This is a genomic window from Pseudoalteromonas sp. 68 DY56-GL68 (genome assembly GCF_041414825.1).
GTDB lineage: Bacteria > Pseudomonadota > Gammaproteobacteria > Enterobacterales > Alteromonadaceae > Pseudoalteromonas.
This window is the reverse complement of sequence record NZ_JAOCZL010000021.1, coordinates 483,670-541,340: the sequence shown is the minus strand read 5'-3', so window position 1 is coordinate 541,340 and position 57,671 is coordinate 483,670. Positions and strand designations below refer to the sequence as shown.

The window sequence follows — 57,671 nt, the reverse complement described above, 5'->3', positions numbered from 1 at the left end:
AAAACTCGATGGCGACATTAGTGTTAAGAGTCATGTTGGCTCAGGCAGTGAATTTATATTGTCAATGGCAGTCTACAAAACAGAAAAAACACGTTGGCTAAATAATATTAGTGAAGTCAGACTGGTAGAAACATCGCCATTTTGTAAATTAGATGAACCAGAAAATTTAAAAGGTCATGTACTTCTCGCTGAAGATCATCCAGATAATAGGCGTTTAATTGCACGAATTCTAGAGCGGATGGGCTTGACAGTAACCACGGTAGAAAATGGTAAAGATGCTGTCCAACAAACGTTAGAAAATACCTTTGATTTAATTTTATTGGATATACAAATGCCAATAATGGACGGTCAAGAAGCATTACAAATGATGCAAGCAACAGGGGTGACAGCACCTATTATTGCACTGACTGCAAATACGATGAAGCATGAAATTGAGCGTTATATGAAGCAAGGTTTTGTCGATTTAATCGCAAAGCCAATAGATCGAAATGCTTTTAGCCATCAAATTTCCAGCTATTTGGACTGCGACGAATTAAGCGATATCAAATTACCAGATAAAGAGTTTCAAGTTTTAAAAGATGATTATATAAAAGGGCTTGAGGATCAGTATCGAGAAATGCGTGAGCAGTACAAAGTTATGGATATTGATGGCTTGAGTAAAAATGTTCACATGTTAAAAGGCGCTGCTAATATGTTTGAATGTGAGCAACTATATGTGAAAGCCGTGGCGGTGGATACGGCGCTTAAAAATGACACGGTGACTTTAGATGCGCAGCTCTTTACCTCTTTGTTTTGCGCCATGCAAGATGAAATCACTAAAGTGAATTATTAATGCCTTGAATATTGACTATTCGCGCACAGGCGCAGACAGTGAGGTAAATCGTTGCTATTAATACCCTTAAATAATAATCAATAAGAAAGCGAATATGTCGTATCAACACATTTCCATCCCCGAGCAGGGAGAGCAAATTACGATTGACTCATCTGGCGTATGGCATATCCCTTCAGATCCTATTGTTGCTTATATAGAAGGTGATGGAGTCGGGCAGGATATTACTCCTGTGATGCGCAGTGTTGTCGATTCTGCGGTTTCTCATGCTTATCACAATGAAAAGAAAATCCATTGGATGGAAGTGTTTAATGGTGAAAAAGCGGCTGCACTGTATGATGGCGATTGGTTTCCCCAAGAAACCTTACACGCCGTTAGACAATACAAAATAGCGATTAAAGGCCCTTTAACAACGCCTCTTGGCGGAGGTTTTCGCTCTTTGAATGTGGCCCTTCGCCATGAAATGGATTTGTTCGTTAATATGCGGCCAATTCGCAGCTATTCACGTCTTCCTTCGCCCTTAAAAGAGCCTGAGAAAACCAACATAACAGTCATCCGTGATAGTTCTGAAGATGTGTATTCTGGAATTGAATGGCAGGCAGGAAGCGTTGATAACGAACGCATGCTTGATTTTTTGTGTCAAGAAATGGGAGTAACCCGACTGAGATTTGACACACAGTGTGGCATTGGTATCAAGAATAGTTCAAAAGACGGGGCTGAGCGTTTGATGCGTTATGCCGTTAATTATGCACTCCAACAAAAAAGCGATTCATTGACGGTGGTGCATAAAGGAAATGTGCTTAAATTTACCGATGGTGCCTTTAAACGATGGGCGTTTGGCCTTGCTGAGCAAGAATTTAACGCGCTTCCTCACGAAAATGGTCGTTGGTTAGTTATCAAACGCGATGGCTCAAATGATTTAATTATTAAAGAAGTAATTGCTGATAATATGTTGCAACAAGCCTTACTGACCCCAGAGCAATTTGATGTGGTTGTTACAACGAATCAAAACGGCGATTACTTAGCAGATATGTTAACTGCACAAGTAGGCGGAGTTGGTATTATGCCTGCGGCAAACTTAAACAACGATGTGGCATTTTTTGAACCTACCCATGGTACCTTTAATCGTATTGCTGGCGAGAATAGTGCAAATCCGACAAGCAGCATTTTGAGTGCAGTGATGATGTTACGGTTTATGAAATGGCATGAAGCGGCAGATAAAATAGAGCTGGCATTAGAGTCTACTTTGGCTGCGAATGAAATGACTTTTGATTTGGCGACTCATTCGGCCGGTGCGACGATGCTTAGTTGCAGTGACTTTGCAAAAAGCATCATCGCTCGAATAAGTAATTCAAATAAATAAACATATTAAGCGGCATTGGCGCTTTTAACTGCATAGACACAGGGTTTTCCTGTGAGTTCAGCTGCACGTTGATAAATACGCTCAGCACCTGGCTCATTGCTTGTTATACCTGTTAGTGTGTCCATTAAAGCAACAACTAAAATAGCAGGCACTTGGCAGCAATATTCGTCAAGAACCGCCGTCGTTGTTTGTGCATCAACATGGCAGTGTGGGTGTGTATGTACTGTGCTATACGCTTTTAATAATGTGTCTGCTTGTAAAGCATCATCTTCTTGATGTTTAGTTTTACGACATTGACAACCAAACTCATCAACCATAGTGGCAAGTGTTTGATATATATCTTCACAAGCTAGGTCACTTTTCTTACAAAGCTGCTGCTCGATGAATGCGTGTAATTGACCATTAATGTAAAGGCCGTCCTGTTGAGTGAATTGCGCTGAAGTTTCCATAATCATCTTCTCTTTGTTTATGTGCTTAACTTCACTCTAGCGGCTCAATCATTATTTATGAAATTGTTGTTTTCAATAACTGATATTGATTTTATCAATATTGCGGTGGTTTTATCGATCTGCCACTGTGCTTGCAAAAGCAATAAGCTCTCTGCGCAGCCATTGATGTGGGTTTGAATGGTGTAGTAGCGGGCTCCACAGCATTTTCACTTCAATTGGTACGATTTGAAATGGCACAGGGCTTATTACTAAATCAGTATGTTTTGTTAATAACATGGCTTGTCGACGTGGCAGGGTCGCGATGAGGTTTTTTGATTGGCACAATAAACTTGCAACCATGTAATGGCGGGTAAATACACGAATATTACGAGTTTGTTCTAATTGCCATAACGCTTCATCAACCCAACCTAGTTTTTGACTGCCAGATTTATTTGTTACTGCCGTTTCTGCGCCCCAGCCTGCACGGTTTACCCATATATGCTCTTGTTTTAGGTAGCTCTCAAGTGACTGTGTGAGTAAATAAGGGTTTTCGGGATGGCTCAAGCAGCAGTAATTATCGCGCCAAACACTGGCTTGATGAAAAGAGCGAGGAAGGCCGTTAAAGCGGTTAATCGCTAAATCGATAGTGCCTTTTTCCATGTCTTGTAGGGTTACGTCACTGGGGCTCAAAATATCGAAATTAAGCCCCGGATTCTGCGCTAATTGGTTTGTAATAAATGGGGCTATTAATGTTGATTCTAGATAATCATTGGCCATAATACGAAAGGTTATAGTGGCGCTACTTGGATCAAACTGTTCACTTGGTTGAGTAATTTCTTCTGCCATTTTTAGCAAGGACTCTATTTCAGGCTTAAGACTTAGGGCTTTTGCTGTTGGCGTCATTGTACCTGCAGCTCGCACTAATAGTGGGTCATCAAATAAATCACGCAGTCGTTTAAGTGCATTACTCATCGCTGGTTGTGTTAAGGCAAGTTTATTTGCTGCCTTAGACACACTTTGCTCGTCGATGAGCACATTTAGGTACACCAAAAGGTTGAGGTCAACATGCCTAATATTCATCTGATCAATCTTATTTATTCTTGCTATTAATTATCTAAATTAAAGCGTGCTTGCTATGGTGTGTAAACAGCACCATTAAAATAATCAGTATAAGCGACATTAATAATGCCAAATGAAGTTATACAACAAAAAACGCAATCAGAGCAATTAACACAGGTTATAGCCACTAAGCTTGCACGTGCAGTCTTCGCTGGCTTTGAAGCTATGTTTGCGGAGTTTTTAAATATTACTTTAGGTGCACAAAGTCGTTTTGAGCAGTGCCAATGGCAGCAAGTTCAACAGATGATGAAGTTACGCTTACAAGTCTACGAAGGGCAAGTGAGTAAAGTCAGCAACGCGGTAAAAATCATTGCATACAGTGAAGTGGATGACCCTGCACTTTGGCTTTTAGCGAAACAGATTTATGGTGAGATGGTACAAAACCATGAAAATCAACCTATAGCTCATACATTTTTTAATTCGACATTTGGCGCTATTTGGGACTCTCGAAAGATCCGTAATGTTCATTTATTTGTTTTAAAGGCTCGTTATCGATTAGGGCCTAGACCATTTGATTCTTTAGTGAGTCGCATCTCACTCAAAGATGGTTTCGATGAGGCTGTTTCGTCATTAATTAAGCGCCATGTATTTCGAGTTGGCTATGCAAACTTTGACGATGATGTAGCGCTTTTGCAGCGCACATTGATTGCAGGCGCCAAACATCAATGCCCACAAGTATATCAATTACTCACTCTTAACGATGGTTACATTGAATATGCCAACTCCTTATTTTTTAGAAACAAAGCCTGCTACATAATAGGGCGATGCATTGCAAAAAATGGCGATAACATGCCATTTGCTATTGCTTTATTGAATACAGAGCGAGGCCTCGAGATTGATGCTGTGATGATGGGAGCTGACCAACTGAGCTTACTTTTTGGTTTTGCACGCACTTATTTTATGGTGGATACGGACCAGCCAGCTCGTTACGTTGATTACTTAAGTGTGTTAATGCCTCATAAGCAACGTTTTGAACTGTTCAATGCGATAGGATTTATTAAACATGCAAAAACAGAGTTCTATCGTTACAAAGTGGATACGACTCGCAGCAGTCCTAGTGATGATAAATATGTTATTGCCCCAGGCACACCTGGGATGGTGATGTTAGTGTTTACAACACCACGTTCAGATTACGTTTATAAAGTAATAAAAGATAAGTTTAATGCACCAAAAACAGCCACTAAAAAGCAGGTCATGGCGAAATACGATTATGTAAAACAAGCTGATCGTGTGGGCCGCCTGGTTGATACACATGAATTTCGTTACCTTGCTTTTGATTTAAGCCGTTTTAGTGATGAACTATTACAAACAATGCAGCAGCAAATCGGTGATAGTTTAGTCATATCAGGCAATGCACTCATCCTTCGTCATGTTTACGTAGAGCGCAAAATGACACCGCTAAATTTGTATATTAAACAATGCGATGAGCGAAAGCTCGAACAGGTGATGAACGATTACGGGAAAGCAATTAAGGAGCTTGCTGGGGCGAATATCTTCCCTGGAGATATGTTGATGAAGAACTTTGGTGTGACGCGATGGGGGAGAGTGGTATTTTATGATTATGACGAAATTTGCCCATTAACTGATTGTAACTTTAGAGAATTACCGCAAACAGATGATGCGTTAGACGAGCTCAGTAGTGATAGTTATTTTGATATTGCTGATAATGACATTTTTCCTAGTCAATTCAATGTATTCTTTAGTGCTAATGAAGCCGCATTTTCATTCTTTAAGCATCATCACAATGATATTTTTACCGCAACCATGTGGCAAGATATTCAAAGAGCAATAAATAATGGTCAACTATTTGATGTATATCCTTATAAACAGTCTTGGCGTTTCTCGCAGATGAGAAAATCTCAACCTTAAATCCTTAATCGGAACAAAGAACTAGCGTAAGCTAAGCAGTTCATAAAACAAGGATAGAGATAATGAAAAAAATAACGCTTATTGCAAGTTTGCTACTTAGTATCAATGTGAATGCCAATCCATTACTTGGCAGCTGGCAGTTTATTGAAGGAAAATACGCTGTTGAAGATGGCTATGTCACAGCGAAAGCCCCCGAATTGAACTCGGTAAAATTAATCACTGACTCTCATTTTAGTTACATAACACAAAAAAATGGCAAGTTTCACTATGCTGGTGGTGGTGAATATATTCTTAAAGAGCAACAATTTATCGAAACATTTTCGTATGGTAATGTACCTTCATTATTAGGAAAAACGATGGCATTTGATTACAAAGTTGAAGGCGATGTTTGGCACCATACTTTGTACGAAAATGGTAAATTGATTGAAGCCGAAACATGGCGACGCATTACAAAATAGGGGCTGCTATGCGCTACATTAAGCACGAAGATTCAAATTTACATTTTGCACACATTAACCCACCAGAGATAAAACCACACGAAGTGTTAGTTAAGGTCGCCGCTGTTGGTGTTAATCGTGCTGACTGTATGCAGCGACAAGGGAAATATCCAGCACCTGCTGGAGATAGCTCTATACTTGGGCTTGAATGTGCTGGGGTGGTTGTTGAGCAGGGTCACAAAGTGACTAAAGATTGGTTAAATCAACGGGTTTTTACTTTGTGTGCAGGTGGTGCTTATAGCGAATATGTAGCGGTAGATGCGGCTCAATTAATGCCCTTAGCTGATTCAATGACCATGGCACAAGGGGCTGCGATAAGTGAGGTCTATTTGACGGCTTATTCTGCCTTGTTTCAATTTGGCGGTCTTAAAGAAGGACACACTGCACTTATTCATGCAGGAGCCAGTGGGGTAGGCGGTGCAGCAATTCAAATGGCGAAAAGCATCGGTGCGAATGTTGTGGTGACAGCAGGAAGTGAAGAGAAGTGTCATCATGCAAAAGCAATGGGTGCTGATCATGCTATCAATTATAAAACAACCGATTTTGTCGAGTATATGAAAAACAATGAGCTCACAGCGAATACCATTGTTGATCCAGTCTCTGGTAGCTACTTAAACAAAAACGCCCATGTTGCAGCCATGGATTGCCAAATAGTTATGCTGGCATTTTTAGATAACCGCTTTGCAGAGGTTGATTTCGCTCGATTGCTTAGTAAACGAATTTCTTTTCATGCTTCTACGCTGAGGAATCGCAGCAATGAATTTAAGCGTACCTTGCGCGACCAGTTTATTTCACGTTTTTATGACACATTAGCTGCTGGTGGCTTTGATTATAATATCTATAAAACGCTCAATTGGGCACAGGCAAGTGAAGCGCATCGAATTTTGGATAACAACGAAAACGCAGGCAAAGTAGTGTTATTAGTTGAATAACACCAAAACGCCCATATAATTCCTTTACATTCGAAGTCTAAGCAAAGGTTAGTATGAACCCGATTATAGAAACTCTAAAAGAACATAATGTAAGTGACGAACAAGTGCATGCGTTGTTCAGTGCTTTCTTAGAGAACCCAATGTTGGCGATGGCGCAAATACAACAACTTGGTATCCCACCAGAGAAACTACAGCAGTTAATGGCGCTGGTAATGACACAGCCGAATCTAATTAAAGATGCAGCTGAGTCACTCGGTATTAATGCTGAGCAAGTTGAGCAGGCTAAACAACAGTTTAAAAATCAATAGATTAGTTTAATCTATATCAATTGCATAAGCTTCTAATAGCTTGTGCAATTTATATTGCTCATCTTCAGCAAACTCAATACCAACATTTAATCGATCGCCTTTCATTTGATTGTTTCTAATGTATGCCCTAATAACTTGCGTTGAGCTATCTTGCGGGGAAAGGATATGTACAAAGACTTGGCGACGTTTTAGAGCTAAAAAGCCTGTTTTGACATGGATAGCAAAGCGACAACCTGTCGGTGAAATATCAATAATCAGTCCATGCAACAATGTTTTATCATCATCTGATGGGTTTTCGGTTACGCTAATTTTTGCAGGGATATGAGTTTGTAACCTGCTTGCTTCACGTAGTTGGCGACTTTCAATATTTTTTGGGTAAGCTAAATACATCAAACGTTCAGGGCGAACGGTTAATGCAATGATATTGGTTGTGAAAGCGACACACTCACCGCGTTGATCTTCAACGATGTAGCGCACAATAGCACCATTGCCTTCAACTAACACATCTTTGAAATCATTTTTACCAACTTGTGCAGGGCACTTTAAAATTAAGTACTTTCCGGTTTCATAGCCAACAAGTGTTAACTTAAATCGAATAGAAATAGGGTTACTAAACTGTAAATCAATTAGCTTGCCAGGCAATAGGTCTAAGAAAAAGGGTGACTTGTTTGCTAACTGAGGTGTTGTTTTTTCTTTTGTAACATCCATTTACGGGTATTTTGTGATTATTATTTTCTTTAGTATCTGTTATTCGGAACATAAAATCACTACTACAAAATGGTGAAATTAATTTTTGATTTTAATACTTATTATTTTGTTACATTTTACACTGAACTTGCAGTTAGCCAGCGGCGTCTTAATTGACGAATCAAATTTAAATTAACGGGTTCTAGGAAAGGGAAGATGAAAAGATTATATAAACTTTGGAAAAATAACCGCTCGCTCATTATCTTTATTTGTTTAATGAGCGTATTTAGAAGTGCTGTGGCTGATTGGTATGAAGTACCTACCGCTTCAATGAATCCAACAATTGTTGAAGGCGATCGAATTCTAACGGATAAAATGGCTTATGATTTGCGGCTTCCATTTACTCACACTTCCTTAATCAGAACAGCTGAACCTGAAGTGGGAGATATCATTGTTTTTGACTCTAAAGCAGCTAATAATCGCCTAATTAAGCGAGTAATTGGTTTACCAGGTGATACCGTCAGTATGATTAATAATGAGCTGATCATTAACGACCAAGCAATCAACTACACAAAGTTAAAAGAGAATGATATTGAGCAAACTTTAATAGAGAACTTGCCTAGCGCGGCACATGTTATTCAGGTCTCAAAAACGCCTTCTTTGCTACAGCATTTTTCTAAAGTAACTATTCCTAAGGATATGTATTTAGTAATGGGCGATAACCGTGACAACAGTGCAGATTCCAGAGTAATAGGTTTTGTACCTCGAGATGAGCTACTTGGTAAAGCCAATAAAGTCATAGTATCACTTGATTATGATAATAATTATTTACCACGCAAAGAACGTGTTTTAAAGGATTTGTACTCAGCGCCTTAGTTTCAGTAAAAGTTTTTAGACAAAATAAAACCGTTGTGTCTAAAAACACAACGGTTTTATTAAGAGCGATAAGATTACATTACGCGCATGCCAGGCTCTGAGCCTTCATCAGGGTTAAGAATATAAATTTCTTTACCGCCAGGGCCTGCTGCTAATACCATGCCCTCAGACATACCAAAGCGCATCTTACGAGGCTTAAGGTTTGCTACCATTACCGTGAGCTTTCCTTCAATGTCTTCTGGTGCATACGCAGATTTAATACCTGCGAATACTTGGCGAGTTTCGCCACCTAAATCTAAAGTCAGTTTTAATAACTTATCTGCGCCTTCAACATGTTCTGCTTTGGCAATTTTCGCTACGCGTAAATCAACTTTCGCAAAGTCATCAAACTCAATCTCTGGGCTAATTGGCTCTTTTGCCAATGGGCTGTTTGGGTCGATTTTATCTTTTTCAGCCACAAGGCTTTCTTTAGATTCTTCAATCATTTTGTTTACTTTATCCATTTCTACACGTTGCATTAACGGTTTGAATTTATTGATTGCGTGACCTTTAAGTGCCGTTTTAGCGCCTTGCCATGCTAAATCGTCATTTAAGAAGGCTTCAACATTAGCAGCCATACCTGGCAGAACAGGTTTTAAGTAAGTGATAAGTACACGGAACATATTTAAACCAAGTGAGCACACATCATGCGCTTCTTGTTGTTTAGTTTCGTCTTTAATTAACACCCATGGAGCTTTAGCATCAATAAACTGATTGGCTTTATCTGCAAGCGCCATAATTTCACGAATAGCACGGCTGTATTCACGATTTTCGTAGTGATTAGCGATACTGTCAGCGGCATTTTGGAATTCGCCTAGTAATGCTTCGTCCATAACCGTGTCGCTTAATTTACCGTCAAACTTTTTGGTGATAAAGCTGGCACAACGGCTCGCGATATTAACAACTTTACCTACTAAATCTGAGTTTACACGCAGTGCGAAGTCTTCAAGATTTAAATCAAGATCAGTAATGCCACCGTTAAGTTTTGCAGCATAGTAGTAACGTAAGTACTCTGGATCTAGGTTATCAAGGTAAGTGCGAGCTTTAACAAAAGTGCCTTTAGATTTTGACATTTTCGCGCCATTTACAGTCACAAAACCATGAGCGAAAACGTTTGTTGGTTTTCTAAATTTTGCGCCATCAAGCATTGCAGGCCAGAACAAGCTATGGAAATAAATGATATCTTTGCCAATAAAGTGGTAAAGCTCAGCATCTGAATCTTCAGCCCAAAATGCATCAAAATCGATACCTTTTTTATCACATAAGTTTTTGAAACTCGCCATGTAACCAATTGGTGCATCTAACCAAACATAGAAATACTTGCCTGGCGCACCTGGAATTTCAAAACCAAAGTAAGGCGCATCACGGCTAATGTCCCATTGTTGCAGGCCATCAGCAAACCATTCGTCCAATTTATTGGCCATTTCTTGTTGGATAGAACCAGAATGCAACCATTCTTTTAACATGCCCTCAAATGCTGGTAGGTCAAAGAAGTAGTGTTCAGAGTCTTTTAATACTGGCTCTGCGCCCGACATTACCGAACGCGGATTAATAAGCTCTGTAGGGCTATAGGTTGCGCCACATGCATCACAGCTGTCGCCATTTTGGTCTTCAGATTTACATGTAGGGCATGTACCTGTTACAAATCGGTCAGGTAAGAAAATACCTTTCTCCGGGTCAAAAAGCTGTGAAATAGTGTGCTTTTTGATGTGACCTGCGTCATTTAAGCGGTTATAGATAAGTTCACTAAGCGCTTTATTCTCGTCACTGTGGGTACTGTGATAATTATCAAATTCGATATTAAAATCAGCAAAGTCGCGTTGACGTTCAATGCTGACATTTTTAACCATCTCTTCAGGCGTGATCCCTTGCTTTTGCGCATTAAGCATAATTGGAGTGCCGTGAGCATCGTCTGCACAAACATAGTAGGTCTCATGACCTTGTTGTTTCTGAAAACGTGCCCAAATATCAGTTTGTATATATTCTAATAAATGACCTAAGTGAGTCGGGCCATTGGCATAAGGTAATGCGCTAGTTATGAGGATCTTTCGCTGTGCCATAATCATTCCGAATTGAGGATAACCGCCTTTAAAATACGCGATTATCATATTTTAACCACCTATTTGTCAGCTAAGGCCTAACACGCAGATGATATTTATTAATTGTCTGGTTTTAATGCTTTGAATGTTACATAATTCCGTGGCACTTTTCATCAAAGAAACGCTATTTTATTGCTATGTTTGGACTGTCAAAAATATTCTCTGGAAAATCGACTGAAAAAGCACCTATGCTTGAGGCATTAGCTGCTTATCGAAGTAGTGCTTTTGCGATAGGTATAGAACAAAGCTGGGTGAAAGATATCCAGCAAAATGATGACAAAAGTTGGCATGTTAAGCTTGTTTTACCTTTTGCAGGGCTGGGTGAAATTCATGATATTGAATCATTCATTAACCAAAAGTTGGCTTGTGAGGTAACTATTGAAGCCCAAGTTAAACTCTCAGAAGCGAGTAAGTTTAAGCAGATTAAACATATTATACTCGTAGCTTCCGGTAAAGGTGGAGTTGGTAAATCGACGACTGCGGTCAATTTAGCAGCGGCACTTCAGCAAGAAGGCGCTAATGTGGGGATATTGGATGCTGATATATATGGCCCATCTATTCCACTGTTACTTGGTTTGCAGGGCGCTGAGCCAAAAACAGCAGACAATAAACATCTACTGCCTTTTGAAGCACATAACCTCAAAGCTCAATCAATAGGTTTTTTAGTTCCGAGTGATGATGCGACCGTATGGCGTGGCCCCATGGCTTCGGGGGCGCTTAACCAGTTGTTAAATGAAACCGATTGGGGAGAGCTAGATTATTTAATTGTCGATATGCCCCCGGGCACTGGCGATATTCAATTGACTATGAGCCAAAAAGTGCCAGCCAGCGGCACTGTGATCATCACAACACCTCAAGATTTAGCATTAGCAGATGCACAAAAAGGTATCGCAATGTTTAATAAAGTAAATGTGCCTGTATTGGGTCTCATCGAAAATATGAGTTACTTTTTGTGTGGTCACTGTGGACAGCCGAACCATGTGTTTGGTAAAGATGGTGCAGTTACTTTAGCTCATCGTCATGGGGTGCCTGTACTTGCGACAATTCCATTAGCGACAGAAATTCGTGAAAGCTCTGAGCAAGGTCACTTGATTGCGCAAAATAACGCAGAAACTATTAGCGAAACATACAAAACAGCGGCACGCGTTCTCGCGAGCAGTTTATATTACCAGCAGGCGAAAAGCGCTGTTGAGATTGTTATAACGGATGATTAATAAATGAGATTATCAGATACCCATATTCAACAATACATTAATGATGGCCGTATTGTTATTGAGCCCTCGCCAAGTAAGGAAATGATTTCAGGAGTCACAGTCGATTTACGCTTGGGTAATAAGTTTCGTGTTTTTCAGGATCACACCGCTGCCTATGTCGACTTGAGTGGACCAAAAGATCAGCTAAATAAAGCGATGGAATCAATAATGAGTGATGAGATCGTGTTGAATGAGGATGAAGCTTTTTTCCTACACCCAGGTGAACTAGCACTCGCAATTACTTACGAAAAAGTGACTCTACCTGCTGATATTGTTGGTTGGCTTGATGGGCGTTCATCTTTGGCGCGACTTGGCTTGATGGTGCACGTGACAGCACACCGTATTGATCCTGGTTGGTCTGGCAATATTGTGCTCGAGTTTTATAATTCTGGTAAATTACCACTTGCACTGCGTCCAATGATGAAGATAGGGGCGATGAGTTTTGAAACAATGACGAGTCCTTCTGAGAACCCATATAACACGCGTAAAGATGCAAAATATAAAGATCAAAACTCAGCTGTAGCAAGTCGTATTAGTGACGATAGCAAGTAAAGTCTAATGCGGTGGTTTATTTGACCGCCGCAAATCCCTCCTCATTTGTATAATTAGTTCCTATAAAATTGGCAATTTAAGCGCTTAGATCCCATACTTTTATCTATGTTTGGTGGCACGGAGCTAAGATGCATTCATATAACATGCGCGTAGTCAGGTTTTATAAACAACTAGCTTGTGCGATATGTGCTATCTTGCTGTGTGTTTTATCCTTCTCAAGTTTTTCCTCTCAACTGCCTGTGTGGTTGTTTCAGTCAAATCAGCCACTGAGTGTTTTGGCAGATAAACTTGATGAAAAGCTGATTACACAAAGAAAATTACCCGCGAACAATACCGATACTCTTCGTATTAAAGCCAACCAATCATATTGGATGGTAATCGATTTACATCAACTACCACATGCGCAAACTTATGTTGCGTATCTAGCTGAACCTAATTTAATGTGGAAGAAGTTTTATATTTTAGACAGTGCCTCAACAGCGAAAAATGATGCGCGGTTAATCCCCTTACCAAGTTTATCAAATATAAGGCCCCACTGGCTTATTGAGCATAGGCCTGAAAACCGTTGGGCATTGGTAAACTTTCAACACGATAGGGACATGAACTTACAATTAGGGGTCGTAAATTCCGAACGGTTTGAAATTAACTTACATAAAACAATACTGAGTTACGGTGCAATTATTGGTGTACTACTTATTAGTATATTTGTTTGTCTTGTCTACTATGTTGTATCTAAACGGGTGAAGTACTTATTTCTAGGGATGTATTTTACTTTAGTTAGTATTAGTTTTTTAATTGATAACGGCTTAAGCGGCTATCTTGTTGCAGGTCTTGATTGGTCTGCTAAGTGGCCTTTTCATGAGTTTTCCCTTGGCTTTGTAAGTTATTTTTTATACGAATTTTTGAGTATAAAAAACAGCCGCAATGGTCTGAATCAGACATGGTTAGTGGCAATAGCTATGTTTTTTGCTATTGCATTGATGACATCATTTTTACCTGCATTTAATTTAAGCTGGGTTTATATTGTCAGCTGTAGCTGCTTTATTGTGTTGTCGGTTGCGACGGCAGTTATATTACACAAGCAGAAAAACCATCCGAGCTTGCTGCGTCAATGTATGCTGATAATACTTTCATGTCAGGTTGTGAGCTTACTTATTTGGAATGGCTTTGGTGTTGGAAAACATATAATACAAGATGTTGTGTTGTTGATCAGTTCACTGTCAATTTGTACGGTTTTATTGCTTAAAGACAGACATCGCATAGCGTCATTTAACTATAGTCTCACCCATGATGCTGATACTCAATTACCTAACAAGCAACTGTTACTCGATGAAATGGTTAAAAAAGTTTCACAAAAGCAGCATTTTGCAATCATGTTGTTTAGACCACATGTGTTAACCAATGCACGAGCAACATTTGGTTACGACCATGCTAACCAGTGTATAAATACGACGCTTAATGCCCTCACTCAACAGCTTCAGTCAATTAACGCCCTAAAATTAGAAACGCGCTCGGAAGAAGGTGTGTGGATTGCGCGGATCGATGACAGTATTTTCGCGTGTGTCATTTTAGGGGAGCTTGAGCTCAGCCACATTGAACAGTTTGCTTGTGTTATACATGGGGTGTTTGAAGAGGGGATTTCGCATAATAATATTAAGTTAGTTGATTCGGTTGATATTGGTGTTGCGTACTATCCAATGCATGGCAATACCGCCAAACAAATCCTGCAATGTGCTATTCAAGCTATGAGTGAAAAGCAGGTGCGGGGGGAGCGTTGGCGAATGTTCGACTTAGAGAGTGCGCGTTTGTCTGAGCAGCGTTTGCTCATTGCAGCCTCATTAAAGAGTGCTATTGAGGAAGACCAACTTGCACTGCATTTTCAACCACAAGTTTGCTTAAAAACGGGGAATGTTGTTGGTTGTGAAGCGTTACTGCGTTGGCAGCATCCCGCTTTAGGAGCGATTAGTCCAGAAGTGTTTATTCCTATTGCTGAATCATCTGGGGTTATTAATCAGTTAACTGAGTGGGTGGTAACACGAGGAATTGAATGGCAAGCAATATTTACTAAGCACATCCCAAATCATGTTATCTCTATTAATATATCAGCGAAGGACCTGCTCAATAAAGATTTACCAGTGTTATTTATCACTAAGTTGAATGAGCAAGGTGTTGAGCCAAGCAGTGTGATGCTCGAGCTGACTGAATCTGCCACTTTGGAAGAAAGTAAAAAAATTAAAGTATTACTTAATGACTACAGACTCATCGGTGTTAAATTGGCTATTGATGATTTTGGTACTGGTTATTCTTCTTTGGCATATTTAAGCCAACTAGGCTTTGATGAAGTGAAAATAGATAAGCAGTTTGTACTTAATTTGCAGTTTTCTAATAACGATAAAAGTATCTGTAAAGCAACGTGCGATATTGCAACGACACTTGGTGCGGAGGTGGTTGCTGAAGGGATTGAGGATGAACAGAGTTTGGCTATTTTAAAAAGTTATGGCTGCCAAGTTGGTCAGGGATATTATTTTGCAAAGCCAATGTCTGCAGATGACTATGTGAGTTGGATCCAAAATTTCAAATCAATCGATATCAGCCTCGATGTAAAAGCGCACCTAGTTGATTAAAGTACAACTGCATCATCTCAGTACATTGTATTGTATGCGTATCACTTGGGTATATTAAACCACTATCATTCAAGCCACTGACTAAGAAGGTGTTAGTTATCCTAGAATGTGTTGAAATACATTTTTCAAAACAACGTGCTGCTAGCTCTTCAGGCATGCTCATATACATTTGCTGCATCGCTTTATCAAACTTGATGGATTGGTTTACATAGTCATTTGGATTTTTTCCATCAATATCTAAAAAAATATGATGGAAAAATTGATCTAAGTAGCGATTTAACTGATGAGATAAGTCTGGTGTTTGTTGCAACCATAGAGCAGAGCAAAACTGCATGCTTTGCCGTTGTGGAAACATGTGCTGACAAATATGGTGGTCAAATGCATGAAACCACTCATGGGCGAGTGCTCCACCACCTGCATTTTTAGCAAGAGCGAGAGTTTGACTATGAGCATTATAGTGAGCTTGTACGCCTTTTTGACCACCATGACCAAATGCAAAATTTAGTTTTTTGCGCAGTCCAATCGCTTCTGGCGGTAATTGCAGAATTTGCGCAAGGTCTGCAAGTGCGTCATAGATGAGGTTAGCTGCTAACAATCGCTCTTGTTTGTTAACCCAGTTACCCACAACCATGGTTCGAAAACCAAAGGTATCACGAATTTCATCAAAGTCGACTTGATCATCAAATCGATAATTAGGGCCATGACGGGAAAAGCCCGCACTCAATCGTTTAGACACTCGCATTACAAGTAACGTGCCTTTACATGTTCTGGCATATGTTGAGTTTGTTTATCTATAAGTGTGTTAAGTAGTTGATATAAAGGTGATACATCACAGTTTTCAATTAAAGCCAAGCTGTGTGCTACGGCTTCTAAAGTTGATAAGCTATCAGCGCGAGGTGCCTTACGTATTGTGTACTTATTAGCAGGTAAGCGGTTGAAGCTGACAGCTTTAAATGTCTCTAGGGTTGGGGTGAGTTTTAATATTTTAAATGCTTTTTTCCATGTCCCGTCAATCACGATTAAATGAGTCAATGAGCTTTTAAAGTCGTGCATTGCTTGACTTGAATCATCAAGCTTTAAAGAGTCATCACTTGGGTATAAAACGGCTGTTGTTGTTTTAGGGAGACTGGCCAGTATAGAGAAATCATTCTCAGACTCACCTTGGATAATTTCACAGTTATTCAGCCCTAGTAGCAAAAGTCTCGCTGTGTTTTTAGTGACTTTTTCTTCACTTGGATGACGTAATATAATGATTTTTAGTTTATTATTAATTATGTTTATCGCATCGCATAGACATGTTCTTATCGAAAAGCCACAATGTGGGCAGAGTTCTCTAGCCATATAAACTTAGGTAAATTACTAATTTTGCCTAGTATACATCAGTAAGAAGTAGTTTGCTTTTTTGATGTAAGCAACTAAAGTTGCGACTAGAGAGGATTATGTTTTTAATTAAGGGAAAAAGATGACGACGATCACAATAGACGAAAGTGCACTTGAAGGTATGGAATCGCTTTTAGGTGATCAATTTGCCGACACCTTGACCTTTTGCTGCAGTGAGTTTCAGAGGCTGAGCAATGAGGCACTCGCTTGTATTGATGTTGATAACGAATCAGCGGCACGTCATGCACATAGCTTAAAATCTAATGCTGCTCAATTTGGCGCTATGAGTTTATCAGAACTTGCCCGTGAAATAGAGCATGATCTCAATGAGGGGCAAGTGAGCAAAGCAAAAGCAAATTCACAAAACTTACAAGCGCAAGTTGAAGGCTCACAAGAAAAATTACAAGCTTGGTTTGCTGCTCGCTAAAAACTTGAATTTATTTCAGTTATAACCTCAAAAATCCACTAGCATGGTTGCCCTTTACTAGGTTAGTCTAAAGATTAATTAGTAGAGGTAACCATGTCACAAATAAAAAAGAGTCACAAACTAAACGGTGTCTGTTATGACATACGTGGGCCTGTGCTTGCACAAGCTCGAAAAATGGAAGAAGAAGGGCAAAAAGTATTAAAGCTTAACATTGGCAACCCTGCTGCCTTTGGCTTTGATATGCCTGAGGATATGCATAAAGACATCATCCGTAATTTGTATTCGGCCCAAGGCTACTGTGACTCTAAAGGCCTCTACTCAGCCCGTGTGGCTGTTTATCAACACTATCAGCAACGCGGTTTGTTTAATCTTGATGTCGATAATATTTATATCGGCAATGGGGTCAGCGAATTGATTCAAATGACCACGCAAGCATTACTTGATAATGACGACGAAGTGCTTATTCCGGCACCGGATTATCCGCTATGGACGGCATCAGTTAAGTTAGCAGGGGGCAACCCTGTGCATTATCTTTGTGATGAAGAGCAAGATTGGTTTCCTGATATTGCGGATATAAAAAGTAAGATTACGTCAAAAACAAAGGCATTGGTGTTAATTAATCCAAATAACCCAACAGGGGCCGTATACAGCGACGATCTTTTACTGGAGCTTATCAATATCGCTCGTGAGCATAAGCTACTGTTATTGAGCGACGAAATTTACGAGAAAATTTTGTACGATGGTGTTACCCATAGCTCTATTGGAGCGCTGTGTGATGATGTTCCCATCATTACATTTAATGGTTTGGCTAAAACATACCGTGCTGCGGGGCTTCGTATGGGTTGGATGGTATTAAGCGGCCGCACCAGTATGATGGAAGATTTGAGCCGTGGTCTTGATATGTTGGCATCTATGCGCTTATGTGCCAATGTGCCTGCACAATATGCAATTCAACAAGCCTTAGGTGGGGTACAATCAATTGATAACCTGATAAACCCAGGTGGACGATTATATGTGCAACGTGATATAGCATGGCGTGGTTTAAATGCTATTGATGGTATTAGCTGTAAAAAGCCAAAAGGGGCGCTCTATGCATTCGCGAAAGTGGATACGGCACACTTTAATATCAAAAACGATGAACGCATGATTTTAGATTTACTCAAAGCTGAGAAAATCTTATTAGTGCATGGCCGCGCTTTTAATTGGCCAGATCCTGATCATTTTAGATTGGTGTTTTTACCTAACAAAGATGATTTAACACAAGCAATGAGTAAAATGCAGCGTTTTTTTGCAGACTACAGGCAAAGTTAAAAAAGCGAGCTTCGGCTCGCTTTTTGATTTCTTTACCAATCAATATGCTTTATCAACACGCACCGTATTGTCAGATAGGTAGACTAAGCGGACCTTATCTCCTCTATCAAAGAGCATTCTGCTGTCTTTATCTTGTACAACCATAAATTGTTCACCATTTTCTACTTGGATCATCAATTCAACCAGTTGGTATTGAACATAACGACTCGATTGCTGTTGATTGTGAGCGATAGAGCCACCAATCATTGAGCCCAAAATAGTCGCTACTGTACGGCCACTACCGCCGCCAAATTGATTGCCGACCACTCCACCGATAAGTGCTCCGCCAAATGTTTTCCAGCCATTGGTTTTATCATTCACTAGCTCTTGCTCGGTGATATTACGCACTGACTGAACAGAACCAAATAACACTTGCTGCACAGGAACCGCTTTGTTGCGTTGATAGTCGGCGTAACTTGGCGCGCTTAGTAATAAGCACGCAGTTAGTAAACTAATAAGGTATTTCATATATCCTCCTGGCTACCAGCCAAAAGTCGATTTCTCTCGGGTTTTACGAATTTCAGTTTCATCTGCCCATTCAATTAAACCGCTTTTTAAATCCATTAAGCGCATTGTGAATTTGTAATAAACATCAGACTTATCTGCATTTGACTTTACGATGCTCGATAGGTTGCCATATAGCATGTATTGTGCGCCCACTTGCTGGCCAAACGCGATTGCAGTATTTGGGTTGACTAATGGGTCAACGTTCTGGAAGTTGAGTTGTTCACGAACAGCTTCAACGCGGGTCATATCAACAAAACGAAACTTACCACTGCGTAGTAATTGTGTAGAGATGGAATCGGTAATGGATTCTGTATCAATATGTTCACTGGTTTTGTTTTTAATACGTTCAACAAAGACGATAGGGCGGCTATTTGCTGTAAGCGTGCCAACCACAGGCGAGGCAAGCAATGAATCAGTCATTTGGCTCGCCACTTTTTGTAAGTCTGTTGAACCAAAATTGACATCAACTGTTTCAACCGCTTGTGCGTCGCCATAGCTAACGACCGCTTTATTAGCGCAACCAGAAAGCAACAAAGCGCTTGTTATTGCAACGGCTGCAGCCGACTTAACTGAAATTAATTTCATAGTAGTATCCTTAATCTTCAAATTCTTGTGCTTCTGTTGACACTTCACGCACGGCAAGCGAGAAGGTGACAGCATTTGCTGTCGGGGCTAAGCCCGGTAATTGTGTTTTAGCAAAACCAAATAGTTTTATGGCTTGCCATGGCGAGTGGTTACCTTTAATTATAAACCCATCAGCGTCGTACCAAGTAAATTGGTATTGTAGATATTGTGACTTTTTGTACTGACTAGCCAGTGTTACCACAACATCAGTTAGGCCATTTGTTTGTCTGGTTTTAACGTCTGTTATAGCAAGTTTCTTTCCTAATTCAGGGTTATCGACGATTAATTGCTGATTATACTGTTGGCCTGTTTGCTCAACACCGATACCAGATGTGGTTGGGCGTGGGGAGCATGCCGCAACAAGCAAAATCATTAAAAGTGGCAGTAAGTGTTTCATCATTGCTCCTAGAGTTGGACTACATGAGAGTCTAAATAGTTATTAATAGACGTTAGAAAGACGAAGGTTAACCCTTGCTTACTAACAGTAAAATCAAGGTCGTTATGCCCTTTGATTTTCAAAGTATGTGAACCTGAAGCTAAACGTGTTCGAGCGATACTTAGTTGACTTGGAAGAGTTGACCAACTGCGGGTATCAGCTTGCTCGGAGGCAAGGTTGTAAATATTTGCTAAAATATTGCCGACATCTCCGCCACTTCTTGCAAGTTCAGCGCGCATTTTTTCTTTCGCAATTAGTCGTAATACTTGACGCGATATACGACCAGCGCTTTGATCTTCAAGTGTTTTAGCTGCTAACGCTTCAAGACGAACTATCGGTTTCAGCTCCAAGCTTTTGTTTTCTAGCTGCACTGTGTTTTCAGTTACCGAGAAGGGCATATCTGCATAAATAGGCAGTGCTAAACTATAAAATCGCGCATCACCTCGTGAGGTGTAAATAGGCAGCCTTAAATTGAAAGCATGTTTTTGGGCAATGAGGCCTTGCTCTGCAATAATAACGACCTGTCCGTGGTTCTTATCTGTAACACTTAGCTCACCATATTGTTGGCTGAAACGCTCATACTCTTGAGCAAACCCTTGTTGTTTAGCCAGTCGCAAAACATCTTGTTGAAGATACTGATTATCGGGATTTATTTCTAATGCCTTTTTGTAATCAATATAAGCATCATCAAATTGCTTATTTGCCTCATAAAGCACTGCTGATAAGTAGAAAGTAAAGGCATTTTGAAAGCCATTTTTTACATTACCAATTAATGCATCCATACTCGGATAACCCTGCGCAGCTTTTTTTGCTTGTTCATCAACAATGGCTTGGTTTTCCTTTAGTGCGTCCTCTTGTACTTTATTTGCTCGTCTTACTTCTACAAGTGCCGATTCCAGTTGCGAATTAAACACATAGCTGAGCGCTTTATAGCTGTGCAGCATAGTCATCTCATAGGCTGCGGGCTGATAGTTTATAACGGTATCATTTGTCAAAAGTGAGTTACTTTGCTCTAACCCTGCGCTAATCTGTAATTTAGCTGCTTGACGCTTATCTTCTACGCGTTTGTAAATTGTCTCGAATGTTTCATTCGATGTTTCATTTTGTTGGGCTAAAAAATCCAGTCGCGCACTTTCTAACTGATTCAGTAAGTAATTGCTGTGCGATGAACTCGTACTAGGTAATAATTGCTTAGCATTACTAATATTATTTTGCCTCACAGCTTGTCGTACAGGCTTGAGCTGCGTTGCATAATCTTGGAATAGATCAGTAATACCTATGGTGCTGCAACCTGATAAAAAGCTTACAGCTCCTATAAACAAACATCGACGCACTGAGCACTCCTTTTAAACACTGTAATCAGATTAGCATATGCGCCTTAACCTTTTATGATAAATTATGTAAAAAATCGTAAGTTATAGACGATAAAGCAGGTCTGTTATACGGATAAAAATAATAAGGATAACTGAATTTTGTTTGCCACTATCTTATATACATTTTTAGCACTTAGTGCCTTTGCTGCAAACTCATTATTGTGTCGAATGGCATTGCATAGCGGGGACATTGACCCTTGGAGCTTTACAGCAATTAGGCTATTTAGTGGTGCCATCATGCTACTCTTACTTTTTAGTTGGCAAGTAAAAAGAGTGACAAGCGACGAGCCTGTCGATAAAGGAAATAACTTAAGTGCAATGAGCTTATTTATCTATGCCGTTTGCTTTTCAGTTGCTTATGTTGAACTTAATACAGGAACAGGGGCGCTTATTTTGTTTTCGGCAGTACAGCTGACGATGATAGGCTACAGTATTTTCAATAAAGAGCGCTTATCATTATTGCAGTGGTTTGCTTTAATTGTTGCATTCGCTGGATTCATTTACTTAATGTTACCCTCAGCAGCGGTCCCTTCTTTATTACCTGCTATCCTTATGACATTAAGTGGTGTGGCATGGGGAGTATATAGTATTCGTGGTAAACAATGTCGCGCTCCTTTACAAGCCACAACGTTTAACTTCTTAAGAAGCCTTATTTTTGTACCCGCGCTTATTTTTGCTGCTTTTTTTCAATGGCCCTCTATCTCTTTCAGCGGTATCGCGCTTGCAGTTGCGTCTGGAGCCCTTGCGTCTGGTGTGGGTTATAGTATTTGGTATTTAGCCCTACCAAAGCTAAAAAGTAGTCAAGCTGCTGTTGTGCAATTGACTGTGCCTGTACTTGCCATTGTTGCAGGAATGTTTTTTTTAAACGAACAAATTACATTGCAATTAGTGGTAGCAAGCGCCCTTATTCTAGGCGCTGTATTGGTGTTTTTACTTACTAAGAAACACGTTTAGGTTGGTTAATATTTGTTACGAAGCGCTCATACAGGTTGCTGAGGTTTTCTAGCACCGCATGTTTACCTGTAATTTCGCTGTTTGTAATTCTTTCTTTTAATATGTTTAAGGATAAGTACTGCATCATCACTTGGGATTGTGTAATGTGACTAATATGCCAAGGTTCTGGTGCAACACCTCCTTTATATTCTTGATAAGGGCGATAAAAACCATAGTGCTCGAGATTCTGATCAAGCCAGTCGTTAAGCTCAGCAAATGGGCCATCACACGCGTATTCATCAGGTGTAAGCTGAAGTTGGTAGTCATCATTAATCGCATTTGCGTCGTAAATATCGAGATCAGTGCCAAAATGGTGTCTGCTTGCTCCAGGTAGAGCTGAATAAAGCATGATTGCATGGCACTTTTGTGTATCACTAAGACTCTGTAAGTCCAAGGCTTTTTGATCAAGAGTATAAACAGGACGCAAACCCTGAAATTTCGCATTCCAAATAGCACTTTGACGCTGAAAATCGCGAAAGCTTGAGGCAATCGTAAGTTCAATACCTACTTTTTTAGCTGCCTGTTGTAGCGCTAAAAAATCATCAACAATATCAACATGCAAACGATGTTTTTGTAGCTCGACTAAATGTGAACTACTTGATCCTGTTGCACAAAGTGCTAATTCAGCCTGGTTCATGTTAGTAGTTGCTCTAAAATTGCTTCGTAGATATCTGCAAGTTGAATTAAATCATCTGTACTGACACATTCATCCACTTTATGAATCGTTTCGTTACGCGGGCCAAGCTCAATGACTTTGGCGCCCGTTTGCGCAATAAAGCGGCCGTCAGATGTTCCACCTGTGGTTTCAAGCGCTGTGTCGCGCCCAGTTACCTGTTTAATAGCGCTTACTGTTGCATCAACCAGTGGACCGTGATCGGTTAAAAACGGGAGTCCATTCACTATCCAATTGAGTTCGTAATTAAGGTTATGCTTTTCAACAATATCAATCACTCGTTGCTGAAGTTGCTGATGAGTAACTTCAGTGCTAAAGCGGAAGTTAAATTGAATTTCAAGCTCACCAGGGATCACATTACCAGCACCTGTTCCGCCATTAATATTTGAAACCTGAAAGCTCGTTGCAGGAAAAAACTCATTCCCCTGATCCCACTCGGTTTGACTCAGCTCAGTTAACGCAGGAGCTGCTAAGTGAATCGGGTTTTGCGCTAGGTGCGGGTAAGCAACATGGCCTTGTACACCTTTAACGGTTAAAAAGCCAGTTAATGAACCGCGACGACCATTTTTTACCACATCGCCAAGCACATCTCGTGAAGAGGGTTCTCCTACAAGGCACAAATCAATTTTTTCTCCACGTGCTTCAAGGGTGTCGATTACACGCGTCGTGCCGTTAATAAAGGGGCCTTCTTCATCAGACGTAATTAAAAATGAAATCGAGCCTTTATGGTCTGGGTGCTTAGCCACAAATCGTTCAGTGGCAATAACCATAGCGGCTAAAGAGCCTTTCATATCGGCTGCGCCGCGACCATGTAGCATGCCGTCTTTTACCAGTGCCGAAAAAGGCGGGTGCTGCCAATTTTTTGCTGGGCCTGTGGGTACAACATCTGTGTGACCTGCAAAACAAAAGTGTGGTGATTCTTTACCTTTACGTGCCCAAGTATTTAATGTGTCAGTGAAAAACAGCGACTCAATATTAAAGCCCAGCTTTTCAAGGCGCTCGTTCATTAACGCTTGGCAACCGGCATCTTCAGGCGTCACTGATTCACGCTGGATAAGCGCTTGAGCAAGTTCAATAACAGGGTGAGTCATTAGGCAAAAATCTCATCGTATTGAGCTGCTTTAAAACCTAAATGATACTTGCCGTTATGGACTAGTACAGGCCGCTTGATCATCGCAGGTTGTTCCACAAGTAATGCTAATGCAGATTCTTTATCTAAATTTTGTTTTTGTTCATCAGATAACTGACGGTATGTTGTGCCGCGTTTATTTACTAAATCTTGCCAATCAATGTGCTGTGCAAATTCATTAATAAGCTCAGCAGTGATACCGTCTTTACGGTAGTCATGGAAAGTGAACGCTTGATTGTTATCAGATAAAAATTTTTTCGCTTTTTTAATTGTATCGCAATTGCTGATACCGTACATGATAGTCATAAAATCTACTTTTTTGTCACAGTGAGTAATGTATCTATCCCAGCACTAACCTGAGATAGAGAGTAATATAAAGGACCAAGCTGCTGGCTGTTAAGGACGCATAATGTGGCAATCATAGGTGATGAAAGCTCACGTAAATCGAAATAAGCGAGCCGTTCGCCTTGGCTTATCTTGCTGTCATTTAGCTTGGCAATTCTTGTGTGGTTGATATGTTCGCTCAAGGATGAAAAATGTAAATTGATTAATATTTTCAGCCCATTTTTTGCCTGTAATATATATTCTTTTCCGGCATTTTTTACTTGCAGTAGGGTGCCATCAAAGGGAGCGACTATATTATGGCTGGTTAATTCAACGCTGATACTTGGCCCAAGAGTCGAAAATCTAAAAAAAGCCTCAGGGTGTTCGCTTATAGGTTTAACTCGGCCTGTGAATGGGCTTTTTATAGCCATCACTTGGTTTTTACGCAAGGAGCGTTGACTCTGATAGGTTACTTCTTTATTCATAAGACTATTTAGTACTTCCTAACACATGATAACCATCTTTTTTCAGTGCCGAAATTGCTTTTTCAATGCTGTGTTTTTTAACTAAAACATAATCTGTATCATAAGTTGAAAGCGCGAAAATAGAGATAGATGCTTTAGCAAGTACACCAGAAATATTAGCCATTATACCTGTTAGTGAAAAGCCTAGCGGGCCAATGACTTCCAGTGCTTGCCAGTCGGTTTCAGCATCTAGGCTATCAATAGTAAAGCTGCTAGGGCAGACGATAGATAATTCATCAGCGGTCTTTGCAATAAAAAATATGCTTTCTTTGAGCAATGCAGGAGGGATAGTGGCATCGACATCAAGGCTATGAATTGTGAGCTCTGTACTATGAAGTTGCAGCGTTTGCTTTGACATCTGTGATCCTATCTATGAAGCCGATAATTAATAGTATACCCAAATCACTTAAAAATACGAGCTATCAACAAGAGATTAAATGCAATTAGAAACCATGGGATCACGCCATTTAGTTTTTCATTAATCTTGTCCACAGAATCTGTGGATAAATATGGGAATAGGTCAGTATAAAGAAGGTAATAGGCTAATTTATAACGATTTTATAAATTAGCCTAATTTTTGATGGGTTAGTTTTCTATGCTTTCAACTTGCTTAGCTTGAATCGCTGTAAGGGCAATGGTGTAAACGATATCGTCTACTAATGCACCACGGCTCAAGTCATTTACCGGCTTACGCATACCTTGCAGCATTGGGCCAATACTAATTAAATCGGCACTACGTTGAACAGCTTTATAGGTTGTATTACCGGTATTTAAATCAGGGAATACAAACACTGTTGCTTTACCTGCAACTGGGCTGTCAGGTGCTTTTTTGATTGCTACGTTTTCCATAATAGCGGCGTCGTATTGAAGTGGGCCGTCAATTACTAAGTCAGGGCGTTTTTGCTGGGCAAGTTTAGTGGCTTCGCGCACTTTTTCTACATCTGCACCTGAACCCGAAGTACCCGTACTGTAGCTGATCATTGCAACACGAGGTTCAATACCAAACGCAGCCGCTGAATCAGCTGACTGGATCGCGATATCGGCCAGTTGCTCTGCCGTTGGATCAGGGTTGATAGCACAGTCACCGTAAACTAAAACCTGGTCAGGTAACAGCATAAAGAACACTGATGATACTAACGACGAGCCCGGTGCTGTTTTAATTAACTGTAGCGGTGGGCGAATCGTATTCGCTGTGGTGTTAACAGCACCTGACACCAAGCCATCTACTTTACCTTGTTCTAGCATCATGGTGCCGAGTACAACGTTATCAAGCAGTTGTTCTTGGGCAACCACTTCAGTTAAGCCTTTGTTTTTACGGATTTCGACCATAGGTGCAACGTAATCGTTGATAACATCAGCTGGCTCAACAATAGTTACGTTATCGTTAAGCTCAACACCTTGCTGCTCAGCAATACGTAAAATTTCTTCTTTGTCACCAAGTAAAATTGTTTTTGCAATACCACGTTGACCACAAATTGCCGCAGCTTTAATCGTGCGCGGCTCATTACCTTCTGGTAAAACAACTGTTTTATTTGCTTGACGGGCTTTATCGGTTAATAAATAACGGAACGCTGGCGGAGACATTTTACGAGTACGACCAACACTTTGCGCAAGGCTGTCTAACCAGTCTGAATCAATGTGACTGGCGTTGTGATCTTTTACTTTATCGATACGTTGATCATCATCACAGGGTACTTCCATATTGAAATTATGCAGTAATAATGACGTGCGCCACGTATCTTCTTTTGTTGCAAGAATTGGCAGGCCCGTATCCATAGCTTGTTCACATAATTTCATGATGCGATCTTCAGGCTTAAACCCACCGGTTAATAAAATAGCCCCAATTTTTGTACCATTCATAGCAGATAAACAAGCGGCAACTAATACATCAGAGCGATCGCCCGGAGTTACCAGTAATGCACCAGGAGTAAAGTGGCTTAAAATATTCGACACGGTACGGGCACAGAAAGTCACGCGGCGCAAACGACGGTGAGCCATGTCGCCTTCGTTAATAACTTCGGCCTTTAAGTATTCACATAAATCACGCACACGCGGTGCAACGAGGTCGAAATCCCATGGGATTGACCCTAATAACTTAAATGGGTGCTTTCTGAAAATTGGCAGTGATGCTAAACGGTTTAATTCGTTTTCAAGTTGTTCAGGCTCATGGGCCTCAACAAGATCAGCACGGGCACGACCTTCGTCATCTAGAGGTGCATTAACTTTATTGAAAATACAGCCTAACACGCGAGGATGATTAACACCGCCATAGTTACCAGCAGCAATTTCTAAACGGTCTTCAATTTGGTCATTGCTATCGTTACTTGGTGTTAGAACAAAAACAATATCAGCACCCAGTGTTTGCGCGATCTCACGGTTTACACGGCCTGCATAAGGCTGACGACGTGTTGGCACCATACCTTCGATAATAGCAATTTCGTCTTCTTTGATGGTGTTTTCAAAGCGCTCTACGATTTCTTCAAGTAAGTCGTCGCCTTTACCGTCACCAATCATTTGTTCAGCATAGCCAAGATCGAATGGCGTAGGTGGATTAATTGGCGAGCCATGGGTAACAATTTGCGTTGATTTCTCGGGGCCTGTATCGCCAGAGCGCGGCTGCGCAATAGGTTTGAAAAAGTTAACTTTAAGCGCTTTTTGCTCAAGCGCACGCACTAAACCAACAGAAACAGATGTTAAACCAACCCCTGTCGAAATAGGGATCAACATAATTCTACGTGCCATTTACTTAACCCTCCTTTGCAATGCGGGCTGCATCGTTAGCAATAACCCATTCTTCGTTGGTCGGGATCACAAACGCTTTAGCATGCGCTTGGTCTTTTGAGATTAAGCCTTCTTTACCAAAGCGCGCAGCTAAGTTTGCAGCTTCATCACACTCAAGGCCTAAAAAGCCTAATTGGGTGATTACTTTGTTACGAATGATATCTGAGTTTTCACCGATGCCACCGGTAAAAATAAGCGCATCAAGGCGTTGTAGAGGCACTAAGAATGCAGCAATTTGTTTTGCTAAGCGGTAGCAGAAAATATCGAGAGCAAGGTTTGCTTGCGGGTGACCTTCAACAGCGGCTTCTTCGATAGTGCGACAGTCATTTGATAATTCACTAATGCCTAACAGGCCACTTTGCTTATTAAGTAAGTCATCAATTTCTTGCACTGAATAATTAAGTTGCTGAGTTAAGAAGGTAAATAAACCCGGGTCGATGCTACCACTGCGGGTACCCATCACTAAGCCTTCAAGCGGTGTAAGGCCCATACTGGTATCAACGCTCTTACCATCTTTAATCGCACATACCGAACAACCATTACCTAAATGCGCACTGATCACATTGGTTTGCTCGCGCTCTTTACCCAATAATTTCGCAGCTTCACCAGCAACATAATAATGGCTTGTACCATGGAAACCATAACGTCTTACGCCATGCTCTTTATAAAGCGAGTAAGGTAAGGCGTATAAGTACGCAATATTTGGCATGCTTTGGTGAAACGCCGTATCAAATACAGCAATTTGCGGCAACGTTGAGAACGCTTGCTGCGCAGTGCGAATGCCCAATAAGTTGGCTGGGTTATGAAGTGGTGCAAGTGCAGCTGTTTTTTCGATAGCTGTAAGTACATCATCGTCAATAAGAACAGATTCAGTGAAATGCTCACCACCGTGCACAACTCGGTGACCGACAGCAATTAAATTATCTGCAAGGCCCAAGTCATTCACAAGCTTCACGAGTTCTGCAATTGCTGCATCATGGGCTTGACCTTTTGCAAGTTCAATCAGCTTTTTTTCGCCATTATATTTATATTTAATTGAAGGTGTGTCTGAGCCAAGGCGCTCAGCTAAACCTGAAATAACTTCGTCAGAAGTAGCGGCATCTAAAATGGCAAATTTTAAACTTGAACTACCACAGTTCAGTACTAAAACATGTTGTGGTGAGCAAAGGGGCTTGGGCATAGCTAGGTCCTAAAAGTACGATATCAGTCAGTGTATATTAAGGCTTGATAATTAGAATTCTTTGCCAGTATAGTAAATAAGTATTTTGTTGCTACACTTAACAAAGCTAGGCTGTAATTATACTAAAGTCTGGTTGACTTAAGCCGATAACATTTTATCTCATTTAGACTTTAAACGTTAGTCCGATTAACATTAATTTGGTATTAAAACTAGGACAGGTTTTGCAGGGATTGTATCCGGGAGTGTGTTACACTCGGTTGTGAAACAAGATGAAAACCCTAGGAGTGATGATGCAAAAGAGTGTCATGTCACAAGTGCAAACAGGTCGTCAATACGCTAAAAAATGGCCAATGCGACAAGAGCTCGCCCCCATGTTTGCTGAATTTAGAGTGATCAAAGCCACAGATCTGGCAATTACAGTGATGCCAATTTTGGCTATGCTGACTGTTTTTATGCAAGTTAACTATTTAGGTAGTGATTATTTCCCGCAAGCAATTACTATCGCGCTATTCTTTTTGTCACTACCGTTTCAAGGTTTATTGTGGTTAGGCCGCCGTGCAGAAACCCGATTAGAGCCAGCGATGCTAAGTTGGTACACCGAGCTGCACAGTAAAATGAAAGCACATGGTTATCAGTCACAATTAACGACTGAAAAACCACGCTATTCAGATTTAGCTCAACTATTAAAAGATATGTTCGAAAAAATGGATAAAGCCTTCACAAAAGAACATTTCTAATCGCGAATAAACTGGCTCACATAAAACGATAACGTTACTTTTTGTGGGCCTTGTTGCTCTATTTGCTGCCAATGCTCTGGGCGAAACTTCCAGGCAAACGGTGTCATCATAATTAGATGTTTAATCTCTTCGACAGACAACAGCACCTGTTTCTCTAATAATGTTGTCGATTCTTTGCTGAAGCCAGCTGGTGGTTCTATTTCTGTATGCGGTTTTACATCAGCATAAATAAATGCTTTTAATTCTTTAAGGTGCCAAGGGCCAGGGCTTGCAACAATTAAGCTCGCATGAGGTTTTGCAAGGCGGGCAAGTTCTTGTGCAAATAAAGGGGCAAACACACTAACAAGCACATCAGCCTGCGCATCTGCAAAAGGGGCTTGGCTAATTGACGCGACACTAAAATGCGCATTTTCATACCGCTTAGCGGCGTATTTTACCGCAGGTTTCGAAATATCAACACCATGCACTTCGGCACTCGATTGCGCTGCAATGGCTTGGGTATAGAAGCCTTCACCACAGCCTAAATCAATCACTGAATTTGGTGTCAGTGATGCCACGAGTTCAGCTAAAGCTTGCTGTAAAAAACCATAATGCCCCGCATTTAAAAACTCGCGTCGCGCTTGCACCATTTCAAGGTTATCGCCCGGTTGTTTCGACTTTTTATTTTGCACGGGAAGTAAATTGACATAACCCTCTTTGGCGATATCAAAGCTGTGGTTATTGTCACAACGGTATGTTTTATCCGTGAGTGTAAGCTCAAGTTTGCAAAGCGGGCAGTGATAGTGAAGACTCATGAGTCTAAATAGTCCTTATCATAAAAGGTTTTAACCCAGTGAGGGCGATAGGTGATCATTAAGGTAATAGCCATACCATTGAGCATTGCTTCAGGAAACCAAATTATCGCGCATAGAATGAGGTAGTTTTCTGAAATCTCAATAAAACTGTAATCACCCAGCAAGTAATAAAACACACCGCTGGTAAGTATTTTAATACAGGCGATAACAGCGGCGGTTAAAAACGCGCATAAAAAGATATAGATAAAAAAATGTCTTGGTAAGTAGGTATAACAAAGCACAAAACACAAATAGCTCAACGTAATTGGTAAAAAAGCAGTAAACAATAAATGCACCGGCAATAAAGCCATAGGCAACTGAGCAACTAATACCAACAGTAAACTTGCAAGGGCACTTGCAAAAATGGCCAATCGCCAACCTAAAATCAGGGTCACAGCAGTAACCCCTAAAATATGCAATTCAAGGCCTGGCAATATCCCCGCTTTAATGCGCCACAGTACCGCAAGTACTAAAGCACATGCGAGCACACCAACTTGTCTTATTGGCGTTGCCAATAATTGTGATGCGCTTTGTTTATCAAAGCTGAGCCAAAGTATTAGAGCCACACAGCTCCACAAAGGGAGCTGCCATTGCAGTGTGTCTATCATGCGTTAAATGTTGACCAAATTGGCGCATGATCAGAAGGTTTTTCGATACCACGTAATTCGTAATCGATACCAGACTCAACACAACGCTCAGCAAGGGCTGGAGTTGCTAAAATTACATCGATACGTAGGCCTCGGTTGTCATCAAAACCTTTTGAGCGGTAATCAAACCACGAGTATTGTTCAACTTTTTCAGGGTAAAGTTCACGGAAGGTATCTTTAAAGCCCCAGTTTAATAATGTACTTAACCATTCACGCTCTTCTGGTTGGAAAGAACACTTACCTGTTTTTAACCAGCGTTTACGGTTTGGCTCACCAATACCAATGTCGAGATCAGTTGGTGAAATATTAATATCGCCCATTACAATAACATCTTCTTCAGGGGTGTGATTGACTTCTAAGTGAGTCATTAAATCTTTATAGAACTGACGTTTATAAGGGAATTTAATTTCGTGAGCAATATTATCGCCCTGTGGGAAGTAACCGTTCATAACAGTTAAGTCACGGCCATTCTGTTGGGTTACAGTCACGCTGATCATACGACGTTGTGACTCGTCAGTATCAGTTGCAAAGCCTTTCACTACCGATTTAGGTTCTTGTTTACATAACATTGCCACGCCGTAATGGGCTTTTTGACCGTGAAAATAAACGTGATAACCCATTTTTTGCACATCTTCGAGTGGGAAAGCTTCATCATGAACTTTGATTTCTTGTAAGCCAATGATATCTGGTTGATGTTTATCTATCACCGCTTGTAGTTGATGTAAGCGAGCGCGAAGTCCATTAATGTTGAACGAGATAACCTTCATCATGCACCTTAGTTTATTTTTCTTTAAAGGAAGTAACGTAATTCTACCATCAAATGTGGTGCTATTCATGAGCAAAGAAAGAAAAATGCACTGTTTAAATGTTGATCAATTGGGGGGTTTAGTTAAACGCATTGTTAACTCGATATTAATTAAAATATTAAATAATATATTTAATTGATTTGTTCTTTTTTGTTTATATAATGCGCGCAAATTAAACCGTTCAAATTATGTACACTTAAAAGGTAAACCATGAAAAAACAATTAGTGATGCTTTCTCTTGCATGTATCTCATTTGGCTCATTGGCAAGCAATCCACAGTATTTCTCAGCTGATAATCGTATTGAATCGAAGTTATGCAGTTTGAGTGCGAACGAAGGGTTTACCGCTGCACGTAAAGAAGCGACAAAGCATGGTATTGCGATGTCGCGCTTTTCTAAAAGTATTGAGTGTAATGGTGTCGACATTCGCGACATTGCTAAAAAAGCACAATCACAAAAGGCGGCTTCTATAGTGTCAGTTGAAGTGTTTGCTAAGAATCAGCAAAAAGAAACTCAGCTTTGTATTACAGCACTTAAACAAGGTTTAACACCTGTACGTGAAAAGATTGGTAACTTAAATACCTTAAAATGTAATGGCGAAGCAGTAACAGAGTTCGTTAAGCGTTACCAAAACGCGGCTATCTAATAGCTATATTAAATAAGTTGTAAAAAGCGCTCTTTGGAGCGCTTTTTTTATGAAAAAATTACAGTACCCCATGAAAAGCTTGCTGAATCATAGGCTTAACCTTAACTTAACTGCTCTCTAAGTGCTTGATTTTAGCTGGCAAGATGTTTTGGCATCCAACTTGTATTAGTCAAAGTGAATCTAATCGACTACAAGGAAATGTCTTATGAACAAGTTAACTTTAGCATCAACAATTTTAGCAGCTCTAAGTCTATCAGCATGCTCTGCAAGCAACTCTTTAGCAAAAATAGACAGCGATTTTGGCAGTTTAGATAATGATAACGATGGTTACATTTCTAAAACAGAGGCCGATGATGATGCAATTTGGGCGCATTTTTCAAATATCGATACCAACATGGATGAACAAATCAGTCCAACTGAGTTTAATGCTTATATGCAGCTTAATACCGGTAAGGTTGCTGAGGATAGTGAGGTTTCTGAGTCGGCGTTTAAAGCTGAAATCGCTAAATTTGACCCGATCGAAAATGATTTTAAATCGTTAGATAACGATAAAAATGGTTATATTTCGATTGAAGAAGCCGACGATGACGATATTGCCAACCACTTTGGTTATATGGACAGTGATAAAGATAAGCGCGTAAGCCGTAATGAATTTATCAACTATATCACTGAGCATGGTAGTGACGTTGCTGAGGATGACGCATTAGACATGGTTAAAAAGAGCTCGTAACTTAGCTCAAATATAAACATTGTTTGTAGCCAGTGTATTACACTGGCTTTTTTTGTAATAATTTTTCCAACCTAGCAAGACTTCTGTCATAATAGAGCGTTAGTGATTTAAATGACCTATAGTAACGATGGCCACAAAACGTATTAGTGATGAACAGTTAGTCGAAATCATAGAAGCCGCGATTTTTGTAGCAGGTAAACCTTTATCTAAACGTCATTTGAAAGAGACAGTATTGGCTGATTTAAGCGTTTCTATGCCACGCATTAATAATGCAATTGAAGATATTCAAATTCATTATCAAACACGCGGCATAAAATTAGTTGAAGTTGGCAGTGGTTATCGATTTCAAGCCTGCGCAAGCTTAGCTCCGTGGCTTGCAAATCTTTGGCAAGAGCGCGCACCTAAATACTCAAGAGCACTATTAGAAACATTATCCCTTATTGCCTACAGACAGCCCATTACGCGTGGTGAAATTGAACAAGTACGAGGTGTTACTGTTGGCTCAGGGATTATTAAAACCTTATTAGAAAGAGAGTGGATAAGGGTTGTAGGCCACAAAGAAGTGCCAGGACGTCCGGCTTTGTATGCTACAACATCCGCTTTCTTAGACTATTTTTCATTAGCTGGTTTAGATGAATTACCACCGTTACCTGAACTACAGGAAAGTAAAATTAACCAGCTTTTGAGTGATCCTTCTGTGAGAGAACTATCTGAATGAGTAATGTAGAAACTGAAAAGTTACAAAAAGTATTGGCCCGTGCTGGCGTGGGCTCACGCCGTGAGATGGAAAAATACATCGATGCAAATCGAGTAAGTGTAAATGGCAAAGTGGCCCGTTTGGGCGATCGTGTTGAAGCAACTGATGTAATTCGTGTTGATGGACACGTAGTAAAAGTTGAAGATAAAGCTGATCGGATTTGTCGTGTGCTTATGTATAACAAGCCTGAAGGCGAGTTATGTACTCGTAAAGATCCTGAAGGTCGTCGTACTGTGTTCGATCGTCTTCCTAAAGTAGACGGTGAGCGTTGGATTGCAGTAGGTCGACTGGATATTAATACCGCTGGATTAATGCTGTTTACCAATGATGGTGAGCTTGCTAATCGCCTTATGCATCCAAGCTATGAAGTTGAGCGAGAATATTCTGCACGGGTATTTGGTGAAGTAACGAATGAGACTTTACGTAACTTAACCAAAGGCGTTGAACTGGATGATGGACCTGCAAAATTTTTAAATATTAAACCATTAGGTGGTGAAGGAATAAATCGTTGGTTCAATGTGACCTTAACCGAGGGGCGTAACCGCGAAGTTCGCCGTTTGTGGCAATCACAAGATGTGGAAGTATCTCGTCTTATTCGTATTCGTTACGGTAAGTTAGAGCTTGATAAACGCTTGCCTCAAGGTGGTTGGGCAGAGCTTGATCTGGATACAGTTAACTATTTACGTAAAACTGTTCAATTGGGTCGTGAAACGCAAACAAAGTTATCAGTTATACCTGAAAAGCGTAAAGAAAAACGAGCCAAGATAAACCAAATACGTAAAGCGGTTAAAAAGCATAATCAACGCGTTAAGCAGCCTAAGCGTCGTTAAATACTCGCGAATAAAAAACCTTACTCGCGAGTAAGGTTTTTTATTGGTAAATCATACATCAACAGCACTGAACTTATTTTTGTTGCGCATCTAAAGATTGACCATTGATATCTTTTGAATCATCACTCATTAGGTAAAGGTAGGTAGGCATAAGATCCTCAGGGGTTGCTAACTTATCTTTATCCTCTCCTGGATAGGCTGATGCACGCATAGATGTACGTGTTGCACCTGGGTTGATGCAGTTAATGCGAATGTTTGTTTTTTCTACTTCACAAGCCCACGTCTGCATCATGCCTTCTACTGCAAACTTTGAAATAGCATACGCACCCCAAAACTCGCGACCTTGGCGACCTACACCTGAAGAGGTAAAAATAACCGATGCGCTAGGCGATTTTCTTAAAATAGGGAACATGTACTTAGTGATAAGTGCCTGTGCAGTAACATTAACCTTCATGATGTTTTCAAATGTTGACACACAGAAGTGCTCAAGCGGGCCAAGCGAACCTAAAATACCTGCATTGTTTACTAAGCCATCAAGTTTGCCGAATTGCTGTTCGATTGTCGCAGCAAGGTCACGATAGTTTTGCTTCGTTGCACCTTTAAGATCCATAGGAACAATCGCTGGCTGAGGGCCACCTGCATTAACGATTTCATCGTAAACAGCTTCTAGTTTGCTGGTTGTTTTACCAAGTAAAATGATCGTAGCACCATGTTTTGCATAGGTTAAGGCTGCTACGCGACCAATGCCATCACCAGCACCAGTAATTAAAATAACTTTGTCTTTTAGCGCGTTTTCTGCGGCTTTGTAATTGTGCATAAAAGTACCATCGGTTAAATTTTTTCGTATTTTACCATAGCAAAAAGCCAAGTTATCGAATTTATTGCAAATTAAGGTGGCGAAAATTAAAACTTTACGTTAACTTTAACTGGTCTAATGTCTTATTAATAACCTAATTACATTAAATTAACTTAACTAAAGGTATCTTTTTAGCTACTTTTAAATATGAACACACAATAACAATAAGATTTTCGCGGAGCGATATTATGAAAAAAATGCTACTTTCACTGGCCGTTGCAACAGCCATTACAGGTTGCGGTGGAGGAGAAACATTAGAAGATGTAAAAAATGACAATCCCCCCATTGTGCCAACCGCGACAGTTAAGTTTGATCCTGCTAATGGTGTTATCTCTGTACCCAACGATTTACTCATGAGTGGCACACTTGATGGCACGCTTAATATTCCTGGTGAACTTGATGAGAATAATGTGAGCGTAGAGCGTGCTGCCTATGCCGATCCGCAGTTAGCATTAGGTGCACTAGATGGTTGGTCTACACAAACTCCGTTTAAAATCGATCTTACTTTTCCTGCGGGTGTTAGCTTAGATGCTACATCTGCTGCCTCACCAGGCGCAGTGCGTATTTTTGAAGTCGTTATGGGAGCCAGCCAAACGGATGAAGCATGCTCACAAGTACCTGCAGGTATTGCCTGTAAATTAGTGTCAGAGCTCACATTTGGTGTCGATTTTATTACCCAAGGCTCTGGTGATGCTGTTGCTGTTATACCATTGAAACCGTTTAAAGCAGGTAGTAGCTACATCAATGTTTTAACAACCTCGCTAATGGACTCAGAAGGTCGCTCAATTGAGCCATCATCTACTTATGCGTTGGTTAGTGAAGAAACAACCCTTATTACAGACGCACAAAAATCGTTACAAGCGGTTATCAATAGTTATGAAAACGCTGTAACATCAGGTGGTGCAATTTCTAAAGATGAAATCATTTTTAGTGCGGCTATGACCATGCAGTCGGCAGGTCAAGTACTTGGCACAGTCAAACAATTACTTGCAGCAAGTTTAACGCAAGCGGCTTTACCAAGACCGACGGTACAAATTCCTGAGCAACCGGTAATTACTGTCGAACAAGTATTTGCGTCACAAGGGGTAACAGGTTTGTCACCTGCTTTTGCTGGGGTTCAGTATCAAAAAGGCAGTGTAATGCTACCTATGTACCTTGCAACACCAACAGGCACTGAGGTAAGTGATTTAGCTGCGACATACTGGCAAGGTATGTGTGACAGCGGTGTAGCGGTACTTGGTTACGCCTCTTCAGCAGGTGCATCGTTCCCAACAGATCCAATTAGTGAGAATGATGCTTTATGTATGGCACTTAGTGGTGGCAAGTTACGCGACTTAGGCCTTGACCAAACTAAGCACTTAACCAAATACAATACAATCCCTAAAACGCAAAGCATTGCGAATGTACCGGTTCAAATTACTAAGCCTATTTTACCCGTGATCAACTTTGTTCGAAGCCAAATCGGTCTAGATGCTTTAGCAATGCCTGAAGGTGGCTGGCCGGTAGTGATTCTTCAGCACGGTATTACGTCTAAGAAAGAAGATATGTTAGCAATAACTGCTCAACTTTCTATCCAAGGTTTTGCAACGGCTGCTATCGACCACCCAATGCATGGTGAGCGTGGTGTTGATGTAAATGGAGATGGTGTCGATGACTTCAACGCATCAACGGGCTCAGTGCTAAGTTACATGAATTTACAGTCTCTACTTGTAGCACGAGACAGTTTACGTCAATCAGTTGCTGATTTATTGGGTTTACGCTTAGGTTTAAACTTTTCTGGTGCGACTGATTTAAATACTCAAGATGTGTCATTCGTGGGACATTCACTTGGTTCAGTTGTTGCGCCTGCTTTTGTTGCAGTGACGAATAATCCTCTTGATCCTCAGGTTGATCCACTTTTCAATGTTAAGAGTGTTGCACTTGCCAGTGGCGGTGGCGGTATTGCAAGCTTCCTAATTGATTCGGCAACGTTTGGTCCATTCGTTCAAGGCTCGGTGTTACTTGCTGCTGGCATTAGTGAGTCTGCAGAATTTAGCTCGTACCTACAAAACGAAGCTGTGTCTAACTGTGGCACGCTAGCAGCAGATCAAACCGCTTATGTTAGCTGTGGTTACAAAGAGTACATTGGTTCATTAACAATGGCGGGTGAAACAGCAAAACTAGCAAATATTCAAGGGGTAGTAACACAATTTGCTTTTGCGGCACAGACAGCCCTTGATAGTGGTGATCCTACTAATTACGCAGCATCAGTTGCGGCACTTGGCACGCCAACATATATGAGTGTCGTTGTTGGTGATGGCGCTAACAATAAGCCTGACCAGGTTATTCCACCTATGGTAGCTTCTAACCCTATTGCAGGCAGTTTACCGCTCGCTAACTTGATGGGCTTAGCAACAGTGGCTCAATCTCAGGGGCCAACAGCGGAGCCTATGAGCTATGTTGTGAAATTTACTAAGGGTCATCACAGTTCGGTATTAACGCCTGTTGCTACGCCTGATTCAGGCGCTACTGCACAGGAAAGTGCAGCTGCAACGTCTGAAATGCAATTGCAAATAGCCACTTTCTTAGCGAGCCGTGGTCAGTACTTGCAAGTCACTAATACTGATGTAGTCACTGACTAAAAACTAAATTAACCAATTAAGTAAAAAGCCACATCATGTGGCTTTTTTTTATGAAAAAGCATGTTAAATTGTGGCGAACTAACATTAAGTGGAGAATTTGTTTGGAATTTTTATACGAATATGGGCTGTTTTTCGCCAAAACCATCACCTTTGTTATTGCCATAGCAATCATTGTCGCAATTGCGGTTGGTGCAGCAGCAAAGCCAAAATCGAAAAAGGGCGAAATACAAATAGATGACTTAAGTGAGCAGCTGGAGGATCTAAAACAAAGCTTTATTGAGAACACCCTTTCAAAAAAAGAGCTCAAAGCGCATTTAAAACAGCAAAAGGCTAAGAGCAAAAAAGCCTCAAGTGATGAGAAAAAAGCTCGTCTGTATGTCATCGACTTCAATGGTAGCGTAGATGCCCATGAAGTAGACAGTTTACGTGAAGAAATTACAGCAATTCTTACTATTGCTGATAAAGAAAAAGATAAAGTACTCGTTCGCTTAGAAAGCGGTGGTGGGGTTGTTCATGGTTATGGTTTGGCTGCTTCACAATTACAACGCCTTCGTAATGCAGGAATTCACCTAACGATTACCATTGATAAAGTTGCTGCCAGTGGTGGTTATATGATGGCATGTGTGGCGAATGAAATAGTTGCAGCTCCTTTCGCTATTGTTGGCTCTATTGGAGTGATAGCTCAAATTCCTAACTTTAACAAAATACTGAAAAAGAATGATGTTGAATACGAACAAATTACTGCGGGTGAATACAAGCGCACACTAACATTATTTGGCGAAAACACAGATAAAGGGCGCGAAAAGTTTAAAGAGGAAATAGAGCAAACTCATGGTTTATTCAAAGCTTTTGTTAGCGAGCAACGACCTTCACTTGATATAGATTCAGTTGCAACAGGCGAACATTGGTTTGCTACTCAAGCCTTTGATAAAGGGCTTGTTGATAGAATAGATACCAGTGATGATATCCTCTTAAGTCAGGCGAGTGATCGTCAGATTTACAAAGTGAAATACAAAATCAAAAAGAACTTAAGCGATAAACTGGCAATCGGTTTGAGTACAAGTATTAGTAAGGCTGGAATTAATTTAGTCTCCCGCTTTAAAGGAATGAACCCTTAACGAAAAGCGATAAAAAACCCGCATTAATATGCGGGTTTTTTAATGGTGAATCTAGTTTATAGACTTATGATAATCTTCTAAGTCTTTTGCTGCATCAGGGTCGTTAAAAACATCTTCGTCTAATTGCCCTTCAGACTTTGCAACAACACATGTCACCATACAGTCACCTGTCACGTTAACCGCAGTGCGTGTCATATCAAGTAAACGGTCCACACCAATAATGATTGCAATCCCTTCAACAGGAAGACCAACTTGGTTTAAAACCATGGCTAACATAATCAAACCAACACCTGGTACGCCTGCTGTGCCCACTGACGCAAGTGTTGCCGTTAGAATAACCATTAAGTAATCAGAAATAGATAAGTCGACTGCAAAAACTTGAGAGATGAACACAGTCGCAACACCTTGCATGATAGCCGTACCATCCATGTTGATGGTTGCACCTAATGGAACCGTGAAAGAAGCAACTGAGTTATGTGCACCTAGTTTTTTGTTCGCCGTCTCTAAAGTGATAGGCATTGTCGCACTTGAACTTGAGGTACTGAAGGCAAATAAACATGCATTTTTCATTTTCTTCAAGAAGGTTACTGGGTTTAGGCCCGTTAATACTTTGAGAAGAATACTGTAGTTAACTAAGCCATGGATAAATAAGGCCAACACAACAATACTAAAGTAAAGAGCGAGGCTTTTAATTAGTTTCAAATCAATAGTGGTAAATAGTTTCGCCATTAAGAAGAAAACACCGTACGGTGCAATATTCATTAATAAAGTCACTAGTTTTAAGATAACGGTATTTAAGTCTTCAAATACGCTCGCGACACGTTTTCCAGCTTTCCCACTAAGTGCCATTGCAATGCCAAATAACAATGCAAATACAATAACTTGAAGCATATTGCCACTGGCCATCGCATCAATAGGGTTAGTCGGGAACATGCCGATGATCACTTGAGCCAGTGTCGGCGCTTCTTTTGCACTGTAATTAGCATCAGATGGTAAGTTAATACCTTCACCTGGGTTAAATATCAATGCGAGTGTAATTGCGACGGTAATAGCGATAGCAGTGGTAAATAAATACAGTAAGATTGATTTTCCGCCTAAGCGGCCAAGCTTTTTAGGGTCACTTAAGCTACATGTACCACATACAAGTGAGACAAATACTAAAGGCACAACGAGCATCTTTAAACTAGCAATGAATATTTGCCCACCAACGTGAAAAATACCATCGACAAAAAATGCTTTAATAGGCAAAGAGAATAACCCTAATGGGATAAGGAAATCGTCTTCACCCGCTAAAATTGCCTGAAAAATAAAACCTACTACTACACCCAACACCATACCAATCATGATGCGAGATGTGAGACTCAATGAACGGACTTTTGACATACACCTAATCTATATTTTTATAAATTTTGCCATAGCCTACCAGCATGTAAATTTTTATACAGAAAAAATCGCTAAATATTGAAATTATTTCGTCCTGAATTGAATGAAAAAATTATGATATTCGTTCAGGTTTTAGGTTAATATTAGGTAAACAACAAATTAAGCATAGAAATAGCTAACTAGGGAGAAGTCGATGCCTTTATTGCGATGGCTGAGTATTATAGCTTTTAGCTCATTATTAGCCGCTTGTGGCGGTGGTGGTTCATTAGAAAAAGACGGTGGGTCTTTAGATGGTTCAGAAACGGTAGACCCTGAGGTTGTAGAAAACGTAACCTTGAGCTTATCAATCCGTGATGTAAATGGCTCGCAGTTCACAGTCGACAACCCTGTTAGTAAAGATAACAAAGGAACTGTAACGGCAACCTTGCTTGACGCAGGGACGCCTCTAAATGGTCAGCTAATTTCATTTACAACAAATTTTACAGGCAGAATAACGCCTGTTCTCGGTACGGCTCTAACAAACAGTAGTGGTGAAGCCTCTGTTACATTGAGCAGTGGTGATTCAAAAGGGGCTGGACAAGTGCTTGCCAGCTATATGAATGACAATGGTGAAACAATCACGCAAGTTGCTGGTTTTATATCAAATGGTGATGATGCATCAACTGAATTGGCTCAGTATTCAGTCTCGGTTTCATTGCTAACTGGCTGTAACTCTTCATGGGATGAAAATAGAAATAACGTTAGGTTAGACCCAACTTCACAAGCATCTGGTTGTACTGTCTCTAATTCTATTTCTTCTGCAGAGCTAGGTGATTTATTCGTTGCAGTCACAGACGAGCAAAGTGGTGATGGCGTTGCGAACGCACTTGTCGATGTAACGACTGATCTCGGTTCCGTTCTTCCTTCATCTGGCAGAGCATTAACTGATAACTTTGGTATTGCACTGCTTAAATTGCAACCGGGTAATACCGGCGGCGCTGGAACTATTTCAGTTTCGTCTTTGGATGAATCAGCAAATATCAACTTTGCTGTTGGTATTGCTGATCTTACTTTAGATGTAGATAACGGCTTAAATTTTGATGGCAATGGTAACGTAATCCCGTTAAAAGCAGGGGGGAGTACTGTTATAGAAGTAACTCTTCGTGATGAAGAAGGAAACTTATACACTACACCAACAGATGTGGAATTTAGTTCTACATGCGTTGCGAGCAACGACTCAACGATTGACGCATCTGTCAAATCATCTGGGGGTATTGCCAGTTCTACTTATAGGGCAAATGGTTGTTCAATTGATGATGTGGTAAATATTACTGTTGAAACAGGCGGTAAAAACTTTACGGCCTCAACGACGATTCCTGTTGAAGTGTCTGCTGTTCAATCTATCCAATTTATTGATGTATCAGAACCAGTTATTGCACTCCCTCCAGGTGAAGGCGGTTTACCAACTCAATCAGTCGTACGTTTTCGTCTACTTGATGCTGATGGCATTGTTTCACCGCAACAGCGTATTGATTTTAAATTAACTGATTCAGTTGGCTTGGCTAAGCTTACACAGCGCAGTGCTAACACAGATAATAATGGTGTAGTACAAACTACGGTTACATCGGGTATTGTGCCAGGGCCGCTTGTTGTTAAAGCATGTTTTGTATCAAAAGAGGATGTTGCCGCTTTACCAGAAGGTGATGATTTATCTTGTTGGACTGATGAAGTAGAACTTTGTAGCGCAGAGCCCAACAACGAAATTTGCCCAGATGGAACGCTTCATTTAGTTCCACTGGCTGAACAAATTAATGCTGTTTCATCACAACTAGCACTGTACTCAGGGGTGACTGACCAAAATAGCTTTGACCTGAGCCCGACTGAATTTAACCCTAACGCACTTAACTATAATGGTATAACAATTCCATTAACCGTGTATTTTGGTGATCAATTTAATCAGTTTAATAGTGACGGAGTTGAAGCAACGGTACTAACAGAATCAGGTGTTATCGGTCCGCAAAATCGTGAATCTGTTTGTCGCACTAATAATGCTTTGTGTGAAATTACATGGCGCTCGCAAGGTGAAAGACCTTTTTATGATTATAAATGGGGCAATCGCATTGGTGAAATTGACGGTAACCCTGCAACTACTGAAGGGGTAAACCCAATAACAGAGCGCGTTAACTGTGACCCTTACTTTGGTAATGCAGCACCATGTATAGGTACTTTATTGCGTGCTAAAAATGATCCTGAAGGGGTTGTGCGCGGAGGCCGAACAAGTATTCTTGCTGTTGCAAAAGGACAAGAAAACTTTGAGGATGAAGAAACGACAGCTGATGTAACTCGTCGTAATGGTTTGTTTGATATTGGTGAATATTACGCTTTATATGATTTACCAGAAGCTTTCAACGACCATAACGAAAACAACAGCTTCGATAAGGCCAATTGTAGCGATGCTAATCGTGAAGACTATGACGCTGATTCAGACCCATGTTCAGAGAAAAACTCGCGTGGTGGTCATAACGAAACATGGCGCGATCTTAACAACAATGGTGTTTATGACGATGCTGACGGTAAATACAATGGCTTGCTATGTAGCGAAGCTGCATTTAACGCAGGGCAATGTACGCGCGAGTTAATAGAGGTTCGCCGACAAATCGAACTTGTCATGTCAGGTGATGAACCGTACGTACGTTTTGCTGTTTTAAAATCAGATGATGTCGTGTCACCGCCTTTTGAAGTTTTAGTCCCTGCTGATTGTTCAAATTCTTTGGCTGGTCAGTTTGAGGTCTCTGATGCACCACAGTGGTGTGATGTTGCAGAACTTGATTTATCTGTTGCTGCGCGTCCAAATCCAGACTTTGATGCGAACGACCCTGATGAAACTGACCCTGAAACACTCGATGTTGGTTTAGCTGGTATAAATATTCGTATTTATTACAGTGATGAATTTGGCAATCCGTTACCTGCAGGTACACGCGTGTCGATTTCTGCTAATAATGGTGACTTTTCTATTATTCAGCACCAAGAGTCGATTCCTAGCACAAATCGCGATACAACTATGTATTCGGATGTCAGAATTGCGCGAGAAACGGATGGTAACCAAGATCAAGATGGCGTACTAACGATAACGTTTGAGTTTGAAAACCAGCTTGGTGGAAGCAAAACTGTCAGTAAATCAATTGCAATTTTTGATGACAGATAATCTTTCGTTTTAAGATAATTTTTAAAAAATGCCAGCCATAAGGTTGGCATTTTTGTTGCTGTTCTATATATTCCCCATAAAAATACCGCAAAATGCTAATTTGTCTAAAATAGCAACAAAAATTGTTTAATTATTCAGTCAATATCGAAAAGTTTCGATTAAAAGCTTGTAACAATTGGTGTTTGTAGATATACCTATAAATATTCGTGCTCTAATGTTAATAAATCATACTTATTTAGATAATGTGATGGATATACATTTATAGGAGCAAAAAACTTTAAAATTCTTGGTCAGAAATAGGCAGCTATGGGAAAATCACTTGTAATTGTAGAGTCTCCAGCAAAGGCTAAAACAATTAATAAATACTTAGGTAATGATTTTATCGTTAAGTCCAGTGTTGGGCATGTACGTGATCTACCGACTTCAGGTTCAGGCAAAGCAAAAACGGCAGCAACAAAAACACCTGCTGAAGTTCGCAAAATGTCACCCGAAGACAAAGCTGCCTATAAAAAGCAACGCGATTATAAAAACTTGGTTGCCCGTATGGGAATCGACCCTGAAAAAGGGTGGGAACCACACTACGAAGTGCTACCAGGTAAAGAAAAGGTCGTTCAGGAATTAAAAAAACTGGCAGAGAATGCTGATCAAGTTTATCTCGCAACCGATTTGGATAGAGAGGGGGAAGCTATTGCATGGCACCTCGAGCAAATTATTGGTGGTGAGCCAGAAAAATATAAGCGTGTTGTTTTTAACGAAATTACCAAGAATGCAATTCAACAAGCTTTCGAAACACCGGGTGAACTGAACACTGACATGGTGTATGCACAACAAGCTCGCCGTTTCTTAGACCGTGTTGTTGGTTTCATGGTTTCGCCACTACTTTGGGCGAAAGTAGCTCGAGGGTTATCAGCCGGCCGCGTACAGTCTGTTGCAGTTCGCTTACTGGTTGAACGTGAGCGTGAAATCAAAGCCTTCATACCTGAAGAGTTTTGGGATATTCACGCTGATGTTAAAAATACCGAATCAGCATTACGATTAGAAGTTACCAAACACGCTGATAAAGCATTTAAGCCCGTTAATGAAACACAGGCAATGTCTGCGGTTAATGAGCTTGAAAATGCTGAATACAAAGTTATCAGTGTTGAAGAAAAGCCAAGTAAGAGTAGACCAAGCGCACCGTTTATTACCTCAACGATGCAACAAGCTGCAAGTACCCGCTTAGGTTATGGTGTTAAGAAAACCATGATGTTGGCACAGCGTCTGTATGAAGCGGGTCATATTACCTATATGCGTACCGATTCAACTAACTTGTCAAAAGATGCGGTTGAAATGTGTCGTGATTACGTTTCAGAGCAATTTGGTGATAAATACTTACCAAAGGCACCTATCAGCTATAGCTCAAAGGGCAATGCACAAGAAGCGCACGAAGCAATTCGTCCTTCAAGTGTAACGGTGCTGTCTGGACATTTAGATGGTGTTGAAGCAGACGCTAAAAAGCTGTACGAGTTAATCTGGCGTCAATTTGTGGCATGCCAAATGGTGCCTGCAGAGTACGATTTAACAACTCTGACAGTGGCTGCTGGTGATTATCAATTGAAAGCGAAAGGTCGTGTACTTCGCTTTGACGGTTGGACAAAAGTTCAGCCTGCTGTGCGCAAGAAAAATGAAGAAGATCAATCATTACCTGCGGTGAAAGAGGGTGAAGTTCTCACTCTTGTTGAGCTTGATCCTAAACAGCATTTCACTAAACCACCAGCTCGCTTTAGCGAAGCTAGTTTAGTTAAAGAACTTGAAAAGCGTGGTATTGGTCGCCCATCGACATACGCATCCATTATCTCAACGATTCAAGACCGTGGCTATGTACGTGTTGAGAATCGTCGTTTCTTTGCTGAGAAAATGGGAGAGATTGTTACTGACCGCTTAGTAGAAAACTTTGAAGATCTCATGAATTTCGACTTCACCGCTAAAATGGAAGGTCGATTAGATGATATTGCTGAAGGTGAACGTGTTTGGACACAGGTGCTTGATAAATTCTACGCAGACTTTTCTAAGCAGTTAGAAATAGCCTCTGGAGATGAAGAGCAAGGCGGAATGCGCCAAAACCAGATGGTTGAAACAGATATCGACTGTCCAACCTGTGGCCGTAAAATGGGTATTCGTACCGCCTCAACGGGTGTGTTCTTAGGTTGTACGGGGTATAACTTACCACCGAAAGAACGTTGTACAACAACCATGAATTTGGTGCCAGGCGATGAAGCGATTGCTGCTGATGTAGAAGATGTTGAAACAGAAACATTAATGCAAATGAAGCGTTGTCCTATTTGTGAAACGGCGATGGATTCATACTTAATTGATGAAACACGCAAGTTGCATGTGTGTGGTAACAACCCTGCGTGTAAGGGATATATTGTTGAGCAAGGCACCTTTAAAATTAAAGGTTACGACGGCCCAATTATCGAATGTGATAAATGTGGTTCAGACATGCAGTTAAAGTCAGGTCGTTTTGGTAAATATTTCGGCTGTAGTAACGAAGAGTGTAAGAATACGCGTAAGTTACTTAAAAATGGCGAAGCCGCGCCACCAAAAGAAGATCCGGTTCATTTACCTGAGCTCGAGTGTGAAAAGTCAGAAGCTTATTTTGTCCTAAGGGACGGCGCATCCGGTATTTTCTTAGCTGCAAATACTTTTCCTAAATCACGTGAAACGCGAGCGCCAAAAGTTGAAGAGCTTAAGCGTTTTAAAGATCGTATTTCAGAGAAGTTTTATTATTTAGCTGAAGCACCGACGCAAGACCCTGATGGTAACCTTGCTGTAGTACGTTACAGTCGTAAAAACAAAGAACAGTATGTTATGAGTGAAGTCGACGGTAAAGCAACAGGCTGGACAGCCCACTACCAAAATGGCAAATGGGTAGAAGAGAGTAAAAAGAAAGCTCCCGCTAAGAAAAAAGCGGCCAGCAAAGCTAAAAAGTAACGTTTCTTGTTATATTAATTCGCTTAATTAAGTGAATTAATATTAGCGAAATAAAAAACCGGAGTGCACCTCTTTGTGTCAACTCCGGTTTTTTTATCTGAATTTTTAATGCTAGATTTGTACGTCGTTTACTTTTTTGTAGCCTTCTGCCTCAAGCTCATCATTCACGCACTTTAAAACGTAAGGTTTAAGCTCGTCATTGCTGATGTCATCATCTTTAGCCCAGTTTAAACACATTTCAGTGTATTCTTTGATCATTTCAGCTGATGCTTCAGGTGCTTCGTTAGCGATTGCATTTGATGCAGACATAGTTAATACCGGCGCCAAAATCAGTGCTAGCAATGCTTTTTTCATCTAATTATTCCTAATCAACATAATTAATTATTACTGGCTTATCACACAGTAATGGTGCGCAATGTGTAACTCACTTTGCTTGAGTGAATTTATAAACTAAATCTCTAAAAAAGATAACGAAATTTTTTTATCGTAAAGATAAGCAAAAAATGACCAATATTTTTATCTACAATGCTGGAAATATGCCGGTAGTTGCACGTATTATCTCGTTAATTTTAAAAGGAAAGTGAATCTAGTTATGTCTGAGCAAGTGACAAATTCAAAAGTAAAGAAAGTGCCGACCAAGGTAGAGCAAGTTGTTGAGAGTTTTATTTTTCGGTCGCGTTGGTTATTAGCGCCGTTCTTTATTGGCTTATTAGTCGCTGTTGTTTTGTTACTACTAAAGTTCTTTAAATATTTGTACAGCATGGCCTTAAATACGTTTACCGCATCAAATCAAGAGTTGCTAGTTGGTATTTTAACCTTAGTAGACACTGCCTTATTAGCAGGATTGCTACTTATTATCATCTTCAGTGGTTATGAAAACTTTGTCTCAAAGTTGAATATAGAAAACCATGAAGACAGGCCAGTGTGGATGGGCAAAGTAGGTTTCTCAGGCCTGAAAATGAAATTGATTAGTGCAATTGTAGCCATCTCCGCTGTTGAGCTCTTAAAGGTGTTTATTAGCTCGAATAATCACTCCACAGATGAACTACTTTGGAAAGTAATAATTCATGTCACATTTGTGGTCTCTGGGGTGTTATTTGCTTTAACGGATTACATTAACAGTAAAACGATGAATCATTGATAGCGCTACAATCATAAAAAAGCCCTGCAATTGCAGGGCTTGGCTTTAACAACTGATTTTTAATTCAGGGTTGCATAAAAGCAACCGAACCCGGGCAGAGTGACTGTATTATTGTTTAATTCAGCTGTGTGATGTGAGATCTCAGTATGCTGTAAAGATACAGTATCAGAGATTGTCAGTTCGCTACTTTGTGCACCTAAGTTGAATACACAAAGCATTTTAGTCTCGTTAAGCGTTCTGTAAAAAGCAAGCACTGGCTCTTGCGTATCTATAAATTCAATATCGCCTTCTAACAGTACGTTTTTATCTTTACGCCATGCCATAAACTCACGATAGGCATTTAAAATTGAATCTTTATCTTGATCTTGCGTATTTACCGCAGCAATCTTGTGAGCATCACCCACTGGTAACCAAGGTTTGACTGTAGAAAAGCCTGCTTGATCTGCATCACTTGCATCCCATGGCATAGGAGTACGACAGCCGTCACGGCCTTTAAAATTTGGCCAGAATGTAATGCCATATGGGTCTTGTAAATCTTCAAATGCGACTTCGGCTTCACCCAAACCTAGCTCTTCACCTTGATACATACATACGCTACCGCGTAATGAAGCAAGTAGGGCGGTTAACATTTTACATTGCTGTGGCTCAATTTTTTCACCTTGACTCCAGCGGCTAGCTACACGCTCTACGTCGTGGTTGCTAAATGCCCAACAAGGCCAGCCTTCTGTCATGCGTTGCTCTAACGTGTTGACGGTTGTGCGAATATATTCTGCGCTGTAGTCATTGGTTAGTAGCTCAAAACTATAGCCCATATGCAGCTTGTCACCGCCTGATGTGTATTCAGCCATCGTCGCTAATGAGTCTTCTGATGAGATCTCACCTAATGCAACAGTACCTGGGTATTTATTCAAAAGGGCACGAATGTCTTGCATAAAGCTCAGGTTTTCGGGTTGCGTGTTGTTGTAATAGTGATACTGGAACGCATACGGGTTGTCTTCGCTAAAGCCACGACCTTGACGTTTTTCAGGGGGCTTAGCAGGGTTATCACGTAATTGTGCGTCGTGATAACAGAAGTTAATAGCATCTAAGCGGAAGCCATCAACGCCTTTTTTCAACCAAAACTCAACATTGTCTAATACCGCTTTACGTACTTCAGGATTATGGAAGTTTAAATCTGGCTGCTCAGCAAAAAAGTTATGTAAGTAATATTGGCCACGGCGAGGCTCCCACTGCCATGCAGGACCACCAAAGATTGATAACCAGTTATTTGGTTGCGTACCATCAGGCTTTGCATCTGCCCAAACATACCAATCAGATTTGTCGTTAGTCTTATCTTCACGGCTATCAAGAAACCATTGATGTTGATCAGATGTATGGCTTAATACTTGATCAATAATAATCTTAATATCACGTTGGTGTGCTTGTGCAATTAACTCATCAAAGTCATCGAGGTTACCAAAGATAGGGTCTATGTCACGGTAGTCACTGATGTCGTAACCAAAATCTTTCATTGGTGATTTAAAAAAAGGTGAGACCCAAATTGCATCTACGCCAAGGCTCTTGATGTAATCGATACGATCAATTATACCTTTGATATCGCCAATGCCATCGCCATTAGTGTCTTGAAAGCTGCGCGGGTAAACTTGGTATATAACCGCACCTTTATACCACTGCTTTTGAGTCATGTTTTTCTCCATCGTGACATTCAGTGTCTGTAAACTGAGAGGTAACCTCACAAGGGTTACCAGAATGTCAAAAGCATACGTGAAGGGGGTTAGGCTGTAAAAACTCTGCATACGTATGCACGTTAAATTAACGTTTTAACTCAGCATAATTTATTAATGCTATTCGAGTGTGTTGAATTAATTTTTAATGCGAAATTCTTTACCAATTTTTTACTGTCCTAAAAAATACAACTAAAAATCCACTGTGGTGCATAAAATAGCTGACTTGTCACAAGTTGGTGCAACAAGTTTTTTGGTATGACCAATTAACATTCCTTGTGTTGAATCAAGAGTAATCGTTTTTTTACCTTTCTTGATCACAAGTAAGTATTAGCTTTTACAGTCAGGCCCCAGTTTGGGAGCTAAAAGTAAGACAATTTTGTTTCATTCACACTTTCTTGCCCAGCTTTGATAATAAATAAATATTAATCAGTGGCTTAACTATTTTAACTGTAAATTATTTGTTAAATTTAAATTGCATGAACTAGTCTGAATACGTATGCATAAATTTGTTAAGAAAATAAGCTGAGCGTTAATATTCATCTCGACAACAAAATCAGTCAGCGAATAACAGCTTTTCTGAAACAGATAACTGCATCACGTTGGCATTACAATTTGGGTAATGGGAAAACATTATGTCTATGTTCAAACCAAGTATATTAACTCTGGCTCTTACAGCCGCAGGTTTAAATAGTTTTGTAGCGTATGCCGCAGAAGAAGACCAAAAATCAAAAAATGATAACGTTGAGGTTATCGAAGTAAAAGGTTTTCGTGGCAGTGTTGTAGAATCTATTAATACGAAACGCTTCACACCTGAAGTCGTTGAGTCAATCTCAGCAGAAGATATCGGTAAGTTACCTGATTCATCAATCGCAGAATCAATCGCGCGTCTTCCGGGTTTAACAGCACAGCGTCTAGACGGACGTGCAAGCCGTGTAAGTGTGCGTGGTTTTAGCGAAAACGAAAGTGCTACAACCTTTAACGGTCGCGAACAGGTGTCAATTGGTGACAACCGTGGCGTTGAATTTGACCTTTACCCATCAGAAATCATGAGCGGTGTAACTGTATATAAAACACCGAGTGCAGGTATTGAAGCAGAGGGTATTGCTGGCGTAATTGACATGCAAACTGTAAAACCTTTAAGTAAAGGTGAACAAGTTATCATGTTCAACGGTCAATATGAGCAAACAGGCTTTGATAAATTAAACCCAGACGGCGACGATAAAGGGTTCCGTGGCACAGTTTCTTATATTGATCAGTTCGCAGATGACACCATCGGTATTGCATTTGCTTACAACACGATGAGCTCTCCAAACCAAGAGAAGCGTTGGAACTCATGGGGCTACCCAGAATTTACTGGCGAAGATGGTAATACCTATTCTATCTTAGGTGGCGCTAAGCCGTTTGTTCGCTCATCTACACTTGAACGTGATACAGCCATGTTCGTGTTAGAAGCAGCACCGAATGACCGTCTAAATATGACATTCGATGCATTGTATGTTGATTTTTCGGATGAAAAAATCCTACGTGGTATCGAAGTTCCATTTGCATGGGGTCAAGGTTCAATCGACCCTAGTTCAGCTGTTGTTGACGCAGACTCAGGCTTTATCACCAGTGCTGTTACACAAGGTCAACGCGTTGTAGTGCGTAATGACTACGAAGAGCGTAACGCTGAGCTAACTCAATTTGGTTTTAACACTAAGTACGATATCAGTGATGACTGGTCAGTAGAGTTTGACGCTAGTCGCTCTGAAGTTGAACGTCAAATTTGGAGTATCGAAAGCTATTCAGGTACAGGTCGTGGCGATGCAAATGGCATTGCAGATGATATTGGTTATGTATTCGACGGCGGTAACACAGGGGCACAATTCAGCCATAACCTTGATTACAGTGATTACGATTTAATTCAACTAGGTGGTCCATTATCATGGGGTGCAAGTGCTGCACTGAATGATAAATATGGTTTAACCGGTACAGCATACGAGAATACCGCACAAGATGGCTTTATCAATGCGCCAGAAATCAATGATGAACTAAGCACATTGAAGCTTGCTGCAAGCAAAGTCCTTGATAACGCATATGTCAGCCGCGTGTCATTCGGTGTGTCATATCGTGACCGTGAGAAGAGCAAACTGTCTGAAGGTTACTTCATGACGTTAAAAGACTTCTCACTTTCAAACCCTGGTATGTTATCAATCCCAGAGCAATACCGCTTAGGTACGGCGAGCCTTGACTTCATTGGTATGGGCAATATGGTAGCTTATGATACCAATGCTTTAGTGAATGATGGCTACTACAGCTTACTTCAAGAAAGTTTAACTGACTCAAAGCACAAGACACAATCGTGGACTGTACAAGAAGAAGTAACAGCATTCTTTGCTCAAGCTGATATTAACGCTGAGCTTGGCTCAATCCCTGTAACAGGTAACATTGGTGTGCGTTATGTTAAAACTGAGCAGTCTTCTCAAGGTTTTGCAGCCAATACTGTAGATGGCTTAGTTGTCGTTACACCAACAGATATTAGCCATGACTACAGTCATTTCTTACCAAGCTTGAACTTATCATTTGCCATTGATGATGAGCAAACTGTACGTTTCGGCGCTGCGAAAACGATTTCTCGTGCCCGCCTAGACGAAATGAATGCATCTATAAGTGCATCATATAACCAGCAACCGGATGAAAATGGAAACTACTGGAGTGTCTCAGGTGGTAACCCAGAGCTTGAGCCTAAAGAAGCAACAGGCTTTGACTTAAGCTACGAAAACTACTTCCATGAAGAAGGTTATTTTGCCGCTGCATTTTTCTATAAAGATATCACGCAGTGGATCTTTGATGGTACTTATGAAATTGATATGAGCGGTGTTGCTGACCCATCAACAGGTGAGATTCCACCAACTTCAACGGGTACAGGCTCTGGTAAAGTAAATGGTGGTTCTGGTGACCTTTGGGGTTATGAGCTTTCGTTAACACTACCGTTTACTATGTTTAGTGATTCACTTGATGGCTTTGGTTTAATCGCAAGTCATACAGGTGTTGAGCAAGATATTACAGATCAAAACGGTAATGAATATGAGCTACCAGGCCTATCTGACCAAATCGATAGCTTAACAGTTTACTTTGAGCGTAACGGTTTCCAAGCGCGTACTAGCATGCGTAAGCGTAGCGACTTTAAAGGTGACGTATACGGTTTAGGCTTTGCAACTACACAAGTCGATATTAAAGGCGAAACAATTTGGGATGCACAAATTGGTTACGACTTTAGTGAAGGTGGCGTAGAGAGTCTTGACGGTTTATCTGTCACTTTCCAAGTTCAGAACATCACTGAAGAGCCGTTCACATCACTACAAGGTGATAACTCACTTCAAGTACGTGATTACCAAGACTATGGTCGTACATTCCTGTTAGGCTTCAGCTACAAGCTGTAATAAGCTAATACAGTGATAGAAATTGCCCTTGTGATTTGTTTTACAAGGGCTTTTTTATATCAGTGAGCTACACTCAATGAATTGAAATTGGTGTTAGGTGTACTATGGAATCAAAAAAAATAACCAAGGTCGTAATCGCCGGTGGTGGCACAGCAGGGTGGATAACTGCCGCATTACTCAATAAAGTGTTAGGCAAAGTGCTTGATATCACGCTAGTAGAGTCTGCAGAAATTGGTACTGTTGGTGTAGGTGAAGCAAGCATTCCACCCATCTTGCATCTAAATGGTGCCCTAGGCATTTCTGAAAAAGAATTTATTAAGGCTACTGGTGCAACGATTAAGCTAGGCATCGAGTTTGAAAATTGGCGCAGCCAAGGTCACAGCTACATGCACGCCTTTGGTGAGATAGGTAAAGACTTTCCGTTTTGTGAGTTTTATCATTTTTGGTTAAAAGCACATCACGCTAATAATGCACCTGACTTTTGGGATTTTTCGCTTAACTATCAAGCTGCCAAAGCACATAAATTTGCCCACCTTAAACACATTCCTAACACCCAGTTAGCGGGCTTACATTATGCTTACCATTTTGATGCCACTCGATATGGCGAATTCTTAAAAGAATTAGCGCAATCACGGGGCGTTAAACGTATTGAAGGCAAAATTAAATCGGTTAATCAATGTCACCAAAGCGGGCATATTCGCTCTTTGCAGCTTACAAATGGCGAGCAAATTGATGGCGACTTATTTATTGATTGCACAGGTTTACGTGCTCTATTGATAGAACAAACTCTTAATACCGGCTATGAAGATTGGTCACACTGGTTACCATGTGATAGTGCGATTGCCGTGCAAAGTGAATCAGCTGCTGATGCAATTGCTTATACACGTTCAATTGCAAGAGACTCAGGTTGGCAGTGGCAAATTCCATTACAACATCGTGTAGGGAACGGTCTTGTCTATTCATCTCGTTTCTTATCAGACGAAGCGGCAAAGCAACAGCTTTTGGATTACTTACCAGCTAAACCACTAACAGAGCCGCGTGTTATTAAATTTAAGACAGGCCGCCGTTTAAAGCAGTGGCATAAAAATGTGGTATCGGTTGGCTTATCGAGCGGATTTTTAGAGCCATTAGAATCGACCAGTATTCATTTAATTCAAAGTGCCGCCATTCGTTTAATTAAGTTTTTTCCTCATCAAGGTATTAAGCAAAGCCTTGTGGATGAATTTAATCAACAAAGTAAAACAGAATTTGAGCGAATTCGTGACTTTATTATTCTTCATTACAAGCTTACTGAGCGTGATGACAGTGCGTTTTGGCGTTTTTGTAAAGGCATGGATATTCCAAGCGGTCTTAAAAAGAAAATTGAGCTATTTAAAACCAGCGGCAAACTCATAAGAGAAGACGATGAATTATTTGCCGAGGTTGCATGGCAGCAAGTAATGATAGGGCAAGGACTCATAGCAGAGGATCAACACCCATTGGCTGATGCATTATCCGATGAGCAATTAAATGAGCTATTTAGTAGTTTAAAAACCTTGATTAATAGTGCAGTTGAGCAACTGCCGAGCCACAGTCAATTTTTAGAAAAAGTACAAAATTAATTATGAAAAAAACACAAAGATTTTTAGTATTAACCACCGCATTAACGCTTTTTAACTCGACAGCAAGTTTTGCAATTACCGCGTCACCAGAGAATTGGTGGATAGGGATGCAAAATAACTCGTTGCAAGTCATGCTTTACGATAACAATATTGCTAACAAAACGTGGCAAATGGTGCCTCACAAAGGCATTGAGTTTAAAGGGGTCACAACAACGAATAACCCTAACTACGCGTTTTTAGATTTAACCATTAGCGATAATGCAAAGGCGGGAAAACTGACTTTTAAAGCTGAAGATGGCACAAGGTTTACTTACCCGTTAAATGCCCGTGATAAGCAAAGTGCTGATCGACAAGGTTTTACAAATAAAGACACGCTTTATTTAATCAACCCTGATCGCTTTGTAAATGGTGATCCGAGTAACGACACCGTTGCTGGTATGCAGGAGGCTGCAAATCCAAGCTTTAAAGGTGGCCGTCATGGCGGTGATATTCAAGGAATTATTAACAGCCTAGATTATCTTGAGGACCTCGGTGTGACGCAACTTTGGTTAACGCCAGTGCTTGAAAACGACATGCCAAGTTATTCGTATCATGGTTATGCTATTACTGACTTTTACAAAGTTGATCCGCGTATGGGCAGTAATGCGCTTTATAAAACCTTATCAGCAAAAGCGAAAGAGCATGGTATTGGTTTAGTGATGGACATGGTACTTAACCACTTTGGTTCATCGCATCAGTGGATGACTGATATGCCAACAGCTGATTGGGTTAACTTTGATGGCAAGTTTGAAAACGGTAAAAATGCCACAACTCACGCTAGACAAACAATTCAAGACCCTCACGCGAGCCAATACGACAAACGTCAATTTAATGATGGTTGGTTTGTTGAGTCGATGCCTGATCTAAATCAGCGCCAGCCGCTACTCTCTACTTATTTGATTCAAAATGCCATCTGGTGGATTGAATATGCCAATTTAAGCGGCATTCGTGTTGATACCTACTCATACTCAGATAAAGCGTTTCTAGCCGATTGGACTAAAGCGATTATGACCGAGTATCCGAACTTTAATATTGTTGGCGAAGAGTGGACAGCCAACCCCGCAATTGCTTCTTATTGGCAGCGCGGCAAAGTCAATCAAGATGGTTATACCTCTGATTTGCCAAGTGTGATGGACTTTTCATTACAAGAGGCGTTGATCCAAGCACTTAACGAAGAAGAAAGCTGGAATACAGGTTGGATAAAAGTATATCAATCGCTTGCGAATGACTTTTTATATGCAGATACCAATAATATTTTAGTGTTTGCTGATAACCATGATATGAGTCGTGTTTACACTGAGCTTGGTCAAGACTTAGCAAAAACGAAACTGGCCATGACGCTACTGTTAACAACTCGCGGTATTCCACAAATCTATTACGGCACAGAGCTTTTGCTTGATAACACGCCAAGTAATGATCACGGTGATATTCGTATTGACTTCCCTGGTGGCTTTAAAGGTCAAAAAGCAAATGCTTTCACAGGTAAGGGGCTTTCAGCTGATCAGCAAGAGATGTTAGCTAGCATGAAAAAACTGCTTAAGCTGCGCCAAGAAAAGCCAGCGCTAAGCGAAGGTCGTTTAATGCATTTTTCGCCAAAGCAAGGCGTTTACAGCTATGTGAGAGAGCATAATGGCCAAACTGTATTGGTTGTTCTGAACAAAAACCAACAAGCCATTGATTGGGATTTAAGCTACATGCAAGAAGTGCTGAAAGGCAATAATAAAGGGCGCGATTTAATCAGCGAAAAGGGCGTTGATCTTGCTACACCAATCCGCTTAAAAGCTATGCAAGCACGCTTAATCGAGCTTGAATAATTGCAACTAATAGGCTGAATACGTATGCATTTACTGTCCGTATGCAGCCCTTAACATTAGTATGAACTGATATTTACAGAAAAATGAAGTAATGATGACAACATATAAAATAACCGCGTTAGTCGTGGCATCGGTACTAGGTTTAACTGCCTGTGGTAACGATGCACCAGCAGAGCAGAACACACACAAAACGCAATCTGAATCTAGTCAAGCCGCTATCTCTAAGCCTGTGGTATACCAAGTATTCACTCGATTATTTGGTAATACAAACACCACCAATAAACCCTGGGGCACATTAGAAGAAAATGGGGTAGGCAAATTCGCTGATTTTAATGATGCAGCATTACAAGGCATTAAAGAGCTAGGTACAACGCATGTTTGGTATACAGGTGTGCCGCGTCATGCATTAGTAACTAACTATACAGAATACGGTTTGTCGCAAGATGACCCTGATGTTGTAAAAGGGCGTGCAGGCTCGCCGTATGCGGTGAAAGATTATTACGATGTTAATCCTGATTTAGCAATTAACCCTGAGCGTCGCTTAGAAGAGTTTGTTGAGCTGATTAACCGCACTCATGAGCACGGTATGAAAGTTGTTATTGATATTGTGCCAAACCACGTAGCGCGTAAC

At 40.6% G+C, this 57,671-nt stretch carries 51 protein-coding genes (2 of these 51 only partly in view); 27 read left to right on the top strand and 24 right to left on the bottom strand.

Translation table 11 applies throughout. The features are described from left to right. Together NYF15_RS16895 and icd are read left to right on the top strand one after the other, a co-directional pair. Positions 1-832: the final stretch of a 7TM diverse intracellular signaling domain-containing protein gene (locus tag NYF15_RS16895; RefSeq protein WP_371354189.1), read on the top strand. 1,850 nt of this gene lie to the left of the window's left edge; the window shows 832 of its 2,682 coding nt (coding positions 1,851-2,682); its start codon lies beyond the left edge, outside the window; its stop codon occupies positions 830-832. 94 nt (positions 833-926) lie between these two features. After that, positions 927-2,192 carry an NADP-dependent isocitrate dehydrogenase gene (icd, locus tag NYF15_RS16890; RefSeq protein ID WP_371354188.1) on the top strand — a complete coding sequence of 422 codons (1,266 nt, stop codon included), beginning with the start codon at positions 927-929 and terminating at the stop codon, positions 2,190-2,192. Between the two features lie 5 nt (positions 2,193-2,197). Here the strand turns inward: icd and NYF15_RS16885 are convergent, their stop codons facing one another. Then, on the bottom strand, positions 2,198-2,641 hold the full coding sequence (locus NYF15_RS16885; protein ID WP_237118709.1) for a hypothetical protein: 444 nt from the start codon (positions 2,639-2,641) through the stop codon (positions 2,198-2,200). A gap of 111 nt (positions 2,642-2,752) precedes the next feature. After that, on the bottom strand, positions 2,753-3,700 hold the full coding sequence (locus NYF15_RS16880) for a LysR family transcriptional regulator (RefSeq protein ID WP_130149688.1): 948 nt from the start codon (positions 3,698-3,700) through the stop codon (positions 2,753-2,755). Between the two features lie 105 nt (positions 3,701-3,805). On the opposite strand from NYF15_RS16880, the gene aceK reads away from it, so the two are divergent. The 4 genes from aceK (at position 3,806) to NYF15_RS16860 (ending at position 7,345) form a co-directional block, all read left to right on the top strand. Beyond that, a complete protein-coding gene (gene aceK, locus NYF15_RS16875; RefSeq protein WP_371354187.1) occupies positions 3,806-5,608 on the top strand; it encodes a bifunctional isocitrate dehydrogenase kinase/phosphatase in 1,803 nt (600 codons plus the stop codon). A 62-nt stretch (positions 5,609-5,670) separates the two neighbouring features. Then, the gene (locus tag NYF15_RS16870; protein ID WP_371354186.1) at positions 5,671-6,066 is read left to right on the top strand and encodes a hypothetical protein; all 396 of its coding nucleotides are present in this window, start codon (positions 5,671-5,673) and stop codon (positions 6,064-6,066) included. 8 nt (positions 6,067-6,074) lie between these two features. Next, a complete protein-coding gene (locus tag NYF15_RS16865) occupies positions 6,075-7,037 on the top strand; it encodes a zinc-binding dehydrogenase (RefSeq protein WP_371354185.1) in 963 nt (320 codons plus the stop codon). Positions 7,038-7,090: 53 nt separating this feature from the next. Continuing rightward, the gene (locus NYF15_RS16860) at positions 7,091-7,345 is read left to right on the top strand and encodes a DUF2999 family protein (RefSeq protein ID WP_130149691.1); all 255 of its coding nucleotides are present in this window, start codon (positions 7,091-7,093) and stop codon (positions 7,343-7,345) included. Between the two features lie 6 nt (positions 7,346-7,351). Here the strand turns inward: NYF15_RS16860 and NYF15_RS16855 are convergent, their stop codons facing one another. Beyond that, complete coding sequence (locus NYF15_RS16855) at positions 7,352-8,053, bottom strand: PilZ domain-containing protein (protein ID WP_237118706.1); 702 nt, start codon at positions 8,051-8,053, stop codon at positions 7,352-7,354. A 195-nt stretch (positions 8,054-8,248) separates the two neighbouring features. Here NYF15_RS16855 and lepB point away from each other — a divergent pair, with 195 nt between their 5' ends. After that, a complete protein-coding gene (gene lepB / locus NYF15_RS16850; protein ID WP_237118705.1) occupies positions 8,249-8,908 on the top strand; it encodes a signal peptidase I in 660 nt (219 codons plus the stop codon). A gap of 74 nt (positions 8,909-8,982) precedes the next feature. Here lepB and metG read toward each other — a convergent pair whose 3' ends face one another. Then, positions 8,983-11,007, bottom strand: coding sequence for a methionine--tRNA ligase (metG, locus tag NYF15_RS16845; protein WP_130149694.1), 2,025 nt, complete (start codon positions 11,005-11,007; stop codon positions 8,983-8,985). A 176-nt stretch (positions 11,008-11,183) separates the two neighbouring features. Between metG and apbC the strand changes: the two genes are divergently transcribed. The 3 genes from apbC (at position 11,184) to NYF15_RS16830 (ending at position 15,475) form a co-directional block, all read left to right on the top strand. After that, positions 11,184-12,260, top strand: a complete 1,077-nt coding sequence (gene apbC, locus NYF15_RS16840; RefSeq protein WP_371354184.1) for an iron-sulfur cluster carrier protein ApbC — start codon at positions 11,184-11,186, stop codon at positions 12,258-12,260. 3 nt (positions 12,261-12,263) lie between these two features. Then, positions 12,264-12,851: a dCTP deaminase gene (gene dcd, locus NYF15_RS16835; protein WP_130149696.1), complete on the top strand. Its 588-nt coding sequence runs from the start codon at positions 12,264-12,266 to the stop codon at positions 12,849-12,851. A 128-nt stretch (positions 12,852-12,979) separates the two neighbouring features. After that, complete coding sequence (locus tag NYF15_RS16830) at positions 12,980-15,475, top strand: EAL domain-containing protein (protein ID WP_371354183.1); 2,496 nt, start codon at positions 12,980-12,982, stop codon at positions 15,473-15,475. On the opposite strand, the gene NYF15_RS16825 is transcribed toward NYF15_RS16830, so the two are convergent. Together NYF15_RS16825 and NYF15_RS16820 are read right to left on the bottom strand one after the other, a co-directional pair. Further along, positions 15,441-16,217: a CLCA_X family protein gene (locus NYF15_RS16825; protein ID WP_371354182.1), complete on the bottom strand. Its 777-nt coding sequence runs from the start codon at positions 16,215-16,217 to the stop codon at positions 15,441-15,443. The two genes, NYF15_RS16830 and NYF15_RS16825, sit on opposite strands and share 35 nt — an antisense overlap. Then, positions 16,217-16,816, bottom strand: a complete 600-nt coding sequence (locus NYF15_RS16820; protein ID WP_130149699.1) for a tRNA-uridine aminocarboxypropyltransferase — start codon at positions 16,814-16,816, stop codon at positions 16,217-16,219. The genes NYF15_RS16825 and NYF15_RS16820 overlap by 1 nt, the downstream gene beginning before the upstream one ends. Positions 16,817-16,937: 121 nt before the next feature. Between NYF15_RS16820 and NYF15_RS16815 the strand changes: the two genes are divergently transcribed. Beyond that, complete coding sequence (locus tag NYF15_RS16815) at positions 16,938-17,282, top strand: Hpt domain-containing protein (protein WP_237118700.1); 345 nt, start codon at positions 16,938-16,940, stop codon at positions 17,280-17,282. Between the two features lie 93 nt (positions 17,283-17,375). Then, the gene (locus NYF15_RS16810; protein ID WP_130149701.1) at positions 17,376-18,593 is read left to right on the top strand and encodes a pyridoxal phosphate-dependent aminotransferase; all 1,218 of its coding nucleotides are present in this window, start codon (positions 17,376-17,378) and stop codon (positions 18,591-18,593) included. Positions 18,594-18,632: 39 nt separating this feature from the next. Here the strand turns inward: NYF15_RS16810 and NYF15_RS16805 are convergent, their stop codons facing one another. From NYF15_RS16805 to NYF15_RS16790, 4 genes are read right to left on the bottom strand one after another with little or no spacing between them, the layout of a single operon-like run. Next, entirely contained in the window at positions 18,633-19,100 is a 468-nt protein-coding gene (locus tag NYF15_RS16805) for a glycine zipper 2TM domain-containing protein (protein ID WP_371354181.1), read from the bottom strand. A 12-nt stretch (positions 19,101-19,112) separates the two neighbouring features. Beyond that, a complete protein-coding gene (gene lpoB / locus NYF15_RS16800; RefSeq protein WP_237118697.1) occupies positions 19,113-19,724 on the bottom strand; it encodes a penicillin-binding protein activator LpoB in 612 nt (203 codons plus the stop codon). Positions 19,725-19,734: 10 nt separating this feature from the next. Next, entirely contained in the window at positions 19,735-20,160 is a 426-nt protein-coding gene (locus NYF15_RS16795; protein ID WP_371354180.1) for a YcfL family protein, read from the bottom strand. 8 nt (positions 20,161-20,168) lie between these two features. Further along, positions 20,169-21,533 carry an adenine DNA methylase gene (locus tag NYF15_RS16790; protein WP_237118696.1) on the bottom strand — a complete coding sequence of 455 codons (1,365 nt, stop codon included), beginning with the start codon at positions 21,531-21,533 and terminating at the stop codon, positions 20,169-20,171. 138 nt (positions 21,534-21,671) lie between these two features. Here NYF15_RS16790 and NYF15_RS16785 point away from each other — a divergent pair, with 138 nt between their 5' ends. After that, the gene (locus NYF15_RS16785) at positions 21,672-22,526 is read left to right on the top strand and encodes a DMT family transporter (protein WP_371354179.1); all 855 of its coding nucleotides are present in this window, start codon (positions 21,672-21,674) and stop codon (positions 22,524-22,526) included. On the opposite strand, the gene NYF15_RS16780 is transcribed toward NYF15_RS16785, so the two are convergent. The 7 genes from NYF15_RS16780 to NYF15_RS16750 all read right to left on the bottom strand — a co-directional run bounded on the left by NYF15_RS16780 (position 22,510) and on the right by NYF15_RS16750 (position 29,176). Continuing rightward, on the bottom strand, positions 22,510-23,202 hold the full coding sequence (locus NYF15_RS16780) for a M15 family metallopeptidase (protein WP_371354178.1): 693 nt from the start codon (positions 23,200-23,202) through the stop codon (positions 22,510-22,512). The two genes, NYF15_RS16785 and NYF15_RS16780, sit on opposite strands and share 17 nt — an antisense overlap. After that, positions 23,199-24,329, bottom strand: a complete 1,131-nt coding sequence (gene dapE / locus NYF15_RS16775) for a succinyl-diaminopimelate desuccinylase (RefSeq protein WP_371354177.1) — start codon at positions 24,327-24,329, stop codon at positions 23,199-23,201. Before dapE ends, NYF15_RS16780 begins: the two co-directional genes overlap by 4 nt. Then, on the bottom strand, positions 24,329-24,673 hold the full coding sequence (locus NYF15_RS16770) for an ArsC family reductase (protein WP_237118692.1): 345 nt from the start codon (positions 24,671-24,673) through the stop codon (positions 24,329-24,331). The genes dapE and NYF15_RS16770 overlap by 1 nt, the downstream gene beginning before the upstream one ends. 5 nt (positions 24,674-24,678) lie before the next feature. Continuing rightward, positions 24,679-25,176, bottom strand: coding sequence for a PTS glucose transporter subunit IIA (locus NYF15_RS16765; protein WP_237118691.1), 498 nt, complete (start codon positions 25,174-25,176; stop codon positions 24,679-24,681). A 4-nt stretch (positions 25,177-25,180) separates the two neighbouring features. Then, a complete protein-coding gene (locus NYF15_RS16760; protein WP_193988708.1) occupies positions 25,181-25,573 on the bottom strand; it encodes an ACT domain-containing protein in 393 nt (130 codons plus the stop codon). A gap of 227 nt (positions 25,574-25,800) precedes the next feature. Further along, complete coding sequence (pta, locus tag NYF15_RS16755; RefSeq protein WP_130149711.1) at positions 25,801-27,957, bottom strand: phosphate acetyltransferase; 2,157 nt, start codon at positions 27,955-27,957, stop codon at positions 25,801-25,803. 4 nt (positions 27,958-27,961) lie between these two features. Continuing rightward, complete coding sequence (locus tag NYF15_RS16750; protein WP_341804206.1) at positions 27,962-29,176, bottom strand: acetate kinase; 1,215 nt, start codon at positions 29,174-29,176, stop codon at positions 27,962-27,964. Positions 29,177-29,466: 290 nt separating this feature from the next. Here NYF15_RS16750 and yfbV point away from each other — a divergent pair, with 290 nt between their 5' ends. Further along, on the top strand, positions 29,467-29,913 hold the full coding sequence (gene yfbV / locus NYF15_RS16745; RefSeq protein ID WP_062568905.1) for a terminus macrodomain insulation protein YfbV: 447 nt from the start codon (positions 29,467-29,469) through the stop codon (positions 29,911-29,913). Here the strand turns inward: yfbV and NYF15_RS16740 are convergent. From NYF15_RS16740 to xthA, 3 genes are read right to left on the bottom strand one after another with little or no spacing between them, the layout of a single operon-like run. Beyond that, positions 29,910-30,707, bottom strand: a complete 798-nt coding sequence (locus NYF15_RS16740; protein WP_371354176.1) for a putative RNA methyltransferase — start codon at positions 30,705-30,707, stop codon at positions 29,910-29,912. The two genes, yfbV and NYF15_RS16740, sit on opposite strands and share 4 nt — an antisense overlap. Continuing rightward, on the bottom strand, positions 30,704-31,354 hold the full coding sequence (locus NYF15_RS16735; protein ID WP_130149722.1) for an energy-coupling factor ABC transporter permease: 651 nt from the start codon (positions 31,352-31,354) through the stop codon (positions 30,704-30,706). The genes NYF15_RS16740 and NYF15_RS16735 overlap by 4 nt, the downstream gene beginning before the upstream one ends. Then, complete coding sequence (gene xthA, locus NYF15_RS16730; protein ID WP_062568908.1) at positions 31,351-32,160, bottom strand: exodeoxyribonuclease III; 810 nt, start codon at positions 32,158-32,160, stop codon at positions 31,351-31,353. The genes NYF15_RS16735 and xthA overlap by 4 nt, the downstream gene beginning before the upstream one ends. Positions 32,161-32,409: 249 nt before the next feature. Between xthA and NYF15_RS16725 the strand changes: the two genes are divergently transcribed. The 4 genes from NYF15_RS16725 (at position 32,410) to rluB (ending at position 35,161) form a co-directional block, all read left to right on the top strand. Next, positions 32,410-32,844 (top strand): exonuclease III, encoded by a 435-nt coding sequence (locus NYF15_RS16725; protein ID WP_371354175.1) that lies wholly within the window; start codon positions 32,410-32,412, stop codon positions 32,842-32,844. 205 nt (positions 32,845-33,049) lie between these two features. Further along, entirely contained in the window at positions 33,050-33,574 is a 525-nt protein-coding gene (locus tag NYF15_RS16720; protein ID WP_130149724.1) for an EF-hand domain-containing protein, read from the top strand. Between the two features lie 127 nt (positions 33,575-33,701). Next, on the top strand, positions 33,702-34,292 hold the full coding sequence (gene scpB, locus NYF15_RS16715; protein WP_130149725.1) for an SMC-Scp complex subunit ScpB: 591 nt from the start codon (positions 33,702-33,704) through the stop codon (positions 34,290-34,292). Next, positions 34,289-35,161 (top strand): 23S rRNA pseudouridine(2605) synthase RluB, encoded by an 873-nt coding sequence (gene rluB / locus NYF15_RS16710; protein WP_062568912.1) that lies wholly within the window; start codon positions 34,289-34,291, stop codon positions 35,159-35,161. Before scpB ends, rluB begins: the two co-directional genes overlap by 4 nt. A 73-nt stretch (positions 35,162-35,234) precedes the next feature. Here rluB and NYF15_RS16705 read toward each other — a convergent pair whose 3' ends face one another. Further along, positions 35,235-35,978 (bottom strand): YciK family oxidoreductase, encoded by a 744-nt coding sequence (locus NYF15_RS16705; RefSeq protein ID WP_062568913.1) that lies wholly within the window; start codon positions 35,976-35,978, stop codon positions 35,235-35,237. A gap of 227 nt (positions 35,979-36,205) precedes the next feature. Between NYF15_RS16705 and NYF15_RS16700 the strand changes: the two genes are divergently transcribed. Continuing rightward, positions 36,206-38,638, top strand: coding sequence for a VolA/Pla-1 family phospholipase (locus NYF15_RS16700; RefSeq protein ID WP_371354174.1), 2,433 nt, complete (start codon positions 36,206-36,208; stop codon positions 38,636-38,638). Between the two features lie 101 nt (positions 38,639-38,739). Then, the gene (sohB, locus tag NYF15_RS16695; protein ID WP_371354173.1) at positions 38,740-39,756 is read left to right on the top strand and encodes a protease SohB; all 1,017 of its coding nucleotides are present in this window, start codon (positions 38,740-38,742) and stop codon (positions 39,754-39,756) included. A gap of 51 nt (positions 39,757-39,807) precedes the next feature. Here the strand turns inward: sohB and NYF15_RS16690 are convergent, their stop codons facing one another. Continuing rightward, a complete protein-coding gene (locus NYF15_RS16690; protein ID WP_371354172.1) occupies positions 39,808-41,139 on the bottom strand; it encodes a dicarboxylate/amino acid:cation symporter in 1,332 nt (443 codons plus the stop codon). Between the two features lie 193 nt (positions 41,140-41,332). Here NYF15_RS16690 and NYF15_RS16685 point away from each other — a divergent pair, with 193 nt between their 5' ends. Both NYF15_RS16685 and topA read left to right on the top strand, forming a co-directional pair. Further along, positions 41,333-44,323 carry a hypothetical protein gene (locus NYF15_RS16685; protein WP_371354171.1) on the top strand — a complete coding sequence of 997 codons (2,991 nt, stop codon included), beginning with the start codon at positions 41,333-41,335 and terminating at the stop codon, positions 44,321-44,323. Positions 44,324-44,629: 306 nt separating this feature from the next. After that, on the top strand, positions 44,630-47,296 hold the full coding sequence (gene topA / locus NYF15_RS16680; RefSeq protein WP_341804213.1) for a type I DNA topoisomerase: 2,667 nt from the start codon (positions 44,630-44,632) through the stop codon (positions 47,294-47,296). Between the two features lie 111 nt (positions 47,297-47,407). On the opposite strand, the gene NYF15_RS16675 is transcribed toward topA, so the two are convergent. Beyond that, the gene (locus NYF15_RS16675) at positions 47,408-47,650 is read right to left on the bottom strand and encodes a hypothetical protein (protein WP_062568918.1); all 243 of its coding nucleotides are present in this window, start codon (positions 47,648-47,650) and stop codon (positions 47,408-47,410) included. A gap of 238 nt (positions 47,651-47,888) precedes the next feature. Between NYF15_RS16675 and NYF15_RS16670 the strand changes: the two genes are divergently transcribed. Further along, entirely contained in the window at positions 47,889-48,437 is a 549-nt protein-coding gene (locus tag NYF15_RS16670; RefSeq protein WP_130149732.1) for a TIGR00645 family protein, read from the top strand. Between the two features lie 59 nt (positions 48,438-48,496). On the opposite strand, the gene NYF15_RS16665 is transcribed toward NYF15_RS16670, so the two are convergent. Then, positions 48,497-50,122: an alpha-glucosidase family protein gene (locus NYF15_RS16665; protein WP_371354170.1), complete on the bottom strand. Its 1,626-nt coding sequence runs from the start codon at positions 50,120-50,122 to the stop codon at positions 48,497-48,499. Between the two features lie 674 nt (positions 50,123-50,796). Here NYF15_RS16665 and NYF15_RS16660 point away from each other — a divergent pair. The 4 genes from NYF15_RS16660 to NYF15_RS16645 all read left to right on the top strand — a co-directional run. Continuing rightward, entirely contained in the window at positions 50,797-53,586 is a 2,790-nt protein-coding gene (locus NYF15_RS16660) for a TonB-dependent receptor (protein WP_371354169.1), read from the top strand. Positions 53,587-53,690: 104 nt separating this feature from the next. After that, positions 53,691-55,187, top strand: a complete 1,497-nt coding sequence (locus NYF15_RS16655) for a tryptophan halogenase family protein (protein WP_371354168.1) — start codon at positions 53,691-53,693, stop codon at positions 55,185-55,187. 2 nt (positions 55,188-55,189) lie between these two features. Continuing rightward, entirely contained in the window at positions 55,190-57,040 is a 1,851-nt protein-coding gene (locus tag NYF15_RS16650) for a glycoside hydrolase family 13 protein (protein WP_371354167.1), read from the top strand. A 94-nt stretch (positions 57,041-57,134) separates the two neighbouring features. Next, positions 57,135-57,671, top strand: partial view of an alpha-amylase family glycosyl hydrolase gene (locus NYF15_RS16645; protein WP_371354221.1) — the 5' end (the start) only. It continues 1,341 nt past the right edge of the window; 537 of the gene's 1,878 nt are visible here — the first part of the coding sequence; it begins with the start codon at positions 57,135-57,137; the stop codon falls past the right edge of the window.

Excerpts from the sequence above, each read along its gene's own strand:
- NYF15_RS16670 (WP_130149732.1), top strand. The coding sequence starts at position 47,889 with ATGTCTGAGCAAGTGACAAATTCAAAAGTAAAGAAAGTGCCGACCAAG.
- NYF15_RS16655 (WP_371354168.1), top strand. The coding sequence starts at position 53,691 with ATGGAATCAAAAAAAATAACCAAGGTCGTAATCGCCGGTGGTGGCACA.
- NYF15_RS16760 (WP_193988708.1), bottom strand. The coding sequence starts at position 25,573 with ATGTCAAAGCAAACGCTGCAACTTCATAGTACAGAGCTCACAATTCAT.
- NYF15_RS16650 (WP_371354167.1), top strand. The coding sequence starts at position 55,190 with ATGAAAAAAACACAAAGATTTTTAGTATTAACCACCGCATTAACGCTT.
- NYF15_RS16685 (WP_371354171.1), top strand. The coding sequence starts at position 41,333 with ATGCCTTTATTGCGATGGCTGAGTATTATAGCTTTTAGCTCATTATTA.
- NYF15_RS16825 (WP_371354182.1), bottom strand. The coding sequence starts at position 16,217 with ATGCGAGTGTCTAAACGATTGAGTGCGGGCTTTTCCCGTCATGGCCCT.
- NYF15_RS16865 (WP_371354185.1), top strand. The coding sequence starts at position 6,075 with ATGCGCTACATTAAGCACGAAGATTCAAATTTACATTTTGCACACATT.
- NYF15_RS16795 (WP_371354180.1), bottom strand. The coding sequence starts at position 20,160 with ATGAAACACTTACTGCCACTTTTAATGATTTTGCTTGTTGCGGCATGC.
- apbC (WP_371354184.1), top strand. The coding sequence starts at position 11,184 with ATGTTTGGACTGTCAAAAATATTCTCTGGAAAATCGACTGAAAAAGCA.
- NYF15_RS16700 (WP_371354174.1), top strand. The coding sequence starts at position 36,206 with ATGAAAAAAATGCTACTTTCACTGGCCGTTGCAACAGCCATTACAGGT.
- NYF15_RS16750 (WP_341804206.1), bottom strand. The coding sequence starts at position 29,176 with ATGCCCAAGCCCCTTTGCTCACCACAACATGTTTTAGTACTGAACTGT.
- lepB (WP_237118705.1), top strand. The coding sequence starts at position 8,249 with ATGAAAAGATTATATAAACTTTGGAAAAATAACCGCTCGCTCATTATC.
- aceK (WP_371354187.1), top strand. The coding sequence starts at position 3,806 with ATGCCAAATGAAGTTATACAACAAAAAACGCAATCAGAGCAATTAACA.
- NYF15_RS16705 (WP_062568913.1), bottom strand. The coding sequence starts at position 35,978 with ATGCACAATTACAAAGCCGCAGAAAACGCGCTAAAAGACAAAGTTATT.
- NYF15_RS16690 (WP_371354172.1), bottom strand. The coding sequence starts at position 41,139 with ATGTCAAAAGTCCGTTCATTGAGTCTCACATCTCGCATCATGATTGGT.
- NYF15_RS16735 (WP_130149722.1), bottom strand. The coding sequence starts at position 31,354 with ATGATAGACACACTGCAATGGCAGCTCCCTTTGTGGAGCTGTGTGGCT.
- NYF15_RS16720 (WP_130149724.1), top strand. The coding sequence starts at position 33,050 with ATGAACAAGTTAACTTTAGCATCAACAATTTTAGCAGCTCTAAGTCTA.
- NYF15_RS16780 (WP_371354178.1), bottom strand. The coding sequence starts at position 23,202 with ATGAACCAGGCTGAATTAGCACTTTGTGCAACAGGATCAAGTAGTTCA.
- NYF15_RS16815 (WP_237118700.1), top strand. The coding sequence starts at position 16,938 with ATGACGACGATCACAATAGACGAAAGTGCACTTGAAGGTATGGAATCG.
- NYF15_RS16805 (WP_371354181.1), bottom strand. The coding sequence starts at position 19,100 with ATGAAATACCTTATTAGTTTACTAACTGCGTGCTTATTACTAAGCGCG.
- NYF15_RS16740 (WP_371354176.1), bottom strand. The coding sequence starts at position 30,707 with ATGAGTCTTCACTATCACTGCCCGCTTTGCAAACTTGAGCTTACACTC.
- NYF15_RS16810 (WP_130149701.1), top strand. The coding sequence starts at position 17,376 with ATGTCACAAATAAAAAAGAGTCACAAACTAAACGGTGTCTGTTATGAC.
- pta (WP_130149711.1), bottom strand. The coding sequence starts at position 27,957 with ATGGCACGTAGAATTATGTTGATCCCTATTTCGACAGGGGTTGGTTTA.
- dapE (WP_371354177.1), bottom strand. The coding sequence starts at position 24,329 with ATGACTCACCCTGTTATTGAACTTGCTCAAGCGCTTATCCAGCGTGAA.
- NYF15_RS16885 (WP_237118709.1), bottom strand. The coding sequence starts at position 2,641 with ATGGAAACTTCAGCGCAATTCACTCAACAGGACGGCCTTTACATTAAT.
- NYF15_RS16770 (WP_237118692.1), bottom strand. The coding sequence starts at position 24,673 with ATGACTATCATGTACGGTATCAGCAATTGCGATACAATTAAAAAAGCG.
- NYF15_RS16855 (WP_237118706.1), bottom strand. The coding sequence starts at position 8,053 with ATGGATGTTACAAAAGAAAAAACAACACCTCAGTTAGCAAACAAGTCA.
- dcd (WP_130149696.1), top strand. The coding sequence starts at position 12,264 with ATGAGATTATCAGATACCCATATTCAACAATACATTAATGATGGCCGT.
- lpoB (WP_237118697.1), bottom strand. The coding sequence starts at position 19,724 with ATGAAATTAATTTCAGTTAAGTCGGCTGCAGCCGTTGCAATAACAAGC.
- yfbV (WP_062568905.1), top strand. The coding sequence starts at position 29,467 with ATGCAAAAGAGTGTCATGTCACAAGTGCAAACAGGTCGTCAATACGCT.
- NYF15_RS16725 (WP_371354175.1), top strand. The coding sequence starts at position 32,410 with ATGAAAAAACAATTAGTGATGCTTTCTCTTGCATGTATCTCATTTGGC.
- NYF15_RS16765 (WP_237118691.1), bottom strand. The coding sequence starts at position 25,176 with ATGAATAAAGAAGTAACCTATCAGAGTCAACGCTCCTTGCGTAAAAAC.
- NYF15_RS16860 (WP_130149691.1), top strand. The coding sequence starts at position 7,091 with ATGAACCCGATTATAGAAACTCTAAAAGAACATAATGTAAGTGACGAA.
- NYF15_RS16820 (WP_130149699.1), bottom strand. The coding sequence starts at position 16,816 with ATGGCTAGAGAACTCTGCCCACATTGTGGCTTTTCGATAAGAACATGT.
- topA (WP_341804213.1), top strand. The coding sequence starts at position 44,630 with ATGGGAAAATCACTTGTAATTGTAGAGTCTCCAGCAAAGGCTAAAACA.
- NYF15_RS16880 (WP_130149688.1), bottom strand. The coding sequence starts at position 3,700 with ATGAATATTAGGCATGTTGACCTCAACCTTTTGGTGTACCTAAATGTG.
- NYF15_RS16665 (WP_371354170.1), bottom strand. The coding sequence starts at position 50,122 with ATGACTCAAAAGCAGTGGTATAAAGGTGCGGTTATATACCAAGTTTAC.
- icd (WP_371354188.1), top strand. The coding sequence starts at position 927 with ATGTCGTATCAACACATTTCCATCCCCGAGCAGGGAGAGCAAATTACG.
- NYF15_RS16870 (WP_371354186.1), top strand. The coding sequence starts at position 5,671 with ATGAAAAAAATAACGCTTATTGCAAGTTTGCTACTTAGTATCAATGTG.
- metG (WP_130149694.1), bottom strand. The coding sequence starts at position 11,007 with ATGGCACAGCGAAAGATCCTCATAACTAGCGCATTACCTTATGCCAAT.
- scpB (WP_130149725.1), top strand. The coding sequence starts at position 33,702 with ATGGCCACAAAACGTATTAGTGATGAACAGTTAGTCGAAATCATAGAA.
- NYF15_RS16830 (WP_371354183.1), top strand. The coding sequence starts at position 12,980 with ATGCATTCATATAACATGCGCGTAGTCAGGTTTTATAAACAACTAGCT.
- rluB (WP_062568912.1), top strand. The coding sequence starts at position 34,289 with ATGAGTAATGTAGAAACTGAAAAGTTACAAAAAGTATTGGCCCGTGCT.
- xthA (WP_062568908.1), bottom strand. The coding sequence starts at position 32,160 with ATGAAGGTTATCTCGTTCAACATTAATGGACTTCGCGCTCGCTTACAT.
- NYF15_RS16660 (WP_371354169.1), top strand. The coding sequence starts at position 50,797 with ATGTCTATGTTCAAACCAAGTATATTAACTCTGGCTCTTACAGCCGCA.
- NYF15_RS16675 (WP_062568918.1), bottom strand. The coding sequence starts at position 47,650 with ATGAAAAAAGCATTGCTAGCACTGATTTTGGCGCCGGTATTAACTATG.